This window comes from Mycobacterium sp. G7A2, assembly GCF_041902445.1.
Classification (GTDB): Bacteria; Actinomycetota; Actinomycetes; order Mycobacteriales; family Mycobacteriaceae; genus Mycobacterium.
In genome coordinates this window covers 2,564,156-2,620,952 of the sequence record NZ_CP169251.1, presented here as the reverse complement: position 1 = coordinate 2,620,952, position 56,797 = coordinate 2,564,156, and the positions used below count along the sequence as shown (strand labels likewise).

The following is a 56,797-nucleotide window of genomic DNA, read 5'->3' as shown; positions in this document are numbered from 1 at the left end:
GCGTGCACGGCGACGATGTAGCGGTGCGGCCCGTGCCCCGGCGGCGGGGCGGCGCCGATGTAGCGCTTGAGACCGGCGTCGTTGGCCAGCGTGACGGCCTCGCCGGGCAGTCCGCTGCCGTCGCCCACCCCGGCGGGAAGATCGGTGACCGTGGCGGGCAGGTTGAACACCGCCCAGTGCCAGAAACCCGACGCCGTGGGCGCATCGGGGTCGTACACGGTGACCGCGAAGCTGCGGGTCTCCTCCGGGAAGCCCGACCAGCTCAACTGGGGTGAGATGTCCGACCCGCCGGCGCCCATGATGCCGCTGACCTGATCGTTGGCGAGCGGCTGACCGTCGTCGAAGGACTCCGACGTCACGGTGAACGTCGGCAACTCGGGCAGGAAATCGTAGGGATTGTACGGAAATGCCATGTGCGGTCAGTCCTTTCAATCGTCGTTCGGTGTCTAGCTGTGCAGCAGGAAGTGTTCGAGGACCTGCGCGCCGAACCGCAACGCGTCAACGGGTACCCGCTCGTCGACCCCGTGGAACAACGCGGCGAAGTCCAGTTCCGGCGGCAGCCGCAGCGGCGCGAACCCGAAACAGCGAATACCCAAGCGGGCGAAGTGTTTTGCATCGGTTCCGCCGGACAGCATGTAGGGCACGGTGCGGGCGTCGGGGTCGTGGGCCAGGATCGCCGAGTTCATCGCTTCGAGCAGTTCCCCGTCGAACGGGGTCTCGTACGACGGCAGGTTGGTGATCCATTCGCGCTGCACGTCGGGGCCTATCAGTTCGTCAACTTCGCGCTCGAACGCGGCGAGGCGGCCGGGCAGCACCCGGCAGTCGATCACGGCCTCGGCGGTCGCCGGGATGACGTTGGCTTTGTAGCCGGCCTTGAGCATCGTCGGGTTGGCGGTGTCGCGCAGCGTGGCTCCGACGATGCGGGCGATACCGCCGAGTTTGGCGACGGTGCCGTCGATGTCCGGGGAAGCGGGGTCGAACGCGTAGCCGGTCTCCTCGGCCACCGCGGTCAGGAACTGTTCCACCGACTCGGTCAGCACGATCGGGAAGCGGTGCCGGCCCAGCTTCGCCACGGCCTCGGAGACCGCGGTGACGGCATTGTCGTCGTGCACCATCGAGCCGTGGCCGGCCCGCGCCCGCGCGGTCAGGCGCATCCACAGCATCGCCTTCTCGGCCGTCTCGACGAGGTATAGCCGCCGTTCACCGCCGTCGCGGCGCGGCACCGTCAGCGAGAACCCGCCGACCTCACCGACCGCTTCGGTGACGCCGGCGAACAGGTCGGGACGGTTCTCGACCAGCCATTTGCAGCCGTAGTTGCCGCCGGCCTCCTCGTCGGAGACGAACGCGAACACCAGGTCGCGCGGGGGGACGATGCCGGCGCGTTTGAAGTGCCGGGCGACCGCCAGGATCATCCCGACCATGTCCTTCATGTCGACTGCGCCGCGCCCCCACACGTAGCCGTCCTCGATGGCACCGGAGAACGGGTGCACACTCCAGTCGGCGGCCTCGGCGGGCACCACGTCGAGGTGTCCGTGCAGCATCAAGGCCCCGCGGGACCGGTCCGCCCCGGGGAGCCGGGCGAAGACATTGGCGCGCCCGGGTGCCCCTGCCTCGATGTACTCGCTCTCCAGGCCGACCTCGGCGAGCTGCTCGGCCACCCAGCGGGCGCACTCGGCCTCCCCCTTCGTGGTGGCGGGGTCACCGGTGTTGGAGGTGTCGAACCTGATGAGGGTGCTGACAAGGTCGACGACTTCGTCGCTGGGTGTCGGCCGACCCGGAATTGGACCACTCACAGTTCCCTTTCCTACCATTGATCCCCGAACGGGCCCCGCCCCCGGGTTTGGGGCTGGGTTTGGGGCCGGGGCGGGGAATCCGATAGCCTTAGGCGCCCACAGCAGGTCCGAGTGGCGGAATGGCAGACGCGCTAGCTTGAGGTGCTAGTGCCCTATTAACGGGCGTGGGGGTTCAAGTCCCCCCTCGGACACATCCGGCGACACGACTCAGGTCGGCAGTCGCCGTGACTCGCCGAAGATGCGGGTCGTAGTCGAGACGCAGGCCCAAGCTTGCGTACACCTCGGCGCGCTCAGCTCCGGTTGCCGCGCCGAGGATGACCGACAGTCCGCCTAACTCCTTAACTAACTCACTGATCTCGGCGGCACACATGGCGCGGGGCCGCTCCACTCGCTCAACGCGTGCCCTCAGCTCGTCGCGCTCGGCGGTACGTTGACGCAACGCAGCAGTTAGATCCTCAACGGCCACGCCAGACTCCACGGCGGTGATCAAGGCAGCCACTTTGGCATTCGCCTCGCTCAGCTGGCGCTGCAAGGCGGCGTAGCCAGGTCCGGCCGCCGGGTCCACGTCTTGCCCGCGTGCGAGGTCTTCTGGATCGGCCAGAGTGGCGATCCATTCGTCGAGTCGCGCTGTCACTGCGTCTTCGCGGAGATAGACGGTGCGCGGATGATCACTCAGGTCCACAGGTACAGAACGTGACTTGCCGAACTCACAACGGTAGAGGATCCGCGTTGTTTGCTTCCCCGGCCGGGCGGCGCCCTGCATTCGCCGTCCACATGCGGCGCAGAACAGCAGCCCACGCAGCGCATACGGCACTGTCGATTCTCTGCTGCACACGCGACCGGGACCACGCCGCGCCTGCATCCGGAGACGAACAGCCTGCGCCAGCTCATCAGGGATCAGCTCTTCGTGCGTGCGTCGATCGGGTGCGATCCAGTCGGCCCGATCGCGCCACCGCATGCGAGTCTCATATCCCGCGGCGACATCATCGGGGTTCAAAAGGACCTCATACTTCTCCTGCTTGCCCCAGACACGGATACCGCGGTACGCAGGGTTGTCGAGAATGGCGCGGATCGCCGAATGGGACCATCCACGTGGGTCACGATGCCGGTTCCGTGCCGGGTCGTATTGGCTCGGTGATGGCACTCCATCGTCGGTGAGCTGCTGTGCGATGAAGCGCAAGCCAGCACCATCGGCATACATGCGATAGATCCGCTCGACGGTCGGGGCGGTCTCGGGGTCAGGCTCCAGGCGGTGAAGACGCTGCCCAAGACTTGCCTTGGCGGGGTTTGGGTGCGGGCCGGCATCGACGAGTTGATAACCGTACGGTGGGCGACCGCCGAGGTATCTGGTTGTGTCCTGCGCGAGTGCCGACATCGCGGTACGCACGCGCATCTGGATTCGCGCACGTTCTCCCTTGCTCATTCCGCCAAAGAGCGTCATCACGAGGTCGTGTGCCTCGGATCCGGGATCAACCGCTCCGCCAACTTCAGGCACCCATAGGCCGACCCCGTAGTGCGTGAGCACCGGGAAGGTGAGCGCAAATTGCGGTCCGTAGAACGCGCGAGCAGGTTCCCCGATCACGACGGCATCGAAGCCACGGCCACGAGAAGTGACATCTGCGAGCAGACGTGAAGCCTCCGGCCTGCGTTTCCAGGGAAGCGACCGGCTCTGGCCTATATCGAAGTAGTCGGCGGCGAGGACGCCGCCATGCGGACTGATCAGATCGATGGCACGACGTTTCTGCCAGCTGCGGCTCGCCTCCGGATCTTGGGCGTCCTCGGTACTCACTCGGCCATAGAAGGCGAACCTGAGGCTCATGCCACTCCCCTCCCTGATCTAGGCGTCCGGTCCCGCATAGCCAGTATGACGTTTACCAGCGCGCGGTTGGCCTCGCGCGGGAGCCGATACCGGTTCGGCAGGTCAATTTCAACACCTCCCTCTGACATGTTCGGAGCATCGACTCGAACGTCACACTCGGAGCGAGCATGTGTCGTAGTCGGGCATCTTTCAGCCATCGCTTGCCCCTAGCGGATCCCATTGTTCGTTGTGGGCTTGGCGACGTGCTTCTACCAGTCCGATGAGGCGGGAGTGGATGCGTTGGAGGGCCGCGGAATAGACGAGACTGCGATCGCCGAGGCTGCCGAGGCCGGCACGTTCGAACTCCCACGCCACCAGATCATCGCGACCGGCGAAGTCACAGTTGGGATCGTATTGGTATGCAGTGCTTTTCAAGCGTTCTTCACGCGTCCAAATGGCGCGCTGTTCGCGCAGCACGGTCATGGTAGTGGAATAACGGCGGGATTTGCTGGTGATGTGGCCGCGGAATCCGAGGGTGTGCAACCACCGCCCGATGCCGGACAGTCCTTTGTCCGCGAGATCGCTGATGGTGGTCAGGATGGTCCGCACATGCTCTGACACGTCCAGGTCGGGTATGGCTTCCGTAGATAGGCGGCGCGCGCTGATTCCGAGGTCTACCAAGGATTTGGTGACATACTTGGCGAGATAGCGTGCCACCAGCCGGCCAGACATGGACCGTCCTGAGCCTGACCCTGGTTCTGGTTCTGGTTCTGGTGGAGCACTTTTCACTGGTTTTGCGGATGCGGCGAGGGGTTGGGTGTCGATCTGTGTGCCGAAACGCATCGTCCGCGCATCGGTATCAGCGGTCGGATCGTCGATGGTGAGCGTGACGGTGCGGGCGGCGTGTTGGATGATGGTGGCGAGTTCGACTGCACCGATGGGTGATTCCCAATCGGTCTGATCGGGGTCGTCTTGGGGGTCCAGGCGGATCAGGGCGTGGATGTGTGGGATGGCGCGGGCTTGCAGTTCGACGATTTTGATGAAGCTCACCCGCACCGCATCCGGATCCACACCGGTGGCTTTCAGTTCTTTGCGGAGGGTGCGCCGCATGGTGATGGTGAAGCGTCGCCACAGTTCGGGAAGATGCCAGGCGAACAGGACATGCCCGGCATAGTCGTAGCACTCCGGACAGAGCGGCTGACCGACCCGCTCGTCGCCATGATCATGGGACATGCTGCACCACAATTGTTTTCCATGCGGGCAGCGGCGGTAGCCGCCGATCCGGTGCTGGTCTCGGCATACCTGCGCTTTCTTGTCCCCCGACGTCGTGGCGGTGTGGACGGCCCCGAAGCTGGGGGCAGTCAGGGTGAGGAAAACTTGCGGATGATCGCCCACCGCGGTGGGCATGCCGTGGTGGCCTCCCGCAGCGCCGGCGTGCACGAGTTGCCAGGTGTCGCGGGCGTAGAGATCTGAACACGACGGGCAAATGTGGGCGCGACGGTTGTTGCACCGCGTCCACACCACCCGCTGACGCCCGTACTCATCGGTACCGATCAGCTGGATGGGGTGAGCGCAGAATCCGACGGATTCTGCTCGTCGCCACCAGGATTGGTATCCCATCGACGCGGCCCGGCGCACCATCTGCTCGACCACTCGGGTGGTATCAACTGTATCCGGAACACCCGGCAGGGCAAGCTGCGCCGATGTCATGGAGCTATTCACCGCTGCCCTCACCCACGGTGTGCCCGGTATCGGTGTTGTGTGGATGGTGGGTCTTGTTCGGTCGGCTCGGGGGTCGGCGGAACCGAGTGGCCAGCGCGGTGATGTCGTGGTCGGTGACGTGGAAGGCCCGCACCCGCTGGGCGTAGGCGGTGCCGTCAACCATCATGTAGCCAACACCCGGTGTCGCGTCGGGGATGCGGTCACATTCGGCGCCGGCATCGCGTGCTCCCTGTCCCAGGACCATAGTGGTTTGGGTGGCTTCAGTCAGGCGCAACCCGATCCGCACCGTGAACAGCTGCCTTAACGGCAGGGTGTCTTTGGCGGGGTCTTGCACCGCGGCGACGACGCTGATGCCGACTGCGCGGCCTTGCGAGAGCAGGAGGCCCAGGAGTTGTTCGATTTCGGTGCGGACCTTGCGGTCGGTCACATACGCACTCAGTGCTGCGATTTCATCGATCACTACCACGAACAACGGCTCCGACGTCGTGGGAGTGTGTAGTCGGGTGTGGCCGCGCAGACGATTCGCCCGGGCGTGCATCACCGTGACGAGCTGGCGTAGCAGCTCCAGGGTGGTGTCGGTGGCGTCGTGGGTGAACACGGTGAACAGGGGTGCTCCGGCACCGAGTTCCATGCCACCTTTGGGGTCGATGACACATAACCGCACCAGTCCGGTCTTCACCGCGGGGGCGATGCCGGCGATCAACGACCACAGCACTGAGCCTTTACCTGCGCCGGTTGCCCCGGCGATCAGCACATGGTGACCGAGCAGCGGCACTTGCCACCAATGCCGCGTTTCGGTGATCCCGACCCGCACCAGCGCCAGGTCCACCGGGGTTGCCGGGGCGGGCATGGGCAGGACGATCGGTTCAGCGAGCACGTCTGCCCGCATTAAAGTGATGCGCAGTTCGCCAGGCGAGGTGGCGGTGATGCTGATGCGGTCGGCGCGCCACGCGGCGGCCAGCGCGTCGGACTGTTTATGCCAATCTGCCACGGACTGGCCGGTGACGATGCGCACCGCCAGCACATCGGTGGTTTTACCGATTGTCACCGTGCGCAGGGTGGGAGTGAGGGTGCGGCCGCCGAGTGTGGCCGTCAGGCCGTGCAAGGTGCAGGTCGATTCCCAGGTGCGGGTGTAGCGCGACCACGTGAGCCAGCGCCGCCGTACCGGTTCGGTCACCCAGGCGCGAAATGACCCCGGTTGGAGCCAGGCCCAGCCCGCATACCCGGCACTGCACACGATCGCGCAGATCAGGCCCACGCGTGGGCCGTGGCTGATGGCAAGCACGAGGCTGGCGATGATGGGCACGTTGATCGCCGGGAACAGCACCGCCCACCAGAGCACATACCCGGCTGCGGTGAACAGCGACATGACCAGTTCTCCGAACCAGTCGTCATCGCCTGATCCACTGTTGGTGGTGTTCTTATTGTTCGATGTCATGAGAGATGCCCTCCGTGAGCGTGTGGTCAACAGCAATGCCCGGGGTGGCGGGGTGCGGTGATCGGTTCACCGCACCCCACACCCGCTTGGGGTTACTTCTGCGGGCGTGTCTGCTCACTCGGCGCAGCACCACTGGCGGTGGCGGGGGTGAGGGCATCAGCGCGGAACGCCACCCCGCTGCGATCACCTTGGGCCCACGGGATGGCCACCAGACCAACCACCGAAATAGACTGCGTGACTGTAACTTTGGGGTCTCCTGCCACGGTGACATTGAGTACTTCGCCGCCGGAGTCATCCAGCGCGAGGACCTGGGTGGCGTACATCGGCATCCCGGTGGCGGTGTCGACTTTCGGGGCGCCGGTTTCGAAGTTCAGCCGTGGCTCCGGAGCGCGGGTGACGATAAAACGAGTTCCAGACGTATCGATTCTCAAACGCATTGTCCTACTAGTCCTTTCGTGAGATGTTGACGCCGGTCCGGCGCTGGATTCAGTTCACGTGGACATCACGGACGTTGCGAGAGACATGTGCCGACATTTCCGACACATCCACGGGCATTTCGGACACGGCCGGACATACCCACGGACATCACACCGACACTATCGCCGCAGGGTGGCGGCAATCGCATGGCAAACTAGACACCACGCGCTGAAGGATGGATACGGACGACACGGGAAGATGTGCGCTGACACGATGGACGAGCAGGACGGCACCGAGGCCGCCATCACTCCCAACGATCGCCTCGCGCAGCGGCTACAGGCCAAAGGTCTGTCCTCGCAGCGGTTCGCCACCGCGGTGGGTGTCGATATCAAGTCGGTGCGACGCTGGCTGGCCGATAGCGACTACAGAATTCGCGAACACAACGCCCGCAGCGCCAGCGAGGTGCTCGACTGCACTCCGCATGACCTGTGGCCCAAGCAGTACCCGGCCGCTACCCCCCGTGCAGTGACAACAGCGTCTGCGGGTGGGCCATTCACCGCGACCCTGTATGCCAGCCGTACTCAGCTGCCGATCACGACGTGGCAGCAGCATTTCGCCGACGCCACCACCGGCATCGACATCCTCGTGCTCGCGGCCACGTTCCTGTTCGACACCCTCGACGGATTCCTCGACACCCTGCTCGCCGCCGCCGCCCGCGGTGTGTCGGTGCGGTTTCTCGTCGGGGATCCCGACACTGCGACCACGATCTTGCGCGGTGAGGAGGAAGGGATCGGCGAGGCTGTCATCGCCCGCTGCCGCACGTCGGTGGAGTTGCTCGCCCCTCACGCTTGTACCCCGGGGCTGGACATTCGCACCCACGACACCGCGCTCTACACGTCGATCTTTCGGGTCGATGACGCCATGATTGTCAACTTCCACATCTACGGCTCACCCGGGCGCAACAACCCTGTGCTGGTTCTGTCACGTCACCATGAGCCAAGGCTCTGGACCACCCTCGAAGACGCTTTCACCCAGGTCTGGAACCGCGCCAGACCGCTGACCGCGAAAGGCTGACCCCCGATGCGCACCGACTACTACAATGACCCCAACGCCCCGGCGCCCAACAGTGTCGTTCCGTCCGCCTCGGCCATCGTCACCGACGAACAAGGTCGTATTCTGCTGATCAAACGCCGCGACAACACCCTGTGGGCGTTACCCGGCGGCGGACACGACATCGGCGAAACCATCGCCGACACCGCCGTGCGGGAAGTCAAAGAAGAAACCGGGCTCGACGTCGAAGTCACGGGTCTGGTCGGTGTCTACACCAACCCCCACCACGTGGTCGCGTTCACCGATGGCGAAGTGCGCCAACAATTCTCGCTACTGTTCGCCACCACGGTGCTCGGCGGGACCCTCGCCATCGACCACGAAAGCACCGACATCGCCTGGACTGCCCCCGACGACATCGCTGGCCTGGATATGCATCCGTCGATGCGACTGCGCGTCGAGCACTACCTGCAACGCCGCGACAGCCCCTACCTCGGCTGACCGCTGGGCTACAGCCAGTCGCGTACTCGCCGGACCGCCGCCAACAATTCGTCGCGGCCCGCGTCGACCGCCCGGTGCACCGGGTCCTCGGATCCATAACGCGACAGCACGTCGCGTAACCGATCGCGCGGTGATATCGGCGCCCCGTCAGGTCCGGTCGTCAGATCGCAAAAAGTCAGCACATCAAGGAAATCGCTGGGCGGATCACTGAACGCGGATAAGCCTGACAAGCCCCGCTCGGCAGCCTCCGCGTGCGCTCCGGTATGAAAGGCCACCAAGGAGGCGGCCAGCTCCCCGAAGCCGGCCGCTCGCACGTACTCCGCTCCATCGAGCGGATGAAACCCGGTCCGGCGCAACGACGATGCGTAACCGATATCGTGCAGCCACGCCGCTGCGACCAGACAGTCCGCTGTCTGGGGATCGAAACGCCGACTCAACCGCTCGGCAGTCGCCGCGACGCCCCGGACATGCGCCAACCGCCGCGGCTGCTCAGCCAGCCGCGTCTCGGTCTCGCGCCGTGCACGCTGCGTCAGAACCCCGCTCACAGCCGCCAGCTTACGAGCCACAGCACCATGACGCAGCCCCCTCGCAGCTTATGACGTAGATCCTGGAGGCCAGGATCTGCGAGGAACGGCGGCTACCTGCAGGCTTCGCTACGCTCGCTCTGCTCCCGTACGCTGGCGCTCCCGTCCGCGCCGCTCCCTGCGCTTCGCCCTCCGTCCGCCGCCACGCACACATGCACCCACGACCGGCGCCGGAACTAAGTCGCAGGCCACCACAGCTCTGGCATCACGACGAAGCGCAGCTGCCCTCGCTCCTCGCCGCATCGAGACGCCGCGAGCGGCAGGCTGGACCAACAGCCGCCTGACCGTCGTTGACCTGCGATGTGAGAACTTTCTTTACTGGTATCAAGAACTAGAGTCCGATACGTTTGGCAATGATCTCATTCATGATTTCGTTGGTGCCGCCGCCTATTCCGAGAATCCGGCAGTCTCGGTAGTGTCTCTCGATCTCAGACTCACGCATGTAGCCCATCCCACCAAAGATCTGAACCGCCTCATTGACCACGTAGTCGCACGCATACACAGCGGTGTTCTTGGCCATCGACACCTCGGCAACGACATCCTCCCCCGCTAGCCACCTCTGCATGACCGCACGGGTATAGGTGCACGCCACGTCGACCTGTCGAGCCATCTCCGCGAGCTTATGGCGAATGACCTGGCGCCCCGTCAAGGGTCTACCGAACGTTTCACGTTCCCGCGCCCAACTCTTGGCAAGGTCGAGAGCCCGACCCGCCGTCGCGTACGCCTGGACGGCGATGCCGAGCCGTTCAGCCTGAAATTGCTGCATGATCTGCAAAAACCCACTGTTCTCTGCCCCCACCAGGTTGTCAGCCGGTACGCGAACGTCGACGAAAGACAACTCGGCGGTGTCGCTACATCGCCACCCCATCTTGTCTAACCGGCGGGACACTTCGAATCCAGGCGAATTCTTGTCGATCACAAGCAATGAAACTCCACCGTAACCCGGTCCGCCGGTGCGTACCGCCGTAGTAACGAAGTCCGCTCGAACTCCGCTGGTGATGAACGTCTTTGCTCCGTTGACCACGTAGGTGTCCCCCTCGCGCACCGCGCGTGTGCGCAGATTCGCGACATCTGAGCCTGCCCCAGGCTCGGTAACGCCCAGCGAGCCGATCATCTTTCCTGCGAGCGTAGGACGGACATATCGTTGAATCAGGGCGTCGGAGCCATTGGCGGCAATGTGGGGAAGGGCAATGCCATGGGTGAACAAGGCGGCGCAGACGCCAGTGGACCCGCCTGCGGCCAGGATGGCCTCAGTGACCAGTGCAGAGTCAATCGCATTGCCGCCGCTGCCGCCGACTTCTTCCGGGAACCCGATTCTGAGAAGCCCCACCTCGGCAGCATTGAGATGCAGGTCGCGCGGAATCTCACCCACGTGCTCCCATTCCGCTAGCTTCGGCGCGATTTCACGTTCCGAGAAAGACCGCGCCATTTGGCTCAGCGCTCGTCGCTCCGGCGTGGTCCACACCTCCGGGGCGATAGCGAAACGAGCAGCCCCATCCCTGCTTGCCGTGGTCGTGCCAGCGTCCGTCATCTCAGCCTCCCAGAGAATGTGATAGATGATCGATGAGGTGTCTGATGCTTGCCGTCCTCACGACGGGAAAGAAGGACCCGACGCCAACCACCCAAGGGGCCCGGCCGCATGATCTGCAGCAACGCAAGGACATGGAGACCAGCAGTGGGCATGATGCTCTTCAGAACCGGACCAGCCCTCGGATATTTTTTCCTGAACGCATATCCTGGTAGCCCTCATTAATTTGGTCGAGGGAGTATTCGCGGGTGACCAACTCATCGAGCTTCAACAACCCAGCGGAGTACAGCTCGACCAGTCGCGGAATATCGTGCGGCGCATTGGATGAGCCATACAAAGCGCCACGAATCTGCTTCTCGTAAAGCGTCATTTCAAGCAGTGATCCTGAGATCGATGAGTCGTCGGGGTGCCCGATGGCCGTGACCACGACGCGCCCGCGCTTTCCGACCAAGGCCAGCGCTTCCGCGGTGTAGGAGGCCTCAGCCACATCGGTGGTGAGGATGCAGACATCAGCCAGCTTGCCCAGCGTCATATCGCTGACCAGCGACCAAGCTTCATCCATCGAGGCCGCGGTGTGCGTCGCACCGAACCCGCTCGCTTGCTCTCGCTTGAACTTCACCGGATCGACCGCCACAATCGCCAGCGCTCCCGCGATTCGCGCGCCCTGAATCGCATTCATTCCGATTCCGCCCGCTCCCACTACCACGACGGTGTCCCCGGCGCGCACCTCCCCAGTCCGCACCGCAGATCCGTAACCGGTCGTGACGCCGCAACCGATCAAGGCTGCCCGATCCAGGGGGATTCCGCCGTCAATCTTGACCACGGACGCCTGCGGCACCACTGTGTACTCGGAAAACGTCCCGAGCAAACACATCTGCCCGACGTCCTCGCCTCGTGCGTGAAAGCGATAGGTGCCGTCGATCTGCGGTCCCATCATGAGCGCCGCTCCCAACTCACAGAGATTGCCCATGCCGCGCGCGCAGTACGAGCAGCGCCCACACGAGGGAAGGAAGGTCAAGATGACAGAATCACCTTCGGACAGTTCCTCAACCCCTTCGCCGCACTCCACGACTGTGCCAGCACCCTCATGACCCCCCACTACCGGCAATGGGATCGGGAGGTCGCCGGTCACCAGATGTTCGTCGGAATGGCACAAGCCGGTGGCCGCCAGCCGCACGAGGACCTCCCCGGGACCTGGCGGATCCAAATCGACTTCTTCGACCTCCCACTTCTGCTCCAAGCCCCACAAAACAGCCGCACGTGTCTTCATGTTGAAGTCCCTTCTATCGAATTACGCTTCTCGAGTAGTTATCCCGACCGCGCACGGTGGTCGCGCGAACTGTCCTGGATGATCTCCGGGCACATCGCCCAGAGGCCCGCGCCGCTCACCCGGGCCCGGGCGCGGTACCGCACCGACATCACACATTGAGCAGGTCGTGACGCTTGTCGGCCTCAAGGATTGCCCGGTATTCCGGAAAGAGGTTCTTTGCCTGCGGTATGAGCTTGATCAGTTTGGTGACAGGACCTTTCGCTCGTACAGTTCCTTTCGCCATCGCCATGGTCAAGTTCACCTTCCCCAACCAGAACCTGTTGCCGGTATCCGCGGACATGAACAATTCGACATTCGGTGTAACGCCACTGTCCGCGCCGGTCTCTACGACCTTCTCCGGCATATCCACGGTTACTACCGCATCCGGATCGGTGTAGTGGATCCGTAACACCACCCCGGACCCGGCAAGTCTGTTCGCAAGGTCTTCGTTCTCCAAACCTCGTCGAAAGATGCCGGCGAGGTAGCGGTAAACCTCTTCCGCATCAGCGAAGACAGCCATCGTGATTCTCCCTTCCTATGACACAATTCAAAGCGCTCAAATAAATCTGCTGGGTCGCAACCAGTTCGGCTTGCTCCGAAGCAATCAGAACTCATAGGAGTAGATCTCCTGCCTCCCTCAGCGCCTCCGCGAGTCGACGTTCGGCTGTCGGCAATTGCGCAGCCACGGACGCGGCGCCGCTCGCTCTTCGGTGCGGATCTGCACCGCGGTCATAAGCGGCGTGCGCAACCGCGGTCCACAACTCAGATGCGGTCTTTGCAGCCTCCGCTGCTTTAAACGCAGGTTCGAAACTCAACTCTTCAGCGACGCGCCGACATCCACGTGCTTGCAGATCTCGGAACAGACCGCCTCCGGTTCCGGCTTTTTCGATGAAGGCGCTCAGCGCAAACAAGGCTCCGTCGAGGGTGTCGTCGTCAAAGATCTTCGGCCACCGCTTGAGATCCTCCACAAAAGTCGATACCCCTGGTAGCCCACGCACCTGAATTTCACAATCGGAGTCCTCGGTGATCGGCGCGCTCACACACGAACCCTGCATCGCGTCCGCGGACCTACGGAAGGCCGACCGGGCAGCATTGCCGAGATCTGGTGCCGCGCCGGGCCACTCGACTACGTAGGTGGTGTGCCGCGTGGGGACGGGAAATCCCGTCGATGCCCGCGCCTTCCGTAGATTCTCGTAAGGCACGGCTTGAGGTGTATCGCGATCGTTATCGACCACGAAGGCGAGTTCCTCGTCGTCGTCGTACCCTACGATCACGACATCGTGCCGGCTCATACTCAGACGCGTTCTCAGATAGGGCAATTCGGCGATGTCAGTCCACACCATGACCGGCGTACCGGCATCGATCTGTTCGGTCACCCATTTCCACCCGAGATCGGGGTCGTCTGTCGAACGACACTCGAAGCGCGCGCCCAACCGGGTCAAGTATTCGTCTTCGAGGTCCGCGCTGCGTCCAACGAGGTAGATCGGTGGACGTAGGTGGGCCGAGCGAACATACGAGAAGTCGAGGGCCCCGCCGAGAGCAAACACGATGCCTTCGTCCGGGGTGTCATCACCCCAACGGATCCCGGCCCATTCGGTCAAATCCCGAAGAGCCCCCGATCCGCAGTGGCCGCCCATGTCGTGGCGATACGGCACCACCATCGATGCCATCAGTCCTCCTCCTCTAGATGACTAACGTGCGGGCGGCAACTCCTCTGAGTCATAGGGAACGCGAGATGATTTCCTTCATCACCTCGTTCGTGCCGGCATAGATTTTTTGCACGCGCTGATCCACCCACAACCTCGAGATGGGGTACTCGGTCATGTAGCCATATCCGCCGTGAAGCTGCATACAGTCATCGAGTACCTTCATCGCTCGCTCAGTGGTCCACCACTTCGCCATGGCGACGGTCTGCACGTCGAGTTGACCCGCAAGGTGCAGGTCGATGCAGTAGTCGAGGAACACTCGTGCGATGCGCGTTTCTGTCGCGGCTTCAGCCAGCGTGAACTTGGTGTTCTGAAAGCCAAAGACAGGCCGACCGAACGCCTCCCGCTCACGCGTGTACTTGAGCGTCTGCTCCAGGGCAAGTTCCATCGCTGCGACAGCCCCCACCGCGACGATGAGTCGCTCTTGTGGCAGCTGCGTCATCAGCTGAATGAAGCCCTGTCCCTCAGACTGGCCCAGTAGATGCGAGCGCGGAACTCTCACTTCATCGAAGAACAACTCGGAGGTGTCCTGGCCGCGCTGGCCGATTTTGTCGAGAACCTTGCCGCGCCGGAATCCCGCCCGGTCAGCCTCGACAACGATCAAAGAGATGCCCGCAGCGCCCTGGCTCGGATCTGTCTTGGCAACAACGATGATGAGGTCGGCCTGTTGGCCGTTGGTGATGAAAGTCTTGGAGCCGGTGATCACGTACTCGTCACCGTCCAGGAGGGCTTTTGTCTTGACGCTCTGCAGATCGGACCCGGTCCCCGGTTCTGTCATGGCGATCGCCCCGATCATTTCACCGGACGCCATCTTGGGAAGCCACTGCGCGCGCAGCTCTTCAGTCGCGTACTGCAGGATGTAGTGGGCGACGATTCCGCTGTGCAGTCCCGCGCCCCATGAGCTGTCACCTATGCGGGCCTGCTCTTCAAGCACGACCGCTTCGTGCGCGAAAGTGCCACCGCCTCCGCCGTATTCCTCAGGTATAGACATGCAGAGCAGGCCCAGCTCGCCTGCTCGGTTCCACAGTTCTCGGTCGACGTGGTGCTGGTCTGCAAAGCGGTTCGCATGCGGCGCCAATTCGGCCGAGAAGAACTTCGCAGCGAGGTCACGAAGCTCGAGTAATTCGGCATTCATCCAGGGAGAGATTGGTGAGGACATGATTACCTTCCGACTGTTGGAATTCCAGGGATTTGACGTTATGACGTTTCGATTTCGATGAGGTATTCGCCGGCAGAGTGGCGCGCACGGATGACCTTTTTGTCGTACTTTCCGACGCTCGTCCTCGGAATATCGGACACGAAGCTCCATCGCTCGGGAATCCACCATTTGGCGACTTTGTCCGCAAGGAACGATCGGAGTTGGTCAATGTCAACGTCGGTTCCGGGGTGGACGACGACAAGCGCCAACGGCCTTTCCTGCCATTTATCGTCCGCGACGCCGACTACCGCCGCTTCGTACACGGCAGGGTGGCCGATCAGCGTGTTTTCCAGCTCCACCGAGGAGATCCATTCGCCACCTGACTTGATGACGTCTTTCGAGCGGTCGGTCAGTGTCAGATAGCCCTCGGCGTCGATCTTGCCCACATCACCGGTACGCAGCCATCCTTCGTCGAACTTCTCCGTATCGTTGTTTCCGAAATAGGACCCGGTGATCCAGGGACCGCGCGCCTGGATCTCCCCAACTGATTGCCCGTCCCACGGCACGTCTTTCCCGTCGTCGTCCCGCAACCGGATTTCGACACCGCAGATCGGTCGGCCCTGGGATGCGCGCAGCTCCCAGCGCCGCGTCGCGTCGGCTCTGTGAGCCGGACGTGCAACGGTCGCCAACGGAGAGGTTTCGGTCATACCCCAGGCCTGCACAATGGGCACGTCGTACTTCTCTTCGAATGCCCGCATCAACGAAAGCGGAACAGCAGACCCCCCGCACGCGACCAGCCGTAACGAAGAAATGTCCCGCTCAGGGTGCGAATCCAGATATCGGTCGACATCGTTCCAGATCGTCGGCACTGCACCGGCCAAGGTCGGTCTGGTGTCTTCGATGATCGACACCAACGGTTCGGCTTGGAGATACCGGTCAGGCAGTACCAGATCCGCACCGGACATCAACGCTGCGTAAATAAGCCCCCACGCATTGGCGTGAAACATTGGGACGATGGCCAGCACACGGTCGGCCTCGCTGACTGACAAAGCGTTAGCTGTGCAGGCGGTCAGGGAGTGAAGGTACGTCGAACGGTGGCTGTAGACGACGCCTTTGGGATCTCCGGTGGTACCGCTCGTATAACACATGGCCGCGGCGGACAGCTCGTCGAGCTCAGGCCAGTCAAATGATTCTTCTTGGCCGGCAAGCACTTCCTCGTAACGCAGAACGGTCTTCCCGCATCCCTGGAGCGGGGCAAGGTCGCCCTCTCCGGTGACGATGACGGTGTGCACCGACGCCATCGCTGGGAGCGCGCGCGCCAACAACGGGGCAACCGAAGCGTCGACTAGGACGATCTGATCGCTCGCGTGATTGGCGATGTACGCCAGTTGCTCTGGGGCCAAACGAATGTTGAGCGTGTGCAGGACCGCGCCCATGGAGGGAATCGCACAGTAGGCCTCCAGATGTTCCTGGTTGCTCCACTGGAAGGTGGCCACGCGTTGGTCTGCCGTGACGCCAAGACTGCGCAGCGCATTGGCAAGGCGAGCCACTCGCGCCAGCACAATGCGGTAAGGCGTTCTCCGATATCCATTTCCGGTCGGAGTGACGACCTCGCTGTCACCGTGTATGGCTGCCGCATGCTGGACGATCGCCGACACCGTGAGCGGAACATTTTGCATTGTGCTTTGCATCGTGTAGTGCCCTTTCAGGCGAAGAGGTCGGGACGGCTGTTCGGCTGATCGATGAATGTGCCGTAATGCGTTCTCAGTGCTTGCAGGATGTCTGCTAGGGGTAGATCGTCGTAGGCTCCCCGGTCGCGCAGATACTCCATGTGCTGGGTGCCGTCAGCGGTGAAACCATGGAGTAGCGCGTCGCTACGGCCGTCGAATTCGATCGGCGAGACACCGAAGCGTGCGCACAGCTCGCGATTGAACGCCGGGGTGGCCTTTACCCACGCACCGTTGAGGAACATGAGACTGTAGCCGTGGTAGACGAAAACGTCGCTACCACCCATCCGCTCGCGCAATGCCTTGGTCTGGAGGTGGTTTCGGACGTCGGCGAACCCCAGCCGCGCCGGGATTCCCGCCGCTCGGCACGCTGCAGTCAAGAGCACGGCCTTCGGGACGCAGTAGGCCCGTTCTGCGGTCGCGACGGTGCTGGCGCGATACGCGTGCGGGTTGTCGGTCACCGTGTAGGGGTCGTACCAAATGGAGTCACGGACCGCGGTGAAGATGGCGATGGCCTTCTCGGTGTCGCCGCAGGCACCACGGATCGCCGATGACACGAAGTCACGTACCGAATCTTGTTGCCAGTCAAGAAACTCCGTGGGTTCGAGGTAGGGGCTGTGGTCGACGGTCATCGGCGCTTCATCTCCAACGGAAGTCCGTCCACCGGAATGGGCAGCGAGGTGTTGTCCCATCGGACGTGATAGTTCTCCGGAACCTTCCAAGTGAACGAACGCAGCATCCTGTGCAGGATTGCTTTGACTTCGAGCGTCCCGAATTGCATGCCGATGCACTTGTGCGCTCCACCTCCGAACGGAACCCAGGCGAATCGGTGGTGTTGGTCTTCGCGCCGAGGCTCGTCGAAACGTGAGGGATCGAACCGCTCCGGATCACTCCAGATCGTTCGATCGAAGTGATTCACGGCAGGCGTTATAGCGCATAACGTGTTCGAGGGGATGTGATATCCATCGATGGCGACATCTCGAACCGTCTTGCGCATCACCAGCGGAACAGGTGCAAGCAGTCTGAGCGCTTCCTTGATCACGAGGTCGATGACCGTCATCTTCTCCAGGGCCTCGATGTCCGGCAACCCGTCACCGATGGCCGCGGCTTCCGCAGCCGCAGCCTCCTGCCACTGCGGATACTTGGCAAGGAAATAGGTGACCGCTGTGGTGGTGATCGTCGAGGTGTCGTGGGCCGCCATCATCAAGAAGATCATGTGATTCACCACATCCTCGTCGGAAAACCGCTCCCCGTCTTCGGTCGTGGCTTGACAGAGAGCAGCGAACAGATCCTCCGTTTCACCGGCTCGCGCGGCCGGCAGATGCCGGAAGAAGTAGTCCTCCAAAACGCGCCGCCCTTGCACACCAGCGCGGAATCTGGTTCCCGGAAGCGGAGCACGCACAAGGGAACTCGCCGCCCGGACCGTAGCGACGAACGCCTTGTTGACAGCATCGCTCTCGTCCTTGCCGCGGCCGCCCATGAAGACGTCGGTAGCGATGTCGAGGGTGAGTTCCTTCAACAGTGGGTAGATTCGAACCGACGGGCCCACCGGCCACGCAGGCACTGCCGAGCGAACGCATGGCGTTACCTGTTCGACGTATCCGGTCAGGCGCGGACGCGTAAACGCCTCCTGCATGATGCGCCGGTGCATCAAGTGCTCGTCGAAGCTCATGAGCATCAAACCGCGATGGAAGAAGGCGTCGATCAGGAAGGACCAGCCATCCTGAGAGAATGCTTTCGCTTCGCTCGTGAACGCCTCTCGAGTGGCGTCAGGGCCGGCGATGACCACCATCTTGGTGCCGAACGCGCCCATCCACGACACCGAACCCAGACGGTCGTAGCGCTCTCGACTGAAATCCGAGCCGAATCGGATGTAGTCGAGCGTGTGACCTACGAAGGGCAGTCCGGCATCCCCCCGGACGGCTTTCAATCCACTGCCCGCGGGTGCCGGTGCCAGTTCACGAACCGGCCAGTCCCGGCTCCATCGACGCCATCTGTCGTCGACGGCGTGAGGCGCGGGGACCATGATCACAGAGGACAACCGCTCCTTCACGTGGTGCGCAGGTGCGAGAAGGTGATTCGTCATGGTTCCTCCTGGACGCTGGGCCGCTTTGACGGCGTCCACCAGTCTTTACAAAGATGCCATTGATGTCAATATCTAGACATTATTGGCCTAGCGGTTAAGTGCGCGTCTCGTGCCCTTAGTCGGCCAGGCTCGGTTCTGCAGGGTCTCCGACCTTTAGACGCCCGACGTTTCTCAAGACGTAATCGCCGCTGTGCGGCTTCCGGGTAAGGAGTCGATAAACCAAGGTAGGCCCCGGCCAGTTCGTCGGGATTTCCCCGCTCGAGGTTCGATACCAGCTCGCACACAGCGCCCACACCGACCTCCGTAGTCGCCTTCTCAAGCGCGTGTTGTAGCGTTGCGCGCTCTCCGTCCTGACATCGATCGCATGACCCGGATGAGCAGCCACGGCTTTGATGAGCGTTGCGATGTGACGGACTTGTGACTCGATCATGTAGAGGATCGACCCCGAGCCCACATTCGTGTTGGGACCATAAAGCAGGAACAGGTTCGGGAACATGGGGACAGTGATGCCCAGATATGCGTACGCCTGGGTCTTCCACACCTCGGCCAAGGAGACTCCGCGAGAGCCGCGCACGGACATCGGGGCGAGAAAATCGGTGGCGCGAAACCCGGTTCCGTAGATCACGACATCTGCAGGACGAAACTCTCCATCCACGGTCTTGACACCGTTGTCGCAGAGCTCTGCGATAGCCTTCGGCACCAACGACACGCGATCACTCGCGATTGCTGGATAGTAATCATTCGAGAACAGCACTCGCTTGCACCCTGGCGCGTCCGAAGGCATCAATTGCTCGCGCAAAGATGGGCTAGCAACCTGCCGATGTAGGTGGCGGCGCGCGATCGCACCGAGGACGCGTGAGAGGGGCTTCGCGTCGACTAGCGTCACAGCGAGCAACTCGAAAATTAGCCATACCGCGAAACGCTCGAGGCGCAGCGCCATCGGCAATAACTCGCTCACCCTGTCGTGAAGGACTCCATACCTGCTGTCCCACTTCGGCAAGATCCACGGAGCCGTGCGCTGATATAGCGTGACATGCTCCGCCTCCTGGGCGATGTGTGGCACGAATTGGATGGCACTAGCTCCTGTGCCGATGACGGCTACTTGCTTGCCGCGAAGCGAAACCGATCGGTCCCAACGCGCCGAATGAAAGCGCGGCCCCTGGAAGGTGTCTGCGTCGGCAATAACGGGTACGTGGGGCAAGGAGAGCTGACCCACGGCCGAGACGACGACATCGCAGGTTATTGTCTCGTTCGAGTTCGTAACCAGGGTCCAACGCCCTAGCTGGTCATCGAAGGTCATTGCGACAACTTCGGTCTGGGTACGCAGATGCGCGGCCAGTCCGCCACTCTCCACGAGTTGTTGGAGGTACTTGAGTATCTCGGGTTGCTCGGCATATCGCCGTGACCAACGAGGATTGGGCTTGTACGAGAGTGAGTACAACGCTGACGGCACGTCGCAGGCCGCTCCCGGATAGGTGTTGTCACGCCAAACACCCCCGATGTCTGCAGCCTTTTCCAGGATCGTGAAGTTCGTGAACCCGTCCTTCTTCAGCCGGTGGGCCATCGCAACCCCGGCGAAGCCGGCCCCGATGATCACGATCGACGGATCGTATGCGCGACAGGCCGTCGCGAAGTTGCTGCTCATGAGGCAGAGACGACTGACTTCACGCTGCGGCGGTCGAGGTGGTGTAGGTGTAGGAGCATTGCCTGTTCGGACACTTTCACCTGACTTCCGAGGCTTCAAGGAAGCGTCCCGCTCGATGAATCGCGTCTCGGGCTTCGGGAAGAATCCGGAACATAGCCTGGAATACATGGATCTGTCCCCGGTATACCTGGATCTCGACGTGGGATCCAGCTGATTGAAGTCGCTCGGCGAGACGGCGCGAGTCATCGATCAACATTTCTCTCCCGCCCACCTGAATGAGGATCGGCGGCATCGAGGTGAGGTCCGCGTCAAGCACGCTGAGGCGCGGATCTCCGCGATCTGCGCCACCTACGTAGAGGTCAAGAGCGCGCGCCGCTGATTGAGCGGAGGCAAAAGGATCCCGGCGGCGAATTTCACGCGCTCTGGCAAGTTCGCACCTGAGATCCAGGACGGGAGACATCAGCAGCATCGCATCAGGGAGCGGCAATCCAACTGCACGTGCGCCCAAGGCCGTGGCCATCGTGAGCTGACCGCCCGCTGAATCGCCGGCAACCGCGACGGTGCGCTGACAAGAACCCGGGGACCCTCCGCTGGTAAGCCAGCGATACGCATTCAGCGCATCGTCCGCGGCTGCGGGATAGGGATACCGCGGGGCAAGACGATACTTCACTGCGAAGATGGGGCGCCCGCTCGCCGAGGCGAGTTCACCAAGAAGACCGCGGTGCGTCTCCGGCGAGCACATAGAATAGGCGCCGCCGTGGATGTACAGCAAAGGGTTGGCATGCGGATTAATGGCAGGCGTGGTGATCCAGTCCCCACGAACCGGGCCTCCGGCGAATACAGTGTCAACCTTGCGCACTGTGACGCCGCGCCGAGGCCGTGAGGCTACGAGCGCTGTTCGAAGCACGCGATCCATCACCGCAAGTCCGTAGGCGTTTGATGGCATCAGCTGCGCCAGTGGCCGCAGCGTGGTTCGCGAGGACATCGCGACGAGATGACTGGCAAGACTGGGCTGCCAGTCAGGGGCATCCATTCTGGTCACCGGGGACACACCTCTTCGGGCCGATTCTCGAATCGGTAGTCCGAGAGGCGAAAGGTGCGGCTCCGCCAATAGGTCTCCAGAGTCGTTGATGGACGGAGTGGAACGTCACCGTGCCTGTCGAAGTAGTAGCTGTTGGCATTGGAACAGCTCGGCTGCCAGAAAACCTGTCTGTGACGCCGCCTTAGCACTTCGGCGAAATAACGGTCGTTCGCCTCCTTCTTGACCTCCACGCAGTTAGCACCCAGCGCCCGCGCGCGACGAAGACACCGGACGATGTGCCGACTCTGCGCCTCGATGAGCGTGAAGTACGAGGAACCGTTGTAGCCGTACGGGCCGAAGATGTTGAAATGATTCGGAAATCCCGGGACGCTCACCCCTTCGAAGGCCTGCAGTCGATGCTCGTCCCACCATGTAGCCTGCTCCAGCCCGCCGCGTCCCTTCAATACGTAAGTTGGCATGTTGCCCGACTCCATCACTTTGAAGCCGGTGGCCAGGATCAAGACGTCAATGGGATGAGCTTTGCCGTCTCGAGTATGGACGGATGCATGGTCGATATGGGTTATGCCGCTCGTCTCGAGCGAAACGTTGGACCGGTTGTACGTTGCGAGATAGGAATTGTGGAAGCTGGGTCGTTTACAGCCCAACGAGTAGCGCGGAATGAGTTGTTCTCTCGTCGTCGGGTCATGGACCTCACGCCGCATGTACCGCTTTGCGGCGCTCTCCATGACATCGGCGAACGGTATCACCGTATGAAAGTGAGCGGCGATTGGGAAAGTGATTTCCACGAACGCCTGGCTGGCGGTCCGGGTCGCCAATTGTGCCCCCGGCAGGAAATGTAGAAGCCTTCCACCCCACGTCGGTATGGGGAAGTCTGGCTTCGGCAGACAATAAATTGGAGTTCGCTGAAATACCGTCAGACTCTCTGCTTTCTTTGCGACTTCGGGTATCAGTTGCACCGCCGATGCACCGGTACCGATTACTGCAACCCTCTTCCCGCTGAGATCTTTGGCATTGTCCCATCTAGCCGTGTGGAGCGTAACGCCGGCGAAATCTCGCACCCCCTTGATTTCAGGCCACTTTGGCCGACTGAGAACGCCGGAGCAATTTATCACGAAGCGTGCCGTGAACTCCTCACCATTGGCACTGGTCAAATGCCACCGTGTTGCGTTCTCGTCGAAACAAGCCTCGGTAATGGTTGTGTTGAAACGAATATGGTCCCAGAGCCGATACTTTTCAACACATCGCTCGGCATAGGCTTTGAGCTCATTGCCGTGGGCGTACGTGCGCGACCAAGAGGGCCGCATTTCGTATGAGAATTGATAACTGAACGACGGTATATCGACAGCGATACCCGGGTAGGTGTTCCAGTGCCACGTACCACCTACGCCATCGGCGTCATCAACCATCAAGAAGTCGGTAAATCCCGCCTTCATCAAGCTAATGCCAGACCCGATGCCGGAAAATCCAGCTCCTATGATAATTATCTCGTAATTACGGTCGGACTTGCGATCCATTCCTGTATTTCACCGTTCTGACGGTCAGCCTTGCAAACTTGTATTCAGAGTGATTGCGTCAGCTCGATATCGTCGCGCCGGGTTATCACGTAATCATGAGGATCCAAGCGGGATAGTTCTCTCATAAACTGGGTCGCGAAACCTGGGTACATCGTGCCGTTGTAGCCGTCCTCGGTCAAATACCAACTGCTGCACCCCGAATTCCAAGTCGTTCGTCGAAGGCGGCGCTGAATTTCGGAGTGATAGCGGTCCTGACGATCCTCCCTCACATCCAAAGTGCCGATGTCATTTTGCTGAAGGAGCTTGATCGCCTTGACTATATAGTCAATTGCAGCCTCCATATATACGAGCGCCGAGTTGTGGCCTGGCCCGGAATTCGGTCCGAAAGTGAAGAATAAGTTCGGATACCCGGCCACGCTCACGCTCTTGAAGGCAAATGTCCCCTGAGACCATTCATCGCCGAGCTTCCGACCGCCGAGGCCGCTAATCGGGAACGGGGTGCCACGTTTGGCCACATCGAAGCCAGTGGCAAATACGATACAGTCCACTTCGTGCTCGACACCGTCGGCGGTCCGAACACCGTTGGGTGACAATGTGGCGATCGGCCAGCTGATCAGCTTGCAGTTATCCGCCTGTAGCGCAGGGTAATAATCACTGGTCATGAGCATGCGCTTGCATCCAGGCCTGAAATGGGGCGTCAACTGACGTCTCAACCAGGAGTCTTTCACCTGCCGACGGAGATGAGCCTTGGCCGCCAGCTGTATCGCGGACGTCGCGGCGGTGTTCCAGACCATACCCACTGCCATCACTTCGTGGGCCCAAAACCACGCGTCGCGGAGCGCTTGTTCGCTCACCGGCAGGTGTGTGAAGGTCGAACGCGCCCAGGCCGGATGCCTGAAGTTCACCCTGGGCAACACCCAGCCGGGCGTTCTCTGGAAGACTTTGACCGAGGCAGCCGACTTTACGAGCTCGGGAATGATCTGAACCGCGCTCGCGCCTGTCCCGATGACTGCAACCCTCTTACCGCCGAGATCGTAGCCATGGTCCCATCGAGCGCTGTGGATCTTTTTTCCACCGTACGAGTCAATACCCCGAATATCGGGAAAGCTGGCGTTGGCAAGTGGTCCACTGGCCATCACAACTGACCGGGTGTGATACCGCTTTCCATCTGCCGTGTCGGCCATCCAGATGCCGGCACTCTCATCGAATTCCAAGGCAGTCACGTCGGTATCAAACTGGATGAACCGGGCAAGATCGTACTTGTCGACCATATCGTCGATATATTCGAGGATCTCAGCGCTCCCCGAGTAGGTACGAGTCCAGCCCGGATTCGGCTCGAACGAGTAGGAGTAGAGAAGCGAGGGAATATCGCAGGCCGCACCGGGATAAGTATTGTCTCGCCAGGTGCCTCCGACGCGATCTGACCGTTCCAGGATGACGAAGTCATCCGTGCCCTCTTGAAGCAGTCTGATCGCCGCACCGATACCTGCGAACCCGGCGCCGACGATCAACGTCGTCGTGGTGCCTGTCATTTGGCAACCGGTTCGTAGGTCAGTTCGTCCGTCCAGGATGGCGGCCGACCGAAAATCTGAACAGGGAAAACATCGATCGCATTGCCAAGGCGCTGAGACACGAAGTGCAGAGGCTGGGACCGCTTGATGGACGACGACATGTGCGCCTTCAAGATGTGATAGCCGGGCACCCTCCGCGTATGCTCACTGCGATCGCCGACATTGGCATACCGCGTCACTGCGTTGTATAACTTCTCCTCGGACAGACCCATAGCGTTGAGATTCATCAACATGCGCGTCAGGAGCGGGATATACAGCAACGCGCCGGTGAGAATGCGCGGGTCGACAAGAGCACCCGCAGTTTGAATGGCGTGGATTCGCATCGGGCTGGCGCCCAGGTCATTCAAGACCTGGAAGCCAACCGCGAGATGCCTTGATTCGTCGCTGTTGACCTTGTTGAACACCTCCCCGCACACAGGGTCGTCAACCTCATCGAGGAGAAACTTCAGCAGCGCTCCATCGAGCGCAGTCTCCAGTGCCGGAATCGCGGCCCCGATGACGGTCAGGGGCAGGGCTTCCGCATAACGGTCCAGCCATTCGATGACCAGCCGAATATTCTTGTTCGGGACCGGTTTCTCGCCTTCCTCGAGCATGCCCCAGCGACGCATCAAGGCAAGTTCGGCATTGGCGTGACGCTGCTCCTCGGCGTGAAAGTAACGGTAAATGTCTCCGAGCGCTTCGAATGGCGCCTTTGGAGCCATCGCGGCGAAGGCACGTGCTCCAACATGCTCAATCCACACCACGTCGGACATGAATTGCTTGAGTTTGGGACGCTGTTCATCGGTGATCAGTTCCGCGCCAGGGGCGTTCCAATCGATATCGGCAAGAGCCCATTGCTTGTTTTTGATTGTCTCGAGCATGTCACTGTATGCGAAAGCCATTTTCCCTGCTCCTCTACTCGGCTGAATCGTTCCATGAGGCCATGCGCTCCACGAGGCCCAGCGTGCGAGTAAAGGGGCCGGGTAGGGCTCTCTTGAGTTGCCACAAGACTTTGGCATCGAGTTGGGGTACTACATAAATTTGTCCGCGATCGTGCGCGTTCAACGTCGTTCGAGCAACGTGCTGTGGCGAAATGCCGGTCCATTTCATCAGGTTGGCCGCGAGTCTTGCAGCCGCCTCGTCGATTTGAGGATTGTTGACGATGTTCGTCTTCACGAAGGTGGGGCAAAGCACTGTGACGTTGATGTCAGTACCGCTCAGTTCGGCCGCCAATGTCTCCGACAGAGCGAGCACCCCGGCCTTGCTCACGTTGTAAGCCGCCATCCGAGGGGCCGAGCCAAAGCTCGCTGCCGACGCCACATTGATGACTCCGCCATGCCCATTGCTGCGGAGCCGAGGCACAAAAGTCTCGCAGCCGTAGATAACGCCCCAGAGGTTGACAGAAATCGCCGCGTTCCAGTCCTCGATCGACGTCGCGCCGATGCGGTTGCCGCCCGCACCGATTCCGGCGTTGTTGATGACGAGGCTCGCAGCCTTCTCGAACCAGTCTTCGCTCACATCAGCGAGGTTGCGGACCTGCTCAAGATCGGTGACATCGCATTCGATGTCGAAGCCCTCGCCGCCAGCCTGCCTCACCAACTCTGCCGACTCTTTTGCAGTGACGGGATCTTTGTCGGCGCACACCACGCGTCCACCTCGGCGCGCAAGCTCCACGGCGAATGCGCGGCCGATACCGCTTCCTGCGCCCGTGACGACTGCATCGGCGCGGTGCGTTCTGCCTGGTGCGCCGCCGAAGGGCAGCAATCTCATCCGTCTGCCTTTCGGGTCGCGACATGGACGTCTGCTGTGGGGAAACTCTCATCTGGGGGCACCAGCCACCATTGGTGTCGCATGCCACCAGTTTGGTGGTGGAACGAGCACCTTGTCAAGATGGAGAGGTGCGGTCGAGAAACAAGCGCTGGGGTGGTCGGACCGGGGCCGAGCGTCGTGCCGAGCGACGGCAGCAATTGATCGAGGCCGCAACCGAGATTTGGAGTGAGAGCGGTTGGGCCGCGGTCACTATGCGCGGCGTATGCGCCCGCACAGGGCTGAACGATCGATACTTCTACGAGGGCTTCAAGACGCGCGATGAGCTGCTCGTTGCTGCGTGGGATGGCGTCCGCAATGACATGCTCGGCGAGGTCGCCGCGCTCTTCAACGAGCGTGCGAATCGGCCGCCGATCGAAACCATCACCGCGGCGATCACCATCGTGGTCGACCGGATCGCACGCGATCCCGGCCGGGCACGCATCCTCCTCGCTCAGCATGTCGGTAGCTCACCGCTACAAGACCGCCGCGCCGTGGCGCTACAGGAAGCAACGCAGTTGGTCGTTGAGGCAAGCCGGCCACACCTCCGACAAGATGCCGACGAGATAGCCCTTCGCATGGACACCCTGATCGCTGTCGGGGGATTCGTCGAAGTCATCACCGCCTGGCACTCCGGTTTGCTTGCGGTGACCGAGAAAGAAGTGGTCGCGCACACCAGCAGACTTGCTGAAACCCTGGCTCAACGCTATGTCATCAGCGACTGATCGAGGCTCACAACAGGCCAGCCAGCCCCGTGGCGATCGCTGCGAACCGCATTTGCGGGTCCGACCGCCACCTTCACCGGCCACCGAGCACCGAATCCGTGAGTCACCGACGCGTCGCACCCTGTTCGGAAGGAGCGACGCAGGAACGGTGCTCCTGCGTCGCCGCACTTCCGCATCTTTGCTATCCCGACGAAGCGATAACTCGCTGTGAACCGTCTTGGTCGAACAGTTCTTTGCTCCAATGCTCCAGGACCGCGGCGCTGTCCCAATCATCAGGATGGAAACCCGGGCGATTGTAGGAACGGAAACGCCGCAGCGCATCGGCGGTGAACATCGGGGTGCGACTAAAGCGGTACAGACTGCGCACCAGGGTGACCGGGTTATATGAGGCTCTATCAGCGGCCATAGACAAGGCAGTCTGCAGAATGAGCTCGCCGAACAGAATTACTGAAGCGATCCGCATGCCCCGTACACGGGTGCGCTCGGTTGCTCCCACCAGCCGATAGACATCAAAGGCAACCGCTTTGTGCTCCGACTCCTCGAAGGCATGCCACAGCAGAATCGGTCGAACCTCTGTCTGGCCGATGAGCTTCTGGGCGTCTTCGCTGGTAAGAATGATTTCTGCCAGCGTAGCGGTGTAGTGCTCCAACGCGGAGGTCATGGACAGCCGCATTTCCGGCGAAAAGCGCCGTTCCAATCGCTTGATCAAGCGTCCGACATGACGGTCGATTCGCGCGGTCGGATAACCCATGACCTGGAGTCGCTCGTTTAGGAGACGATGCTGGTGTCGATGTGTGGCCTCTTGTCCGATGAAACCCTTGACCGCTGTCTCTAGTTGGGGATCGTCGATGGAACTCTGGAAGTTCCTGACCGAGCGGATGAAGAAATCCTCGCCTTCCGGGAACGTCGCAGAAAGCACCGAGATGAAATGGCTCATCACCAGGTCGCCATCGACAAAATGTTGCCGCTTCGTGGAGGTCGGCATCGGAAACCGAACGCGCCTGGGTTTTGGCAGCACCCGGGTCGGGGTCGGGGCTTGATCGTCCGACATTTGAGGTCCTTCCTCGAAGTTTGGATCTGACTTTATGCCTTGTCAGATAAGACTGCCAGACTGTAGGACATGAGTCCAGCACGTGTCTATGGCGGGCTGTCCGCAACTCAACGCGATGCACAGCGTCGCGTGATGTTGATTGATGCCGCGGTCTCAATCATGGGCACCCACGGAGCTACCGCGTGCACCGTGACCGCCGTGTGTGCGAAATCAGGAGTGACGAGCCGGTACTTCTACCAACAGTTTCGCGATCGAGACGCGCTCTTGCGTGCGGTATTTGCCAAGATCTCCACTACCTTCCAAGCGGTGATAACCAGCGCCATTCCGGACGACACGGTTGCTCCTCAAGAACTGGCTTACGCTCCGATCAAGGCCCTGGTTCAGGTGATCGAGAACGATCCCCGCATGGCCCGCATACTGTTTGTCGAGTCGGGCGCAGAACCCCTCCTTCGGCAGCTGCGAAGCGATCTGATGACCGATTTTGCGGAGCTGGTGCTCAGAGAGGCCCGCTTGCACCTCGATATACCCAGCGATGTGCTCCAAGTCGCAGATCTCGCCGCTACCTACGGTGTCGGGGGCCTGTTCGAGATACTCCGTCGCTGGATAGATGGACAACTGAACCTCTCGACTGAAATGCTCATCGAGCACTGTGCGGGTTTTCTCGGCATTCTCGGCCTGTATACCCTCGGACAGGCGCCTGATCAGGCCGCTCCGCCGCTGGCCAAAGCCGAGGAGACCCGATAGATTCTGGCCGACCGGCGTTATGCACTACTCGGTTGGCTGAAGGGCATGGCGCGACACTGACAATCGCTGCGGGTGTTCACCCGAGATCGCGAACCGTAGACTCCACGCGCGCCGGACGAGGAACTCGATACGACCTCGCACGGGCCCTGTGTGCCGTCCCTCCCCAGTCAATTCCTTCGATCGCTCGATCTGCAGCGAACGCACCGCTTCGATCCTCGCCATTCGACGGAACCACGGCGCGGAACAAATCCGACGCCCGCCTGCGCCGTTGTCACCTGATGTTAATTGCGGCTAACATCAGCGCCTAGTAGATCGACGTCGATGCTCGCCCGGAAGGAAAACTTTGGTACAGGTCCTGCCCGATCGGGTCGACGACACCGCGCCCGGCTATCTCAAGAACCGCGAAGGACTGAGCGCGCAACTCGACACCATCGCGGAGCAACTGGCGCTGGTCAACGGCGGCGGCGGCGCGAAATACGTTGCGCGCCACCGTAAGCGGGGCAAGCTGCTTGTCCGCGAGCGCATCGAGCTGATGCTCGACCCCGACACGGCGTTCCTCGAACTATGCCCCTTCGCCGCCTGGGGCAGTAAGTTCCCCGTCGGCGGTAGCGTGGTGGTAGGCATCGGCGTGGTCGAGGGCATCGAGTCGATGATCATCGCCCACGACCCCACCGTCCGCGGCGGCGCATCGAACCCTTATACCTTCCGCAAGGTGTTCCGCGGCATGGCCATCGCGCGGGAGAACCGACTGCCCATCATCAACATCGTCGAATCTGGCGGCGCCGACCTGCCCACACAGGCAGAGATCTTCGTGCCCGGCGGACAGCTGTTCCACGACTTGACCCAGCACAGCGCAGCGGGGCTGCCGACACTGGCCCTGGTCTTCGGCAACTCGACCGCGGGAGGTGCGTACGTCCCGGGCATGTGCGACTACGTCGTGATGGTGCGCAACCGTTCCAAGGTGTTCCTCGGCGGTCCGCCGCTGGTCAAGATGGCCACGGGCGAGGTCTCCGATGACGAGTCGCTCGGCGGCGCCGACATGCACGCCCGCACCTCGGGGCTGGCCGATTACATGGCCGAGGACGAGCAGGATGCGATCCGCATCGGCCGTCGCATCATGGCGCGGCTCAACTGGCGGAAGAACGGCCCCGGACCCACCACGCCGCCGCACCCACCGGTGCACGACCCCGATCAGCTGCTCGGCATCGCGTCGGTCGATCCGAAGGTGCCCTTCGACCCCCGCGACGTCATCGCCCGAGTGGTCGACGGCTCGGCCTTCGACGAGTTCAAACCTCTCTACGGCACGTCACTCGTCACCGGCTGGGCCTCGATCCACGGCTTCCCGGTCGGCATCCTCGCAAACGCACGGGGCATCCTGTTCAGTGAGGAGGCCGAGAAAGGTTCGCAGTTCATCCAACTGGCAAATCAGATCGACACCCCCCTCATCTTCCTGCAGAACACCACCGGTTTCATGGTCGGTGCCGAGTACGAACAGGGCGGCATCATCAAGGACGGCGCCAAGATGATCAACGCCGTATCAAACAGCACGGTCCCCCACGTGACCATCACCATGGGTGCGTCCTACGGTGCCGGGAACTACGGCATGTGCGGGCGATCGTACTCACCGCGTTTCCTATTCGCTTGGCCTAACTCGAAGTCGGCCGTGATGGGTCCGGCGCAACTGGCCGGAGTGCTGTCCATCGTGGCGCGCGAGTCCGCCGCCGACCGCGGGCTGCCCTTCGACGAGCAGGCCGACGCCCAGATGCGCGCCGCCGTCGAGGAACAGATCGAGCGCGAATCCGTCGCACTGGCCAACAGCGGCCGACTTTACGACGACGGGATCATCGATCCCCGCGATACGCGGACCGTTCTCGGGTTCTGCCTGTCGGTGATCCACAACGGCGAGGTCCGTGGCCAGCGTGGCTACGGCGTGTTCCGGATGTGATGGCGATGCCCAAGATCCGCAAGGTCCTGGTCGCCAACCGTGGCGAGATCGCGCGGCGGGTGTTCCGCACTTGCCGCGATCTCGGGATCGCCACCGTCGCGGTCTATTCCGACGCCGACGCCGACGCGTGGCACGTCGCCGACGCCGACGAGGCCGTGCACCTTCCCGGCTCGTCTGCCGCCGAGACCTACCTCGACATCCACCGGATCATCGCCGCTGCCTCGCTCACCGGCGCGGACGCAGTACACCCCGGCTACGGCTTCCTTTCGGAAAACGCCGGGTTCGCGCGCGCCTGTGCCGCCGCCGACCTCGTCTTCATCGGTCCGCCGCCCGGGGCGATCGACGCGATGGGCTCGAAGCTGCAGGCCAAGAAGACGATGTCCGACGCGGGGGTGCCTGTGCTGCCCGGTGGCGACACGACGGGGCTATCGGCCGAGCAGCTGGCGAAGCTGGCCGCCGACGTCGGCTACCCCGTGCTGGTCAAGGCCAGCGCCGGCGGCGGTGGCCGAGGCATGCGCATTGTCGCGTCGCCGGACGAGCTCGACGAAGCGGTCACCTCCGCTTCGCGTGAGGCCGCCGCCGCGTTCGCCGACGGCACCGTCTTCCTCGAGCGTTACGTCCAGCGCCCACGCCACGTCGAGATCCAGATCATGGCCGACACGCACGGAAACGTCGTCTCTCTGTTCGAGCGCGAGTGCTCCGTGCAGCGTCGACACCAGAAGGTGATCGAGGAGGCGCCGTCACCGGTCGTCGACGACGCGTTGCGCGCTCGGATGAGCGAGGCCGCCATCGCCGCCGCGCGCGCCGTCGGCTACGTAGGCGCCGGGACGGTCGAGTTCGTCTACGACGCCGCTCAGGATGGCAAAGCCGACTCCTTCGCCTTCCTAGAGATGAACACCCGGCTGCAGGTCGAGCACCCGGTTACCGAGCTGATCACCGGCCTCGACCTGGTGCGTGCCCAGCTGCTCGTAGCCATGGGCCGCCCGCTGCCTGAGGAGATGCACAACCCGCGAATTCGCGGTCACGCGGTCGAGGCCCGGCTGTGCGCCGAGGATCCGGCCGATGACTACCGGCCCTGTACCGGCACCCTGCGCACCTTGGATGTCCCGGCGCTTGCCGGCGTGCGGGTTGACTCGGGTTTTCGTGCCGGTTCGGTCATCAGTCATTACTACGATTCGCTGCTGGCCAAGGTCATCGCGTGGGCACCAACGCGCGACGAGGCACTTGCCAGCCTCTCGGCGGCGCTGGCCGGCGCCCGTATTCACGGCGTGACCACCAATCGCAACCTGCTTGTTCGCGTCCTGCGCCATGACGAGTTCGCCGGGCGGGGCACCGACACTGGGTTCCTTGACCGACACGACGTCGCCCAACTCGGCGCTGCCCTCCCAGACACGCAGTCCGAGCGCCTGCACGCCGTCGCGGCGACCGTGGCCGGGGTGGCCGCGCGGCGTGCCGTCGCAACTCTGCAGGCCACGTTGCCCGCCGGCTGGCGCAACAACCCTTCGCAGCCGCAGACCACAACCTGGCAGACCCAGGGCGGGCGCGAAGTGCGCGTCGGGTACACGTTAGGTTCGACAGGGACCTGCCTGCAGGTCGACGACGAGCCGTTGGCCGACGTCGAGGTTGTCGAGGGCAGTAGCGAGCGGGTGGTGCTGCGCGTCGACGGGGTGCGCCGCACTTATGATGTCGTCCTCGACGGCGATGTTGCCCACCTCGACTCGGTCGCCGGCTACTCCGCCCTGCGGCTGGCGCCACGCTTCGTCGACCCGAGCACTCTGAACCCGCCCGGGTCGCTCACCGCGCCGATGCCGGGCTCGGTGATCCGACTACCGGTCGCCGAGGGCGAGACGGTGTCAGCCGGTCAAACGCTCGTCGTCCTGGAGGCGATGAAGATGGAGCACACCGTCGCGAGCCCGATCGACGGGGTGCTGAGCGCCCTGCCGGTCCAGGTCGGCCATCAGGTCTCGAGCGGTGACGTCCTCGCCGTGGTCGAGGCGGTGGACGGCGGTGAAGTGGCGTCGGACGCCACGGAGCTCTAATGAAGCCGGCGCGCTCCCGATCGGTGGCGCGTCGATACCGATGTGAGGAGTGTCATGGAATTGCACGAGACAGAGGAACGTCAGGACCTGCGCAAGGCGGTCGCCGAGATCGCCAAGGACTTCGGACACGAGTACTACCTGGAAAAGTCGCTGGCCGGCGGGAAGAGCACCGAGCTGTGGCAGGCCGTGGGCAAACAGGGCTTCCTCGGGGTGAACCTTTCCGAGCAGTACGGCGGCGGCGGCGGCGGCATCTACGACATGCAGATCGTCGGTGAGGAGCTCGCCGCGGCGGGCTGCCCGCTGCTGATGACCGTCGTCTCGCCGACCATCTGCGGCACGATCATCCAGGCATTCGGCAGTGAGGAACTCAAGCAGCAGTGGCTGCCGGGCATCGCCAGCGGCGAGACGATCATGGCATTCGCGATCACCGAGCCGGACGCGGGCTCGAACTCGCACAACATCTCCACGACCGCGAAACGCGACGGCGACGACTGGGTCATCAACGGCACCAAGTACTACATTTCTGGTGTCGACGAAGCCGAAGCGATCCTGGTCGTCACCCGAACGTCTACCAACGACAGTGGTCGCGGACTACTCAGCTTGCTCGTCGTGCCCACCGATGTCCCCGGGCTCACCAAGTCACTCATCCCGGTGCAGGCGGTCACTCCAGAGAAGCAGTTCACTCTATTCTTCGATGACGTCCGCGTGCCGGCCGCCAACCTTATCGGCGCGGAGAACGAGGGCCTGCGCCAGGTCTTCATGGGCCTGAACCCGGAGCGAATCATGGGGGCGGCGCTCGGCAACGGCATCGGTCGCTACGCGCTGGATAAAGCCGCCGATTACGCCCGCAACCGCCACGTGTGGGGAACGCCGATCGGCTCGCACCAAGGCGTATCGCACCCGCTCGCCCACGCCAAGATCCAGGTTGAGCTGGCCCGGTTGATGACTCAGCGTGCCGCCTCCCTGCACGACGCCGGCGATCCGGGGTCGGGTGAGGCGTCGAACATGGCGAAATATGCCGCAGCCGAGGCGGGCATCCTGGCGCTCGACCAGGCGATTCAAACCCACGGCGGCAACGGCATGGCCACCGAGTACGGCCTCGCCACGTTGTGGGGTCCGGCCCGGCTCATGCGCACCGCGCCGATCAGCCGCGAAATGATCCTCAACTTCGTGGCGCAGCACAGCCTGAAACTGCCCGCGTCCTACTGAGTCGCCGCGGAATGAAAGGGAATCGAATGCAACTCGGCATCGGTCAGTGGGTGAGCCGGCGCGCCTTCCTCAACGGCGGGCGCACCGCGTTGATCAGCAACGGCGCGCACATCACCTACGCCGACCTCGATCGGCGCACCAACCAGGTCGCCGCCGCACTCATCGCCCTCGGCGTGCGCAAGGGCGATCGGGTCGCGATGCTGCTGGTCAATTCGACCGAGTTCATCGAGGTGCTGCTGGGCTGCGCCAAAATCGGCGCACTTGCAGTTCCGCTCAACGTGCGCCTTGCCGGACCCGAGATCGGCTACATCCTGGCCGACTCAGGCGCCGATGTTCTGGTCTTCCACGAGCCGTTCGCCGCGCAGGCCAGGAGCGCCGTCACCGAGTCCGGAGTCCGCGTGCGCCATGTCGTGCGCGCCGGTGGGGTGCCGGCGCCGGGCGAGCTCGGCTACGAAGACGTCGTCTCGGGCGCCGCGCCCGAACCGCTCAACGGTGACGTCGACGGCCGCGACCCCGCGTTCATCATGTACACGTCGGGGACGACGGGCCGACCCAAGGGCGCGATCCTCACCCACGACAACCTGCTATGGAACGCGATCAACGTCCTCGGCACCGACATCGGCCTGCGGGGCGAGGACGTCACCGTCGCGGTGGCGCCGATGTTCCACATCGGCGGGCTGGGAGTACACACCCTGCCGCTGTTGTACGTCGGCGGCACCAGCGTGATCATGCCGTCCTTCGAGCCGCGAGCGACGTTACAGGCGATGGCCGACCACCACGTCACGGTCCAGTTCATGGTGCCGGCCATGTGGACCGCACTCACACAGGTGCCCGACTTCGACTCCTTCAACCTGTCTGCGCTGCGTTTCGCCATGGGCGGCGGGTCGCCCGTCCCCCTCACGGTCATCGACTTCATGCGCGAGCGAGGCGTGCCCTTCACCGAGGGCTTCGGCATGACCGAGACCGCTCCCTTGGTGACCGTCCTCGACGCCGAGAACGTCAGCACGCGGGCCGGGTCGATCGGCCGCGTCGCAATGCATGTCGACGCCCGCATCGTCGACGACGACGACCGCGACGTCGCGACCGACACCGTGGGCGAACTGATCGTGCGCGGCCCGAATGTGTTCACCGGCTACTGGATGAAGGCCGAGGCGAGCGCCGAGGCGTTACGCGGGGGCTGGTTCCACACGGGCGACCTCGGGCGCATGGACGCCGAGGGCTTCATCACCCTCGTCGACCGCAAGAAGGACATGATCATCTCCGGCGGCGAGAACGTCTACCCGATCGAGGTCGAGCAGGTTCTCTTCCGCCACCCGGCGGTGTTCGACGCCGCCGTGATCGGCGGTAAGGACGCGAAGTGGGGCGAACGCGTCGTCGCGGTCGTGGTCGCCGACCCGGCGACACAGGCGCCGAGCGCCGAGGAGATCGTAGCGTGGTGCCGGGAGCGGCTGGCACACTTCAAGTGTCCGCGTGACGTGCACTTCGTCGCCGAACTGCCGCGCAATGCCACCGGCAAGCTGCTCAAGACCGAGCTGCGCGCGCAGTTCACGGGCATCGAGGGCGGAGTCGTTTTGCGCTGAGTCGTGCCGCTGCACATCGCGGGTTCGAAGCAGGGCCCCTAAATCATGAACTGAGAAGAGGATGCGACAGCATCGGCGGGGGCTAGCGGTTTCGTTCACCTCCCTTGATTTGGTGCGGCGGGTGCCGACGCAGGCAACCCCAGCGCCGGTAGGATCCCAGCCCGGCCCAGCGGATCGGACGGCGAACAACGTAACCACAAATCGACAGGAGGCCTGAAAGTGGCCGGTTTGCGCCGCAAACTGCTCCTCGAGGCCGCCGCCGACCTGTTCGCGCGGCAAGGCTTTCACGCCGTGGGCATCGACGACATCGGTGCCGCAGCAGGGGTGAGCGGGCCGGCCGTCTACCGGCACTTTCAGAACAAGGACGCGATCCTGCGCGAGTTATGCGACGCCGCCATGACTGAGCTGCTGGCCGGCGCCCGGCGCGCCACCAACGCCGGCACACCGACGGAGGTCCTGCACGCCCTTGTCGACCTACACGCGGCCTTCGGCGCGCGACGACGCGGCCTGTTGGCCGTCTACGCCCGCGAGCACCGCTCGCTGTCGCCGCTGGCGACCCGTGCCCTGCGACGCCGACAGCACAGGTACGAGTCCTTCTGGGTCGACGCGCTCGTACGAGCACGGGGCGATCTGGACCGTGAGCGCGCACAGGGCCTGGTCGCCGCCGTGCTGTCATTGCTCAACGCGTCCGCGTACATGCCGGCGTCGCTGGACGACGCGACGATTGAGGCGATGCTGGCCGCCGCGGCCGTTGCGGCGCTGTTCAGCCGCGCGGTTACACAGCAGGTAGACGGCGCCCCGCACCGGATTTAGTGTGTGTCGAGCAGCGATTCGGGAACGTCCACCACTCGGGATCGCACGTACTCCCCGAGCCCCTTGGCCTGCGCGTCCGGCCGGGTCGAGGAGGCCACCCCGTCACCGAGCAAGCCGTGCACCACCACGTTGAGCGCGCGCAGGTTCGGCAGTTCGAAGCGCTCGATGCGCAGGTGCGCCGTCTCCGGCCCGAGCAGTGTGCGCAGCCGCTCGACGCTCAGGTACTCGCGCGCCCACGCGTAACCGGGGTCGTCGCGTGCCCACAGTCCGAGGTTGGCGTTGCCGCCCTTATCTCCGGACCGCGCACCGAGTACCGACCCGAGCGGCGCGAGCCGCGTCGGCCCGGATGGCGCCGGCAGCTTCGCGGGCGGGGCGATCCCAGCCGGCGGGACCGCACCGGTCGGCGGGTCAGGGATCACGTGCCGATTGCCGTCGGCGTCGACGAGCACGTGCGTGAGGGCCGAGCGCGGAACGTAGGCCGGCCGGTAGACGCCGAACGCGGTCTCCGAGGACGGTGGCGTGGTGGTGTGGAAGCCGGCGAAACCAGCCAGGGCGATCTCCATGACCCCGCCGGAGAAGGCTCGGCCCACCTTTCGCGGGTCGGCGTCCTTCACCGTCACACGCAGGTGCGCGCAGGCTTGCTCGTTCGTCGGCGCATCGGAGACGTCGAAACGCAACAGTCGCACGTCGACTTCGTCGAAGGCGTCGCGTCCGCCGAGAACGTCGAAGAGCTGCTGTTCGGCGAAGGCCGCCTTGGCCTCGATGTCGAGGCCGGTGAGCACCATGGTCATCGTGTTGCGGAAGCCGCCCACCTCGTTCAGCGCCACCTTCAACGTGTCCGGCGGCGGACTGCCTTTCGTACCGCTGATCGCGACACGGTGCTCACCCTGTTGAGCCAGGCGAATGGTGTCGAAGTGGGCGACGACGTCGGGGCCGAGGTAGGCAGGTTCAGCGATCTCGTAGAGCAGCTGGGCGGTGACCGTGCCGACTGAGACCAGTCCCCCGGTGCCGGGATGCTTCGTGATCACCGAAGAGCCGTCCTCGGCGACCTCGGCGATCGGAAACCCCGGGTAGCGGCGGTCGGTGATCTCGTCGAGGAACGCGTAGTTGCCGCCCGTCGCCTGAGGGCCGCACTCGATCACGTGCCCGGCGACGACCGCACCCGCGAGCCGATCCCAGTCGGCGCGTGCCCAGGCGTGCCACCAGGCCGCGGGACCGACCACGAGGGATGCGTCGGTGACCCGGCCGGTCACGACGACGTCGGCGCCCGAATGCAGCGCCTCGGTGATGCCCCAGGCGCCGAGGTAGGCGTTGGCCGACACCGGTTTGATGTCGCCGACGGGCGGCGTGATTGCGTGGAGGTCGCCACGTAGGTCGTCGCCCTCGACGTGCGCGACGCGCGCGGTGAGGCCGAGACGTGCGGACAGCTCGCGCAACGCGGCGGCCAAGCCGGCGGGATTCAGCCCGCCCGCGTTCGCGACGACCTTGATGCCACGATCGAGACAGGTGCCCAGCACCTGTTCCATTTGGGTGAGGAAAGTCCGCGCGTACCCGCCGGACGGGTCTTTGGCCTGGGCCTTGGCCAGGATGAGCATGGTCAGCTCGGCCAGATAGTCACCGCACAGGACGTCGATCGGTCCGCCCTCGACCATCTCGCGGGCTGCGGCGATGCGGTCGCCGTAAAAGCCGGAGCAGTTGCCGATGCGGACCGGGACGCTCACCGCTGACCCCCTGCGAACTGGCCCGCCACGCGCCCGCCGCCAGGGGGCCCCGCGAAGGCCTGGGCGATCGCGAGCCACTGGTCGGCCAGCGGTCCGTCGGCGACCAAAGCGGTGTCGTCGCGGTGGCGGCGTTGGGTCACCAACAGGCAAAAGTCCAGCGCCGGCCCGCTCACGCGGTTGGCGGCGTCGGCTGGCCCCCACGTCCAGACGCTGCCGTCCGGAGCGGTCAGCTCGACGCGTACCGGGTCCGCGGGGAGGTCCAGACCGTTGGCCAGGTAGCTGAAAGCGCGCGCACCCACCCCGATGTGGGCCACGTGCCGCAGCCGTGCCGTGGCCTCGCGGGTCGCGCCGAGCGCGTCGACGATGTCCTGGCCGTGCGCCCAGGTCTCCATGAGTCGCGCTGTCAGCGACGAGACCGCGCTCATCGTCGGCCCGAACCACGGCAGGCGGGTCGCCGGGGCAATGTCCGCGAACGCCGCAACGAGGGCTGCACGCGACGTGTCGAACCACGCGAGCAGGTCGGCAGCCGGCATTTGACGGTAGCGCTCAGCGATGACGTCGGGTGAGATGCTTCCGTCGGCCATCATCGGCAGGTAGTCGCTGCTGAAACCGTCGGGGTCGGTGGCCGAGCGCACCGCCACGTCGTCGAAGAACGCCAGATGGCTGATCTGGTCGCGGATCGCCCAGCCCACGGCCGGAGTCGGCGCGTCCCAGCCGCGCGGACCTTCGGGCAGCGGTGCGATGAGTTCGCGCAACGCGGCCGTTTCGGCTTCGATGTCGGCGATTACCGACTGCATGGTCACCGCCATGTCAGCGTCCCTTCCACTGTGGTGCGCGCTTCTCGCGGAACGCCGTCGGGCCTTCCTGCGCGTCGTCGCTCAGATAGACCGGCTCCCATATCTCGTCGGCCAGGTCGTAGGCGGCGGCGAGGTGGTGCTGTGCCGAGAGGTACACGGTGCGCTTGGACGCAAGCACCGATAGCGGTGCGTTCGCGGCGATGCTGAGCGCCAACTGCCGGGTACGCTCGCGCAACTGATCGGCCGGCACCACCTCATTGACTAAGCCGACCTGGTGGGCGCGCTCGGCGGTGATCGGGTCGCCGGTCAGCAGGATCTGCATGGCAACGCGTGGGGGCACCAGCCACGATAGCGGTGCCGCCCACGGCGACCCGCGGCCGACTTTGACCTCGCTGACGGCGAAGGTCGCGTGTTCGGCAGCCACGACCAGGTCGCACTGCTGCGCGAGCAGGAAGCCCCCGGCGAACGCGACACCGTTGACGGCCGCGATCGTCGGCTTCGCGACATCGATGTTGCGGCCGAACTGCGGAGCGAAGTCCTTCGGGGGCACCTTGAGCGCGTTCTGCGCCATCTCCTTCAAGTCCCCGCCGGCGCAGAACGCCTTATCGCCCACGCCGGTGAGGACGAGCACCTTCGCCGCGTCGTCGTCATTGAAGCGGCGTACCGCGTCGAAAAGCCCCGTGCGCACAGCGTTGTTCAGCGCGTTGCGCGCCTCGGGCCGGTTGATCGTCAGCCAGGCCACGCTGTCGACGACCTCGTAGCGAACCGGTTGCTCGGCCACCGAGCCTCCGTCCCTCACCGTCGCCTCGCATGTGAGTGGCAGCTCACCCCGGCACCTCGACAAACGGGTCGGCCAGCTCAACGGTGGCTTCACTCGGCACGCACGGACCATCTTCGCTCGAGACGAGCAACTCGAGGTCGACGAGGCGCCGTCCGCCATCGTCGCGTTTGGCCACGACCTTGCCGCTCAGGGTTGCGGTCTGGCCCGGATAGATCGACCGGATCATTGAGATTCTGCGGCGCCGGATGAGCGCGTCGGGTCCGGCCCATTCGTTGAGGCCGCGGTCGATGAAGCCATGGAAGAAGAGGGTTGACAGGTAGATCGTGCGCTGGCCCTGGCTGCGCGCGTAGTCGGGGTCGTGGTGACCGGGGAACCAGTCCCATGTCGAAGCCGCGTTCATGCAGATGCGCTTGTAGCTGATCTCGATCGAGACGGGCGTCAGGGTGTCGCCGACGGCGATGTCCTCGAACCGCACGGGGACGCGGACCATGCTGCGCTCGGTGGAGTCGTTCATGATGCGCCTTCACTATCGGCGGTGTCGTATCGGAAGAGCACGTTGGTGTTGCGGCCGATGACCTCACCGTGCTGGTCGGAGAAGGTGCTCACCGTGGTGATGAACACACCGGTGCCCACCCGCGTCGTCTTGGGCTCGGAGATCGAGGCGATCTCCTCCACGATCGACACGTGATCGCCTACCCGGGGCCGGCGTTCGAACTCCGTCGTCGTCGAGGCGTTGATGATGTGGTGGCCCGGCAACGGGACGCTGAGCGCGAACATCATGTCGGCACGCGCTAGGTACCCGGGCACCCACTGCGGCGCGAAGCCGAGGCTCATCAGCAGCCCGGGCGGGCAGTCCTCACCCTCCCAGTAACGGGGGTTCGCGTCCTCGACGAGCGAGCAGTAGTACAACACCATCGAGCGGTCGATCGGGAACCACGCATGCCGCGGTTCGGAGCGATGACCGACCCACGCCCGGCCTTCGTCGAAGGTCCCGAACGTCATCCCGAGGCCGGTGACGTCGCTCGTTGGCGCGCTCACCGGGTCACCTGCACGACGGCGCTCCCCTTTATCGCGGGTTCGCCGGTCTGGCGCGTGACCACGAGTTCGAGGTCTGCCACCTGCTGCCCTCCGGCCTCGCGCACGCCGGTGACCCTGCCGCCGAAGCTGAGCAGGTCACCGGGCCATACCTGACCGGTGAACCGGATGCGGAACGAGCGGATGTTGGCCAGCCCCACCCAGGCGGTCAGCCGCTGCGCGAGCACACCGCCGTGCAGCAGTCCCATGCCGAACACACCGGGCATGCCGGCCGCGCGGGCGAACTCTTCGTCGTGGTGGATCGGGTTGAAGTCGCCGCCGGAGCCGGCGTAGCGAACGATGTGCGAGCGCGTCAGCGGGCCGAACTGTGAGGTCGGCATCTCGTCGCCGATGGCCAACGCCACCGGCGCGGGGGATGTCGTCATTGGGTGGAGCCTCCGGTTTCGATCAAGACGTCGGTCTGGCGCACGACGAGTTCGTCGCGCTGGTTGGTGAAGTCGGTCTCGATCGTCACGATTGTCATGATGCCGCCGCGCTTCCCCTCGCGGCTGGTCACGTTCGACACCCGACGAGTCTCGGTGAGCTCGTCGCCGACGAACACCGGCGCGAAATACTCCCAGCCGCACTCACCGTGCAGTACGCGTCGCAGGTCGAGCCCGAGGGCGCCGAACATGTCGTCGTCGGCGCGCCAGTGAGCCGAGGAGACGACGAAGGTCGGAGGAGCGGGGATCGCGCCGAAGCCGGCGGCGCGGGCGGCCGCGACGTCCTGGTAGATCGGGTCGCGGTCGCCGAGCGAAAGTGCGAACTCGCGCACTTTGGACCGGTCGACGGGAAACGTGGTCCTCCCGAGTTGCGTCCCGATGAGCGATGCGTCAGCCACTCTGGTCACCTTTCCCGCCGGCGAAGGCCGGCGCACAATCGCGAATGAGGCTGCCGAGGTTCTCGGCGATGCGCTCGGGCGCGAGACCAATCGAGGGTGAGTAGAGAACGATGTGGTCCAGCACGCCCTCGTAGCGGCGCAGCCCTTCTCGGACCTCGGCGGCGGTGCCGGCCACCGCCATCGCGTCGATCATGTCGTCGGTGACCGCGGCGAACATGGCCGGCAGGTCACGCCGTGCGAACGCGTCGCGGATGGCCGCTGCCTGCCTGGCGAAACCGCTGACGTCGAGCACGTGCTCGTAGGTCTTCACCGAGGAGTAGAACGCGATCTGCTGCGCGGCCTCACGACGTGCGATCTGTGGGTCGTCGTGCACCGCGCAGATGACCATCGAGACGATCTCAATGTCGGCGGGATCGCGTCCGGCCCGCTCCGCACCGCGCACGACGGCTGGGCGGGCGACCTCCTCGACGTAAGTCGTGGTGAACAGCGGATGACCAGCCAACCCGTCGGCTACGCGCCCTGCCACCTCGCACATCCGCGGACGCACGCCCGCGGTGATGATCGGGATCGCTCGCTTCGGCGGCGCGACGTCGCCGGTTGGGACGAGATTCATCCGGTAGAAGCGCCCCTCATGGCGCACGGGGCCCTCGTGCAGGTTCCAGATCCGACGCACGAGCGGGACCAGCTCCTCCATGCGCAGAGCGGGAGCGGAGGTGTCCTCCACGCCGTGCCAGTCGCTCATCATGCGGCGTGTACCGTTGCCGAGCCCGAGTACGACGCGCCCGCCTGAAAGCTCGTCGAGGTCACGCGCCTCGGTGGCGAGCACGAGCGGGCTGCGCCCGACGCCATACAGGATCGACGACCCGATGCGGCAGCGCTTTGTGCGCGCGGCCATCGCGGCCATCGAGATCGAGCCGGAGCGCGAGTAGAACTCCGAGGCCCAGGCGGCGTCGAAGCCGGCGAGGTCGGTAGCCTCGGCGGTCTCGACAAGGGTGGCCAAGTCCGCGCCGAGCACCGAGACCCCGTACGTGGTCACGACGCCGCCAGCCTGAATCGGACCAGCCCAAGGTCCTCGTTCACCCGCTCGAACACTGCGCGCACTCTCGCCCCGATCGCAACTTCATCTGGGGCCACGCCCTCGAGACTGGCCAACAACTGCGGCCCCTCGTCCAGACGAACGAGCACGACGACGTACGGCTCGCTGCGCGGGAACGAGTCCCACGGGGGGCGGTACACCGGCGCGAAACTGACGATCTCACCAGTACCCGCCGCGGTCTCCCAGGCCAACTCACCGTCATGGCAGACGGGACACACCAGCCGCGGGTAGAGGAAAGGGTGGTCGTTCGCGCACCGCTGGAAGACGAGTACACCGCGGGCCGCTGCTGCGAAGTAGGGACGGTTGACATCGGTCAGCGGCGGCAGCGCCTCAGGATCGTGCAGACCGTCGAGAGAACTCGAAGCTGCGGTCATGACGCTCCCTCCATCACCATGCTGACGTGACTGCACAGCATCGAGCCGTAGCTGTGCACGAACGCGGTATCCGCCCCGGGCACCTGACGGCCCTCGGCGCGACCGGACAACTGCCAGTAACCCTCAAGGATCTGCGAAATGCCAGAGGAGGTCCCGGTGTGCCCGAACCGGATTAGGCCGCCGTCGGTGTTCACCGGAAGGTCGCCCCCCGGATCGGCGCAGCCGTCACGGTAGAAATCGCCTGCCCCACCGGGCTTCACGAAACCCGCCTCCTCAAGGATCATCGCCGGGTTGGAGGCGAAGGCGTCGTAGAGCAAAGCGATGTCGACGTCGGCCGGCGCCCGTCCGGAGCGCTCAAAGGCCATCGGACCCGAACGGGCGGCCCCGGTACGACCCGGCCGGGCCAGCGAGGTCAGAAAACCGTGGGTGTGACCCTCTCCAAAGCCCAGCAAATGCACCGGCCGGTGCTTGCCCGCGCGAGCCCGGCGGGCCGAGCCCAGCACCAGCGCGCCACCGCCCTCGCAGGGAATCGAGCAGTGGTAGAAGTGGAACGGCCCGGCGATCGGCCGGGACGCCAGCACGTCCTCCACAGTCAGGCGTTGAGCGCCGTGCGCGATAGCCGCGGGGTTCAGTGCGGCCCAACGGTCCTGCGACACGGTGACCTCGGCGATGTCCGCCTTGCCCTGTCCCGTCTCGTGCATCCAGGCCTGCGCGATCAAACCGTAGAGCGCCGGCACGGACGGTCCATAGGGCATCTCGAACGCGTGGTCACACACCAGCGCCATCAGTTCGCGCCCGCCATCGCGGATCGGTGGAAACTTGCCCGCCGACACGACCAGCACCGTCTCGGCCTCGCCCCGGGCGATGACGTTACTCGCCATGCGCGTCATGGCGAGATGGGTCCCGCCGCCAAGCTGACAGGTCATCTGAAGTTTCAGATTGTGCAGCCCGAGATAGTCCATGAGGTCCTCGGACAGGAAGATCGAACCCTCGTTCGTCATCGGCCCGGCGCACACCAGACCGTCGACCTCGTCTGGGACCACCCCTGCGTCGGCGAGAGCCGCGACCGCGGCGCGCACATGCAATTCAGTGGAGGTGTACGGAACGTTTCTCCCTGGAGCGAGTTCGGCGGCACCGATGATGGCCGGCTGGTCGTGTGGCATCCGGACTCCTCTCGACCACGCGTCCAACGCCGGTCCCGACGTGAACGACGGTTAGCATAGCGTGCCTAGAGGTCCGCGTCACCCCCGCCCGCACCCGCCGCTAGCGCGGTATGGATTCTCTGGAATGTCCTTGCGCCTCTTCCCAAGAGGGTGCTGCGATGACCGAAACCCGCGCCGATCGTGTCGTTTCTCGACGATGTCCAGGTGACAGATGAGGCCGATCGTGAAGCCCGCTGGTTCCGATGGTCGCCCGGCACACGCCGGGGCGGATCTATAGCCCTCAGTCGCGCGTTTTTCTGAAGTGGCGCGGTGAACGACCGGTCCACCGTTTGAAGGCATGTGTGAAGTTCGTGAGCTCCGCGTACCCGAGTTCTGCCGCGATCTCGCTTACAGACAACGATCTGTCGAGAAGTCGCAGAATTGCTCGCTCCCGCAAGAACGACTGACGCAATTCGCGAAAGGTGGTCCCCTCTTCGCGGAGGCGCCGCTTCAACGTGCTCGGGGATATCGAAAGCTCGCCCGCCGTCCGGCTGATGTTCGTTTTTCCGGGATCTTTTTCGAGCAGGTCCCTTACTTTTTCGGAGACCGACGTGTCACGTCGTTGATCGAGAGTTCGCTGCAAATCGGTGACGGCAATCCGGTACGCCACAGGATCGGAGAATCGACAGACCTCCTCGAGCGAAGCCGCGGGAACGTGGACGAACGAGCTGGGGGCGTCGAAGAAGATCCGACCCGCCAACACTTCGTCATGAAGAACCCACGACTCCGGCGCTGAATGACTTAAATGCAGTTCAATATTCGGTACGGCACCCGCGAGCATGTCGAGCAGACGCAACAGCGCCAGCCCACCGTAGGTGACGGCCAGGCAGTTCAGGCCCGCGTCACCGGTGCGACCGGTGAGCCCGATCGTGAGGCCGCGTTCCGTCGAATGGAACGTCGGGCTGAGGGCTGTGGTGATCACCGGCAGATAAGCAAGCAACTCGACAACCTCGGCTACCGAGCCCGCGCTGACCAAGGGAACACTGAGTGCCCCAAAGGACGTCAGTTTGGCGTGTTCAGCGAACGCGAAACCCAGACGGGTTCCCTGATCACAATCGAAATCGGAATATATCTCCCTGAACCACCGTAAGGGGACCTGCGCGTCGCGACCCACCAACATCGACTCGGTAACGTGCTCGCGAACCATGATGCTGCGGAGCGCAATGCTGGCGTCATGCCCCAGCGCCTCACTGTCCAGCATCTGCAGGAAAGCCAGCGCTGGCATACCCGAGTCGTCGAGTTTCACGTGCCTCCCTGCGCGTGAGCTAAAAACACAACTTTTTGACTCCTGCGAGCCTAGCGACGCTGGTCACGCGCGACAACGCTAAATAGAGGAGTTCCAAATTGAGGAGAGTTAATCATGGCAGTCGTCACCTTCGTCTCTCACGACGGCGAGAAGTACGAAGCCCCCTTGGCCGAAGGGCAGTCCTTGATGCAGGTTGCGGTCAACAACGCGGTGCCCGGCATCGACGGCGATTGTGGAGGGGAAGCCGCATGCGGAACGTGCCACGTGATCGTCGCTCCCGAGTGGTCGGACACGGTGGGACTCTGCGGCGCCAACGAAGAGGAGATGCTCGCGATGAACCCCGAGCGTCAGCGGACGTCGAGGCTGTCTTGCCAGATGTCCGCCTCCGAGGCATGGGATGGCTTGACGGTCGAGCTACCTGAGTTCCAGCTCTGAAACAACGTCATGGATTTGGAGGAAACAATAATGAGTATTCCCGCGGCAGTGGCCGCCAAAGCCCAGTCTGCCGTGCCTCTGGAGCTGCAAATCCGCGGCGCACACCTCTACGACAAGACACGCCGGTGGGTAACCGGAACCAATGGTAAGAAGATCTTCACCGAGACGCCCATTCCTCCGGTCGAGGACGTTGATATCGCCGACATCGATCTCAGCAACCCGTTCCTCTACCGCCAAGGCCGCTGGAAGTCCTACTTCGAACGCGTGCGCAACGAGGCGCCGGTGCACTACCAGGCTCACAGTGCGTTCGGCCCGTTCTGGTCGGTGACCCGCCACGCGGACATCATCGCCGTCGACAAGAACCACGAGGCTTTCTCCGCAGAGCCGTTCATCATCATCGGGAGACCGCCCCGCTTCATGGACATCGCCATGTTCATCGCGATGGATCCGCCACAACACGACTTGCAGCGCGCTTCCGTCCAAGGGGTTGTCGCGCCGAAGAACCTGCGCGAGATGGAGGGGCTGATCCGCTCGCGTGTCCAGGAAGTGCTGGACGATCTACCGGTGGATCAGCCGTTCAATTGGGTGCACCACGTCTCCATCGAACTGACAGCGCGCATGCTCGCGACCCTGCTGGACTTCCCGTACGAGCAGCGGCACAAGCTCGTGGAATGGTCGGACCTCGCCACCTCCATGGAGCAAGCCAATGGTGGTCCTTCCGACAACGACAGAGTGTTTCGTGGCATGGTCGACATGGCGAAGGGTCTCAGCGCTCTCTGGCATGACAAGGCGGCCCGTACCGCCAACGGGGAGCGACCGGGCTTCGATCTGATCACGATGCTGCAGGCCAACGAGGACACTAAGGATCTCATCGACCGCCCGATGGAATTCCTCGGCAATTTGGTACTGCTGATCGTCGGGGGAAACGACACGACTCGCAACTCGATGAGCGGAGGGGTTCTCGCCTTGAACCAGTTCCCCGATCAGTTCGAGAAGTTGAAGGCGAACCCTGACCTGATTCCCAACATGGTATCCGAGATCATTCGCTGGCAGACCCCGTTGGCGTACATGCGCCGAGTCGCGAAAAAAGACATCATGTTGAACGGGCAATTCATCCGCAAGGGCGACAAGGTCGTGATGTGGTACGCCTCTGGTAACCGCGATGAGCGTGTCTTCGAGCGGGCCGATGAGTTGATCATCGATAGGAGCAACGCCCGCAATCACATCTCGTTCGGGTTCGGCGTGCACAGGTGCATGGGAAACCGACTTGCTGAGTTGCAGCTTCGAATCCTGTGGGAGGAATTGCTCCCTCGCTTTGAGAACATCGAGGTGGTCGGCGAACCCGAGTATGTGCAATCGAATTTCGTCAGGGGTATCAGCAAGCTGATGGTTCGCCTCACTCCCAGGCCAAGTGCGTGACTCCCGAACGAGCGGTGATCGTCGGCGCGAGCCACGCCGGCGCGCAGTTGGCAGCTAATCTTCGAAGGGAGGGGTGGTCTGGGGAGGTCGTGCTCATCGGCGACGAGGGGGGACTGCCCTACCACCGGCCTCCGTTGTCGAAGGGATACCTGGCCGGCAAGAACGGCCTCGACGACCTCCTGATTCGCGGCGCTGATTTCTACGAAAAGCAGCACATTCGACTCTTGAATGCGACCGTGGAGGCGATCCACCGGAGTGCCAAGCGTGTGTCTCTGAGCACCGGCGACACGCTGACGTACACCAAGCTCGCGTTGTGCACCGGCGCAAGGGCCAGACGACTCCCCACACCAGGGGTGGATCTTCCCGGAATTCACTACCTGCGTACCGCTGCAGACGTCGAGTTGATCCGTGCCGCCGCTACACCGGGTCGGAGGGTTGTGATCGTGGGCGGCGGTTACATCGGGTTGGAAACGGCGGCCTCGCTGTGTTCGCTCGGCATGAACGTCACCGTCCTCGAGGCAACCGAGCGTGTACTCGAACGGGTCACCGCGCCGGAGGTTTCCGCGTTTTACACCCGAATCCACAACGGCGAGGGAGTGGAGATCCGAACACACGCTCTCGTCGAAGCCTTCTCCGGCAACGGCAGAGTGCAGGAGGTCGTGCTGGCAGGCGGCGAACCGATCCCCGCCGACTTGGTCATCGTCGGCGTCGGTGTGGTGCCGAACACCGAGCTCGCCTCGGCCGCAGGATTATCCGTCGACAACGGCATCGTGATCGACGACCAGGCCCGCACCAGCGACCCCGACATCGTGGCCGCCGGCGACTGCACCAGCCACACCATGGCTCGATACGGCTCGCGTATTCGTTTGGAATCCGTATCGAGCGCCGGCGAGCAGGCCAAGATCGCTGCGGCGACAATCTGCGGAAAACACAGCGCAATCGCTGCGCTTCCGTGGTTCTGGTCCGACCAGTACGATCTCAAACTCCAGATCGCCGGTCTCAACACCGGATACGACGAAGTGGTCTTCAGCGGCGACCCGTCGCGTGACCGTGACTTCAGCTGCTTCTACTTCCGCGATCGTGAACTCATCGCCGCCGACTGCGTCAACCGTCCTCGCGATTTCATGTTCAGTAAGCGGGCCATCAGCCAGCAGCTCCGAGTTGACCGCTCAGAGCTCCTCGCCGGCTCGATCTGACACGAGAGCTTGCTAGTTACAAACTGTGGACAACTCCCAGGTACCTGAGTGCTACGCGGGAGATCCGCTCACCGGTGGTGGCGATGTCCGCGGCTGGGAGTACAACATGACTCACTGTCAGTCGCACCAGAACATCTGCGACCTCCTCAACGTCTTCGGGATCGAGATCGTCGAAGTGGTCGTTAAACCACGTGATCAGAGCCGCGGAGCAGAGCTGAAGCAGGGAAGCCGACGTCGGCAGAAGAGGTAGGACTCCAGTAGACGACGAGCCACCGCGATCATTCCCCGAAGGGTTGGACGTCAGAACTGCCTTGAGGAGCGGGCTGTCTTCTGCTTCACAGAGGGTGAATTGCACCGCTGCGGTGATGCCGCCCCGCACGTCGCCCACGTGTTCGGCAAGGACGGCAAGAATGCCTTCCATAAAGCGCTGGCCCTCCGACACCACAAGCGCGTCGCCGAGCCCCTGTTTGTCGCCGAACTCTTTGTACAACGTCGGGCGGGAGACGCCGACCGATTCGGCAACCTCGCTCATCCGGACCTGATCCCAGCCCTTCTCGATGGCGAGTTCTCGTGTCGCCCTCAAAACCTTTTCGCGCACATGCCGGCGGAAAGACACCCGCGCTGGTTCAGTTGGCATAGGAGCAGGATAGGCGCCAGCCCTACATGGGCAGTCAACCGACAGCAGGGTTCATGTGGTCCTGTCGAGGAATTCGACGACCGCCGTCGAGAATGCGTCGTTGTTGTCGCCGGCAATCATGTGTCCCGCGCCCGATACGTCAACGGTTTGCGCGTGCGGAACGACGGTCAGGAAATGCTTTACTGTCTCTTCGGAGACCATGTCAGATAGTAGGCCCCGGACCAGCAGCGTTGGCGCGGACACCTGCCTCGCACCATCAAGAAGGAACGCGCTCATCATGTCGAAGTCTTTAGCGCCTTCGTCTGGATCACCCTGCAGGAACTGGAAATTCGACGTCACGAAAGCTGGATCCCATCGCCAGGCCCAGCGACCGTCTTCGCGACGGGCGAGGACTTTTCGGAGGCCGTCGAGGTTTTCGGGGCGAGGGCGGTGCGGGTTGTAGGCGGCGATCACGTCAGCGGCCGACTCTAGGCTGTCGAAACCTTCGGGGTGTGCCGACATGAACGCTACGACTCGTCGGGCGCCTTCCATCTCCATTCGCGGAGTGACGTCAACCAGGACGACGGCCTGCCATAGGTCCGGCGGGGCGAGCAAGTGTGTTCCGAGAATGGTCAAGCCGCCCAGAGAGGCGCCGATCGCGGCGACGGGGCGGCCGGAATCGGCGTATGAGCGCACGGCCAATAGGTCGGATCCAAGCCGGTCCCCGTCGTAGCGTCCGTCGGGGTCCCAGTCGCTGTCCCCGTGTCCCCTGGTGTCGTACGCGGCCACCGTGTAGCCCCGCTGGTGCAGGCGTTGGGCGGTGACGTCCCAGGCGTGTCGGCTTTGACCTCCGCCGTGAAGGAGCAACACGACCGCCCGCGGCGCATCACAGCGGTAGAGGTCGACCGCCAGCGTCAGCCCGTCCGCCGTGGGCACGCGCTCGACCACAGGAGCCGACGAATCGCCTGTTCTCTTTGCCGACATCAGGAGCTCGTCTTCGGTGCGACGACGGTGACGGTTCCCTGGGCCGCACACACCGCTCTGCCGTCGTTGCAGATGTCGATACGCGCCACACCGCTGGTTCTGCCCAGCGAGATGATCTCGGCTGTGGCTACACAGGTGCCGCTAGAGACCGGACGAAGCAGATTCAGTTTGAACTCCGTTGTCGCGACCCAAGATCCCAGTGGAATCACGGGATAAAACACCACTCCGAGGCAGTGGTCGACCATGGCCGATAAGCAGCCCCCATGCAGGTTCCCGAAAGGCGTCTTCAGGTCGTCGCGTGCGTCCATCTCCGCGACGAGCCGTCCCGCAGTGAATTCGGTGTGACGGAAGCCGAGGTAACCGGCCAACCCGCCCGTGGTTTCTGCTGCGCTCTTTAGTTGCTCAGCGACCTGTTCGTTGAACGTGGTGAATTGCACAGGCCCTCCTACCTCATCTGCCGTCGAGACATTACGCCATAGATGTCACATCGGTCGAGCGTGGTCACCCGCCAGGATCGCCGGAAGGAGAAACCTCGACAGAAACGCCCGGAGTCCGTCACGACTGCGCTCCCGCGGCCCTCGAACAGTCAGCAGGCTCAATATCGTGCGGACAACCCACTCGGCGGCGTCGTCGACGGAGACGCCCGGTTCCACGCAACTCCAGTGTCTCGTGAAGATGGGACGCAGAAATTCGGTGACGATTTCGAAGAGGGACGTCGAGGTCCCCGCCGCGAGACCCACGCCGGCGAGTTCCTCGTCGCTGCCGAACAACAATCCGATGATCTCTTCGCGGCGCGCGGCCTCAACCGTGTATTCCACGAAATCGACGAGCGCGGAGCCCAGGTCGGCGTGCGCCGCGATCCGCGGGCTGATGCGGTCGAGATAGCGCTCGGCGGCGCGAATGATGACACCCGACATCACCGCCTCCCGACTGGGGAAGTAGCGATACACCGTTGCCCTGGACACACCCGCTGTTCTGCCGATGTCCTCCATGGTCGTGCCCACCACACCGCAACTCTCGAGGCACCGCTCGGCAGCATCGAGCAACCGGTCGCGAGCGGACCCACGATCTGTCGGCGCGGCGGCGCCCCATCTCAACAACCTCGTCGACACACAGCCAGTATGCCGCGAGCGCACACCATTGTGACTTGCCCACGCACATGACACCATCGCAGTTATGTCTCAAGTCAGCCCCGTGGCCCTGAGCGGATGCCGATGCCGATGTTGGTAGAAGCGCGTACCCCGGTTGTCGTCGGCGTGGGCGAAGTTACCCATCGCGGGAACGACTTCGTGGACCCGATCGACTTGGCGGTAGAAGCCGCACGCCGCGCGGTCAAAGACGCAAGTCGCCCGGTCGAGCGGCGCATCGACACCGTCGCGACTCCGGGCATCCTGGTCATACCGCGCGACAATCCCGCCAGCAGGATCGCCGAAGCGATGCACATCAGTCCCGCCCGCCGCATCAGCTGTCCCGTCGGCGGAAACACCCCGCAGTATCTCGTCGAAGTGTTGGGTGGCGAAATAGGCGAAGGCCGTGCAGATGTCGTCCTGGTCGTCGGGGCGGAGAGCGGGCATTCCGCACGCAAGCTTCAGGGCGGGGCACTTCTCGACTCGCCGCCCCCACCCCGCTCCGACGACGAATCCCTGGGCGACGCCCGCCCCGGGCTGAGTCAAGCCGAATTGTCGGTGGGTCTGAGTTGGCCGCACGAGGTGTATCCCATCTTCGAGTCCGCGATCGCCGCGCGCCACGGCCGCGACTTCGATGCTCAACGGGAGTGGCTGGGCACGCTGATGGCCCCGTTCACAGCCGAGGCGGCACGCCATCCGGAACAGGCCTGGTTCCCACGCGCACGAAGTGCCACCGAACTCAGCGAAGTCACCGCGGAAAACCGCATGGTCTGCTTGCCCTATCCCAAGCTGCTCAACAGCATCATGTCCGTCGACATGGCTGCCGCCTTCATTCTCATGGCGGCCGAGGTGGCGGACGAATTAGGCGTCGCGCGCGATCGTTGGGTCTTTCCCTGGTCAGCAGCGACTTGCAACGACGTGTACTTCCCCGTGGAACGGCCGGACCTCAGCCGCTCATCGGGTATCGAGGTAGCGGCACGGAAGGCTCTCGATGCGGGCCGGTTGACCACCGACGACATCCGGTGGTTCGACCTCTACTCCTGCTTCCCGTCGGCAATTGAGATGGCTGCCGAGGCTCTCGACTTGGACCCCCTCGACGACAGAGGCCTCACAGTAACCGGAGGCCTGCCTTATCACGGCGGTCCCGGAAACAATTACGTCAGCCACTCGATCGTGGAGATGGTCCGACGGTGCCGACGCGACCCAACCGATGCCGGACTCGTCACCGGCCTCGGGTGGTATTCGACGAAGCATTCGGTCGGTGTGTGGTCGGCCACCCCGCCACCAGCCGGGTGGCGACTGCTCGACACGGCGGTCGAACAAGCTCAAATCGATTCATCGCGGCTGGCCGTCGCAGGCGCCGACGAGGCGACCGGTTGCGCGACAGTCGACGGATACACCGTCGTCTACGACCGAGACGGCCAACCTCGATGGACTCCGATCATCGCGCACCTGTCCGACGGGCAAAGAGTCGTCGCACGCAGCGACGATCCGCAGATCGCCGAGGCGATGGGCGCGGAAATGTACGTAGGTAAAACGGTGTGCCTCCGAAACACAGGGTCGTTCACCGGGTTCGAGCTTCCATGATCGCCGAGGCGATGGTGCTGACCGGACCGCGGAGTCTGCAGCGGCGCCAGATGACCATCCCCGACGTCGGCGACCGGGGTGCGATCCTGCGAGTTGAAGCATGCGGTCTGTGCGGAACAGATCACGAACAATTCACCGGACACCTGCCTGCCGGCTTCTCATTCGTTCCAGGGCACGAAATCGTCGGCATCGTCGAACATGTTGGCGCTGCGGCTGGCCAACGCTGGGGTGTACAAGCCGGCCAGCGCGTGGCCGTTGAGGTGTTCCGGTCCTGCCGAGACTGCCCCGAGTGCCGCCGCGGCGAATACCGGCGGTGCGCGGTGAACGGCATCGCCACCATGTTCGGGTTTGTCGACGTGGAGGTCGGCGCGGGCTTATGGGGCGGATACGCCACCCATGTGGAGCTTCCGTGGGACGCGATGCTGCTCCCGATTGCCGAAGACATGGACCCCGTTCTCGCCACGTTGTTCAACCCTCTCGGGGCCGGTATCCAGTGGGGGGCGACTCTTCCCGACACCAAGGCCGGGGACGTCGTAGCGATCCTGGGGCCCGGCATCCGCGGAATCTGTGCGGCGGTGGCGGCCAAAGAGGCGGGAGCCGCGTTCGTCGCGATGACCGGCGTAGGCCCACGCGACGAACAACGACTGGCCATAGCCAGATCATTCGGTGTCGACCTGCCCATCGATGTATCGCAGGACGATGCAGTGACCGCGCTCCAGCGTGAGACAGGCGGACGGCTTGCCGACGTGGTCGTCGACGTCACCGCTAAAGCACCCTCCGCGTTCGCCGATGCCGTCGGCCTTGCCAGGCCCGGCGGCACAATTGTGGTGGCCGGCACCCGTGGAGGAGGCGGCGCGCCCCGGTTTGAACCAGACTTGTTGGTCTATAAAGAATTACACGTCGTAGGCGCACTCGGCGTGGAGTATCCCGCCCACCGGGCAGCCCTCGAGATTCTCGCCCTGGGCCGCTGGCCGTTCGACCGGATCACCAGAGAATCAACCGGATTCGCTGGGCTCGCGCAGCTGCTCACTTCGCTTGCAGATGAAAGTGCCCGATCAAGTGGGGCGCTGCACAACGTCTTTTTGCCCACGCCCTAACGGCGTGGGCAGAGGTTCAACAGAGAGGGCCACCCGTGACCATGGCGGAACGCGTACCGATGCTCGACCGTGAGCAGGCCCAGCTGCGAGCTGCCGAATGTGGGTTGCCCGAAGAGTTGGCAGACCTGTCGGTATTCCGCGTGGCACTTCATCAGCCGCGTGTGGCGGTTGCGCTGTATGGGCTGCTAGACGCGTTACTCTTCCGCGGTTCCCTTGACGCGCGGCTACGCGAGCTGGTCATCATGCGCATCGGCTGGATTACTGGCTCCGAATACGAATGGACTCAACATTGGCGAATCGCCACACTGCTCGGCGTGCCTGAGCATGATCTCCTGGCGGTGCGCGACTGGCAGAATTCCGAAAGCCTCGGGCCAGTCGAGCGTGCGGTCCTCGCAGCGACCGATGATGTGGTACGCGACGGGGTCATCTCCGAGGAAAACTGGGCTGGGTGCCAGAAGGCATTCAATAGCGATCACGCCGTTTTGGTCGAACTTGTCGGAGCAATCGCCAATTGGCGGCTCTTTTCGATCCTGCTTCGATCTCTGAATATTCCGCTTGAGTCCGGTACCGACGGCTGGCCGCCCGATGGGCGAGCTCCTCAGGGTTGCGATTGAGCGAAAAACGTGGACCGGTGCTTGACCGAAGCGGTCAGCGCCCCAATCGCCAGACCACGACCCGTGTCGTAGACGGACAAGTCCCCCCTCGGACACCGCATCACCACAGCGCATCGGCGCAGCTGGACGGCAGAGGTCGGGTCATTGCGACGCCGGTCGACGCACAGCTCGAACGCTGGGGCTGATCATCGCTTCCAGACCCACGGCTACGGGCTCGAGTCCGTTACCGACCGCCGCGGAGTCAGTACACGTCGCGCACGTAGCGCTTGTCCGCAACCAGCTGGCGCTTGTAGTCCCGGGCCGCATCGTCGCTCATGCCGCCATGGTCCCGGATGATCGCTGTCAGGGCGCGGTCGACGTCCTTGGCCATTCGGGTGGCGTCGCCGCAGACGTAGAAATGTGCGCCGTCCTGCAGCCAGTCCCACACATCGGCGCCGTAGTCGAGCATCTTGTGCTGCACGTACACCCGCTCGGCCTGATCACGCGAGAACGCGAGATCCAGCCGGTTCAGGTGCCCGTCGTCGACCATGTCGGTCAGATCGTCGCGGTAGTAGTAGTTCTGGGCGCGGTGCTGGTCGCCGAAGAACAGCCAGTTGCGTCCGGAGTGGCCCAGCGCGCGCCGTTCCTGCAGGAACGCACGGAACGGGGCGATGCCGGTGCCCGGCCCGACCATGATCATCGGGGTCTGCGGGTCCTGCGGGGGACGGAAGTGCGGGGACCGCTGCAGGAACACGGGCACCGGGGCGCAGTCGGGCAGCTCGGCCAGATGACTCGACGCCACCCCGGCGCGCGGCCCGCCGTCGGCGCCGACGTAACGCACCACCGACACCGTCAGCTGCACCTCGTGAGGACTGACCAGCGGGCTCGACGAGATCGAATACTGCCGCGGGGTCAGCCGGACCAGCACATGGGCCCACTCCTGCGGGTCCGCACGCACCGCGAACTCGCCCACCAGGTCAAGTCCGTTGCGCCTGCCCAGCCACGCCTGCAACTCGTCACGGTCACTGTGCAGCCTCTTCAGTGTCGCGTTGCGGGGAGCGTGCTCGGCGACGAACCCGACGAGGCCGGTGGTGACCTTGCACACGTCGAAGTGGCGGCGGATCGCCTCGCGCATCGGCATCTCGGCGCCGTCGACGACGACCGCCTCGTCACCGTGCAACCCGGTTGCGGTGAGCCAGCTTTCGATGACGAAGTCCGAGTTGGTCGCGTAGACGCCCAGTGAGTCCCCGGCCGCGTAGCTGACGTCGTGGGCGCTGATGTCGAAGCCGAACTGCCGCACGTCCTTGGCGGCTCCGGTCGGCGTGAGCCGGGTGTTACGGCACAGCGGCGCGTCGATCGGGTTCGCCCGGGTGAACAGCGTCGACTCGGGATCTGCGGCCGGCGCGGCCGTCTCGGAAGCTCCCTCGGTTCCGACGCGCGGCGGCGCATCGTTCGAGGGGGTCACGAGATCGACGACCGAGTCCGCCCATTGCGTCATCTGCTGTTGGTCGTAGGCCTCACAGTCGGTGCGGTCGAGCATCCTGGTGGCGCCCAGGTCCGCCAGGCGCGTGTCCAGTGACTTGGCGTGGCCGCAGAAGTTGTCGTAGGACCGGTCGCCGATGCCGAGCACCGTGTACTGCACTCCGGCCAGCGACGGCGCCTCCGGCGCCGTGAGCCGCTCCCAGAAGTCGGCGCCGTTGTCCGGGGGGCCGCCGTCGCCGAACGTACTGGTGACCAGGATGATCCGGTTCGCAGCTGCGAGCTCGGACAGCGGCGTGTCGTCCATGGCCTGCAACCGGGCGCCCGGTAGCCGCCCACCCAGTGTGCCGGCGAACTCCTCGGCGTTACCGGTCTGCGACGCCCACAGCACCAGCGGAGCATCTGTCGGCGCAAGCCCCGCCGCACTGTCGTCAGCGGTCCGCGGCAGCCGGGAGAACCGGCCGGCCAGCAGGCCGTCGGCCCACAGCCGGACCCGGGCGCTGACCGGGGCGGCGCCGGGCAGCACGGGAACCCCGGGCAGGCCACCGTCCAGCCCGGTCAGAAAGCCTGACAGGTAGAGCTTCTCGTCCTCGGTCAACTCGGGAGCGTCCGCGGTGACTGGCAGGGCCGACTCGACGGGTACGGGGGTCAGCCGCACCGCGCACACCTTGAACT

53 protein-coding genes and 1 tRNA gene (2 of these 54 cut by a window edge) are annotated in these 56,797 nt (G+C 63.8%); 16 read left to right on the top strand and 38 right to left on the bottom strand.

The features are described from left to right. Both ACEWX3_RS12595 and ACEWX3_RS12590 read right to left on the bottom strand, forming a co-directional pair. Nucleotides 1-413, bottom strand: the 5' portion of a protein-coding gene (locus ACEWX3_RS12595) for a YbhB/YbcL family Raf kinase inhibitor-like protein (protein WP_163676300.1). 118 nt of this gene lie to the left of the window's left edge; 413 of the gene's 531 nt are visible here — the first part of the coding sequence; the start codon lies at nucleotides 411-413; the stop codon falls past the left edge of the window. A 33-nt stretch (nucleotides 414-446) separates the two neighbouring features. Beyond that, a complete protein-coding gene (locus ACEWX3_RS12590) occupies nucleotides 447-1,811 on the bottom strand; it encodes a M20/M25/M40 family metallo-hydrolase (RefSeq protein WP_374159540.1) in 1,365 nt (454 codons plus the stop codon). Between the two features lie 87 nt (nucleotides 1,812-1,898). Here ACEWX3_RS12590 and ACEWX3_RS12585 point away from each other — a divergent pair. Then, nucleotides 1,899-1,984 (top strand) — tRNA-Leu (locus tag ACEWX3_RS12585). On the opposite strand, the gene ACEWX3_RS12580 is transcribed toward ACEWX3_RS12585, so the two are convergent. The 4 genes from ACEWX3_RS12580 to ACEWX3_RS12565 all read right to left on the bottom strand — a co-directional run bounded on the left by ACEWX3_RS12580 (nucleotide 1,966) and on the right by ACEWX3_RS12565 (nucleotide 7,188). Beyond that, nucleotides 1,966-3,612, bottom strand: coding sequence for a recombinase family protein (locus ACEWX3_RS12580; protein WP_011560558.1), 1,647 nt, complete (start codon nucleotides 3,610-3,612; stop codon nucleotides 1,966-1,968). The two genes, ACEWX3_RS12585 and ACEWX3_RS12580, sit on opposite strands and share 19 nt — an antisense overlap. A gap of 189 nt (nucleotides 3,613-3,801) precedes the next feature. Beyond that, the gene (locus tag ACEWX3_RS12575; protein ID WP_011560559.1) at nucleotides 3,802-5,301 is read right to left on the bottom strand and encodes a replication initiator; all 1,500 of its coding nucleotides are present in this window, start codon (nucleotides 5,299-5,301) and stop codon (nucleotides 3,802-3,804) included. 4 nt (nucleotides 5,302-5,305) lie between these two features. Then, on the bottom strand, nucleotides 5,306-6,751 hold the full coding sequence (locus ACEWX3_RS12570; protein WP_011560560.1) for an FtsK/SpoIIIE domain-containing protein: 1,446 nt from the start codon (nucleotides 6,749-6,751) through the stop codon (nucleotides 5,306-5,308). A gap of 92 nt (nucleotides 6,752-6,843) precedes the next feature. Next, complete coding sequence (locus tag ACEWX3_RS12565) at nucleotides 6,844-7,188, bottom strand: hypothetical protein (RefSeq protein ID WP_011560561.1); 345 nt, start codon at nucleotides 7,186-7,188, stop codon at nucleotides 6,844-6,846. A gap of 253 nt (nucleotides 7,189-7,441) precedes the next feature. Here ACEWX3_RS12565 and ACEWX3_RS12560 point away from each other — a divergent pair, with 253 nt between their 5' ends. Both ACEWX3_RS12560 and ACEWX3_RS12555 read left to right on the top strand, forming a co-directional pair. Next, nucleotides 7,442-8,242, top strand: a complete 801-nt coding sequence (locus tag ACEWX3_RS12560; RefSeq protein ID WP_011560562.1) for a hypothetical protein — start codon at nucleotides 7,442-7,444, stop codon at nucleotides 8,240-8,242. A gap of 6 nt (nucleotides 8,243-8,248) precedes the next feature. Beyond that, on the top strand, nucleotides 8,249-8,716 hold the full coding sequence (locus ACEWX3_RS12555; protein ID WP_005110618.1) for an NUDIX hydrolase: 468 nt from the start codon (nucleotides 8,249-8,251) through the stop codon (nucleotides 8,714-8,716). A gap of 8 nt (nucleotides 8,717-8,724) precedes the next feature. On the opposite strand, the gene ACEWX3_RS12550 is transcribed toward ACEWX3_RS12555, so the two are convergent. The 15 genes from ACEWX3_RS12550 to ACEWX3_RS12480 form a co-directional block, all read right to left on the bottom strand. Then, nucleotides 8,725-9,261: an HD domain-containing protein gene (locus tag ACEWX3_RS12550; protein WP_005116484.1), complete on the bottom strand. Its 537-nt coding sequence runs from the start codon at nucleotides 9,259-9,261 to the stop codon at nucleotides 8,725-8,727. Nucleotides 9,262-9,631: 370 nt separating this feature from the next. Beyond that, nucleotides 9,632-10,831, bottom strand: a complete 1,200-nt coding sequence (locus ACEWX3_RS12545; RefSeq protein WP_374159539.1) for an acyl-CoA dehydrogenase family protein — start codon at nucleotides 10,829-10,831, stop codon at nucleotides 9,632-9,634. A 160-nt stretch (nucleotides 10,832-10,991) separates the two neighbouring features. After that, nucleotides 10,992-12,098 (bottom strand): NDMA-dependent alcohol dehydrogenase, encoded by a 1,107-nt coding sequence (locus ACEWX3_RS12540; RefSeq protein WP_011560572.1) that lies wholly within the window; start codon nucleotides 12,096-12,098, stop codon nucleotides 10,992-10,994. A 148-nt stretch (nucleotides 12,099-12,246) separates the two neighbouring features. Continuing rightward, nucleotides 12,247-12,657: an SCP2 sterol-binding domain-containing protein gene (locus tag ACEWX3_RS12535; protein ID WP_005110592.1), complete on the bottom strand. Its 411-nt coding sequence runs from the start codon at nucleotides 12,655-12,657 to the stop codon at nucleotides 12,247-12,249. Nucleotides 12,658-12,748: 91 nt separating this feature from the next. Then, the gene (locus tag ACEWX3_RS12530) at nucleotides 12,749-13,807 is read right to left on the bottom strand and encodes a BtrH N-terminal domain-containing protein (RefSeq protein WP_005086581.1); all 1,059 of its coding nucleotides are present in this window, start codon (nucleotides 13,805-13,807) and stop codon (nucleotides 12,749-12,751) included. A gap of 49 nt (nucleotides 13,808-13,856) precedes the next feature. Then, entirely contained in the window at nucleotides 13,857-15,002 is a 1,146-nt protein-coding gene (locus tag ACEWX3_RS12525; protein ID WP_005086582.1) for an acyl-CoA dehydrogenase family protein, read from the bottom strand. Between the two features lie 38 nt (nucleotides 15,003-15,040). Then, nucleotides 15,041-16,660, bottom strand: a complete 1,620-nt coding sequence (locus ACEWX3_RS12520; protein WP_017205326.1) for a fatty acid--CoA ligase — start codon at nucleotides 16,658-16,660, stop codon at nucleotides 15,041-15,043. 26 nt (nucleotides 16,661-16,686) lie between these two features. Further along, the gene (locus ACEWX3_RS12515) at nucleotides 16,687-17,340 is read right to left on the bottom strand and encodes a transglutaminase family protein (protein WP_011560574.1); all 654 of its coding nucleotides are present in this window, start codon (nucleotides 17,338-17,340) and stop codon (nucleotides 16,687-16,689) included. After that, a complete protein-coding gene (locus tag ACEWX3_RS12510; RefSeq protein WP_011560575.1) occupies nucleotides 17,337-18,794 on the bottom strand; it encodes a cytochrome P450 in 1,458 nt (485 codons plus the stop codon). Before ACEWX3_RS12510 ends, ACEWX3_RS12515 begins: the two co-directional genes overlap by 4 nt. Nucleotides 18,795-18,909: 115 nt before the next feature. Further along, a complete protein-coding gene (locus ACEWX3_RS12505) occupies nucleotides 18,910-20,439 on the bottom strand; it encodes an NAD(P)/FAD-dependent oxidoreductase (RefSeq protein ID WP_011856019.1) in 1,530 nt (509 codons plus the stop codon). Nucleotides 20,440-20,515: 76 nt separating this feature from the next. Continuing rightward, nucleotides 20,516-21,472 (bottom strand): alpha/beta hydrolase, encoded by a 957-nt coding sequence (locus ACEWX3_RS12500; RefSeq protein ID WP_011560578.1) that lies wholly within the window; start codon nucleotides 21,470-21,472, stop codon nucleotides 20,516-20,518. A gap of 5 nt (nucleotides 21,473-21,477) precedes the next feature. Then, on the bottom strand, nucleotides 21,478-22,995 hold the full coding sequence (locus ACEWX3_RS12495) for an NAD(P)/FAD-dependent oxidoreductase (RefSeq protein WP_011560579.1): 1,518 nt from the start codon (nucleotides 22,993-22,995) through the stop codon (nucleotides 21,478-21,480). Between the two features lie 44 nt (nucleotides 22,996-23,039). Continuing rightward, a complete protein-coding gene (locus tag ACEWX3_RS12490) occupies nucleotides 23,040-24,527 on the bottom strand; it encodes an NAD(P)/FAD-dependent oxidoreductase (RefSeq protein WP_011856020.1) in 1,488 nt (495 codons plus the stop codon). Next, complete coding sequence (locus ACEWX3_RS12485; protein WP_005086594.1) at nucleotides 24,524-25,447, bottom strand: hypothetical protein; 924 nt, start codon at nucleotides 25,445-25,447, stop codon at nucleotides 24,524-24,526. Before ACEWX3_RS12485 ends, ACEWX3_RS12490 begins: the two co-directional genes overlap by 4 nt. Before the next feature lie 13 nt (nucleotides 25,448-25,460). Further along, nucleotides 25,461-26,315, bottom strand: a complete 855-nt coding sequence (locus ACEWX3_RS12480; protein ID WP_011560581.1) for an SDR family NAD(P)-dependent oxidoreductase — start codon at nucleotides 26,313-26,315, stop codon at nucleotides 25,461-25,463. A 197-nt stretch (nucleotides 26,316-26,512) separates the two neighbouring features. Between ACEWX3_RS12480 and ACEWX3_RS12475 the strand changes: the two genes are divergently transcribed. Then, nucleotides 26,513-27,076 (top strand): TetR/AcrR family transcriptional regulator, encoded by a 564-nt coding sequence (locus tag ACEWX3_RS12475; protein ID WP_005131302.1) that lies wholly within the window; start codon nucleotides 26,513-26,515, stop codon nucleotides 27,074-27,076. Nucleotides 27,077-27,257: 181 nt separating this feature from the next. Here ACEWX3_RS12475 and ACEWX3_RS12470 read toward each other — a convergent pair whose 3' ends face one another. Further along, nucleotides 27,258-28,127, bottom strand: coding sequence for a metal-dependent hydrolase (locus ACEWX3_RS12470; protein ID WP_011560583.1), 870 nt, complete (start codon nucleotides 28,125-28,127; stop codon nucleotides 27,258-27,260). A gap of 69 nt (nucleotides 28,128-28,196) precedes the next feature. On the opposite strand from ACEWX3_RS12470, the gene ACEWX3_RS12465 reads away from it, so the two are divergent. From ACEWX3_RS12465 to ACEWX3_RS12440, 6 genes are all read left to right on the top strand, one after another. Then, nucleotides 28,197-28,871: a TetR/AcrR family transcriptional regulator gene (locus ACEWX3_RS12465; RefSeq protein WP_011560584.1), complete on the top strand. Its 675-nt coding sequence runs from the start codon at nucleotides 28,197-28,199 to the stop codon at nucleotides 28,869-28,871. 343 nt (nucleotides 28,872-29,214) lie between these two features. Next, the gene (locus ACEWX3_RS12460) at nucleotides 29,215-30,816 is read left to right on the top strand and encodes an acyl-CoA carboxylase subunit beta (protein WP_011560585.1); all 1,602 of its coding nucleotides are present in this window, start codon (nucleotides 29,215-29,217) and stop codon (nucleotides 30,814-30,816) included. A 5-nt stretch (nucleotides 30,817-30,821) separates the two neighbouring features. Next, on the top strand, nucleotides 30,822-32,855 hold the full coding sequence (locus ACEWX3_RS12455; protein WP_005116476.1) for a biotin carboxylase N-terminal domain-containing protein: 2,034 nt from the start codon (nucleotides 30,822-30,824) through the stop codon (nucleotides 32,853-32,855). Nucleotides 32,856-32,909: 54 nt separating this feature from the next. Then, nucleotides 32,910-34,064, top strand: coding sequence for an acyl-CoA dehydrogenase family protein (locus tag ACEWX3_RS12450; RefSeq protein WP_011560586.1), 1,155 nt, complete (start codon nucleotides 32,910-32,912; stop codon nucleotides 34,062-34,064). A 26-nt stretch (nucleotides 34,065-34,090) separates the two neighbouring features. Next, nucleotides 34,091-35,644: a long-chain fatty acid--CoA ligase gene (locus ACEWX3_RS12445; RefSeq protein ID WP_011560587.1), complete on the top strand. Its 1,554-nt coding sequence runs from the start codon at nucleotides 34,091-34,093 to the stop codon at nucleotides 35,642-35,644. A gap of 219 nt (nucleotides 35,645-35,863) precedes the next feature. Continuing rightward, nucleotides 35,864-36,457, top strand: coding sequence for a TetR/AcrR family transcriptional regulator (locus ACEWX3_RS12440; RefSeq protein WP_011560588.1), 594 nt, complete (start codon nucleotides 35,864-35,866; stop codon nucleotides 36,455-36,457). Here ACEWX3_RS12440 and ACEWX3_RS12435 read toward each other — a convergent pair. The 11 genes from ACEWX3_RS12435 to ACEWX3_RS12385 form a co-directional block, all read right to left on the bottom strand. Beyond that, nucleotides 36,454-38,178 carry an acyclic terpene utilization AtuA family protein gene (locus ACEWX3_RS12435; protein ID WP_011560589.1) on the bottom strand — a complete coding sequence of 575 codons (1,725 nt, stop codon included), beginning with the start codon at nucleotides 38,176-38,178 and terminating at the stop codon, nucleotides 36,454-36,456. The two genes, ACEWX3_RS12440 and ACEWX3_RS12435, sit on opposite strands and share 4 nt — an antisense overlap. Next, nucleotides 38,175-38,987 (bottom strand): TIGR03084 family metal-binding protein, encoded by an 813-nt coding sequence (locus tag ACEWX3_RS12430; RefSeq protein WP_011560590.1) that lies wholly within the window; start codon nucleotides 38,985-38,987, stop codon nucleotides 38,175-38,177. The genes ACEWX3_RS12435 and ACEWX3_RS12430 overlap by 4 nt, the downstream gene beginning before the upstream one ends. Before the next feature lies 1 nt (nucleotide 38,988). After that, complete coding sequence (locus ACEWX3_RS12425) at nucleotides 38,989-39,756, bottom strand: enoyl-CoA hydratase/isomerase family protein (RefSeq protein WP_011560591.1); 768 nt, start codon at nucleotides 39,754-39,756, stop codon at nucleotides 38,989-38,991. A gap of 43 nt (nucleotides 39,757-39,799) precedes the next feature. Next, entirely contained in the window at nucleotides 39,800-40,270 is a 471-nt protein-coding gene (locus ACEWX3_RS12420) for a MaoC/PaaZ C-terminal domain-containing protein (RefSeq protein ID WP_011560592.1), read from the bottom strand. Continuing rightward, nucleotides 40,267-40,758 carry a MaoC family dehydratase N-terminal domain-containing protein gene (locus tag ACEWX3_RS12415; protein WP_017205330.1) on the bottom strand — a complete coding sequence of 164 codons (492 nt, stop codon included), beginning with the start codon at nucleotides 40,756-40,758 and terminating at the stop codon, nucleotides 40,267-40,269. The genes ACEWX3_RS12420 and ACEWX3_RS12415 overlap by 4 nt, the downstream gene beginning before the upstream one ends. A 32-nt stretch (nucleotides 40,759-40,790) precedes the next feature. Further along, nucleotides 40,791-41,216: a dihydroxy-acid dehydratase gene (locus ACEWX3_RS12410; protein ID WP_011560594.1), complete on the bottom strand. Its 426-nt coding sequence runs from the start codon at nucleotides 41,214-41,216 to the stop codon at nucleotides 40,791-40,793. Beyond that, nucleotides 41,213-41,671 carry a MaoC family dehydratase N-terminal domain-containing protein gene (locus ACEWX3_RS12405; protein WP_011560595.1) on the bottom strand — a complete coding sequence of 153 codons (459 nt, stop codon included), beginning with the start codon at nucleotides 41,669-41,671 and terminating at the stop codon, nucleotides 41,213-41,215. The genes ACEWX3_RS12410 and ACEWX3_RS12405 overlap by 4 nt, the downstream gene beginning before the upstream one ends. Then, nucleotides 41,664-42,707, bottom strand: a complete 1,044-nt coding sequence (locus ACEWX3_RS12400) for an LLM class flavin-dependent oxidoreductase (protein WP_014382413.1) — start codon at nucleotides 42,705-42,707, stop codon at nucleotides 41,664-41,666. Before ACEWX3_RS12400 ends, ACEWX3_RS12405 begins: the two co-directional genes overlap by 8 nt. Beyond that, a complete protein-coding gene (locus tag ACEWX3_RS12395; protein ID WP_011560597.1) occupies nucleotides 42,704-43,141 on the bottom strand; it encodes a Zn-ribbon domain-containing OB-fold protein in 438 nt (145 codons plus the stop codon). The genes ACEWX3_RS12400 and ACEWX3_RS12395 overlap by 4 nt, the downstream gene beginning before the upstream one ends. Further along, nucleotides 43,138-44,304: a thiolase family protein gene (locus tag ACEWX3_RS12390; RefSeq protein WP_011560598.1), complete on the bottom strand. Its 1,167-nt coding sequence runs from the start codon at nucleotides 44,302-44,304 to the stop codon at nucleotides 43,138-43,140. The genes ACEWX3_RS12395 and ACEWX3_RS12390 overlap by 4 nt, the downstream gene beginning before the upstream one ends. 280 nt (nucleotides 44,305-44,584) lie before the next feature. After that, on the bottom strand, nucleotides 44,585-45,589 hold the full coding sequence (locus ACEWX3_RS12385) for an AraC family transcriptional regulator (RefSeq protein WP_011560599.1): 1,005 nt from the start codon (nucleotides 45,587-45,589) through the stop codon (nucleotides 44,585-44,587). 114 nt (nucleotides 45,590-45,703) lie between these two features. Between ACEWX3_RS12385 and ACEWX3_RS12380 the strand changes: the two genes are divergently transcribed. Genes ACEWX3_RS12380 through ACEWX3_RS12370 form a run of 3 tightly spaced genes read left to right on the top strand, consistent with a single transcriptional unit; the run spans nucleotide 45,704 to nucleotide 48,639 of the window. After that, entirely contained in the window at nucleotides 45,704-46,024 is a 321-nt protein-coding gene (locus ACEWX3_RS12380; protein WP_011560600.1) for a 2Fe-2S iron-sulfur cluster-binding protein, read from the top strand. 30 nt (nucleotides 46,025-46,054) lie between these two features. Then, nucleotides 46,055-47,443 (top strand): cytochrome P450, encoded by a 1,389-nt coding sequence (locus ACEWX3_RS12375; protein WP_011560601.1) that lies wholly within the window; start codon nucleotides 46,055-46,057, stop codon nucleotides 47,441-47,443. Further along, nucleotides 47,440-48,639 (top strand): NAD(P)/FAD-dependent oxidoreductase, encoded by a 1,200-nt coding sequence (locus ACEWX3_RS12370; RefSeq protein WP_011560602.1) that lies wholly within the window; start codon nucleotides 47,440-47,442, stop codon nucleotides 48,637-48,639. Before ACEWX3_RS12375 ends, ACEWX3_RS12370 begins: the two co-directional genes overlap by 4 nt. Before the next feature lie 16 nt (nucleotides 48,640-48,655). Here the strand turns inward: ACEWX3_RS12370 and ACEWX3_RS12365 are convergent, their stop codons facing one another. From ACEWX3_RS12365 to ACEWX3_RS12350, 4 genes are all read right to left on the bottom strand, one after another. Beyond that, nucleotides 48,656-49,237: a TetR/AcrR family transcriptional regulator gene (locus ACEWX3_RS12365; RefSeq protein WP_005110548.1), complete on the bottom strand. Its 582-nt coding sequence runs from the start codon at nucleotides 49,235-49,237 to the stop codon at nucleotides 48,656-48,658. Between the two features lie 90 nt (nucleotides 49,238-49,327). Continuing rightward, the gene (locus ACEWX3_RS12360) at nucleotides 49,328-50,239 is read right to left on the bottom strand and encodes an alpha/beta fold hydrolase (RefSeq protein ID WP_011560604.1); all 912 of its coding nucleotides are present in this window, start codon (nucleotides 50,237-50,239) and stop codon (nucleotides 49,328-49,330) included. Then, nucleotides 50,239-50,676, bottom strand: a complete 438-nt coding sequence (locus ACEWX3_RS12355; protein WP_011560605.1) for a PaaI family thioesterase — start codon at nucleotides 50,674-50,676, stop codon at nucleotides 50,239-50,241. The genes ACEWX3_RS12360 and ACEWX3_RS12355 overlap by 1 nt, the downstream gene beginning before the upstream one ends. A 45-nt stretch (nucleotides 50,677-50,721) precedes the next feature. After that, nucleotides 50,722-51,408, bottom strand: a complete 687-nt coding sequence (locus tag ACEWX3_RS12350; protein WP_011560606.1) for a TetR/AcrR family transcriptional regulator — start codon at nucleotides 51,406-51,408, stop codon at nucleotides 50,722-50,724. A gap of 51 nt (nucleotides 51,409-51,459) precedes the next feature. On the opposite strand from ACEWX3_RS12350, the gene ACEWX3_RS12345 reads away from it, so the two are divergent. From ACEWX3_RS12345 to ACEWX3_RS12335, 3 genes are read left to right on the top strand one after another with little or no spacing between them, the layout of a single operon-like run. Beyond that, nucleotides 51,460-52,953: an acetyl-CoA acetyltransferase gene (locus ACEWX3_RS12345; protein WP_024445489.1), complete on the top strand. Its 1,494-nt coding sequence runs from the start codon at nucleotides 51,460-51,462 to the stop codon at nucleotides 52,951-52,953. Further along, a complete protein-coding gene (locus tag ACEWX3_RS12340) occupies nucleotides 52,950-54,050 on the top strand; it encodes a zinc-binding dehydrogenase (protein WP_011560608.1) in 1,101 nt (366 codons plus the stop codon). The genes ACEWX3_RS12345 and ACEWX3_RS12340 overlap by 4 nt, the downstream gene beginning before the upstream one ends. Nucleotides 54,051-54,085: 35 nt before the next feature. After that, nucleotides 54,086-54,664: a carboxymuconolactone decarboxylase family protein gene (locus ACEWX3_RS12335; protein WP_014382408.1), complete on the top strand. Its 579-nt coding sequence runs from the start codon at nucleotides 54,086-54,088 to the stop codon at nucleotides 54,662-54,664. 241 nt (nucleotides 54,665-54,905) lie between these two features. Here ACEWX3_RS12335 and ACEWX3_RS12330 read toward each other — a convergent pair whose 3' ends face one another. After that, on the bottom strand, nucleotides 54,906-56,797 hold the 3' end of the coding sequence (locus ACEWX3_RS12330) for a molybdopterin-dependent oxidoreductase (RefSeq protein WP_374159538.1). It continues 2,146 nt past the right edge of the window; only the last 1,892 of its 4,038 coding nucleotides appear in the window; the start codon falls outside the window, past its right edge — the gene reads right to left on this strand; the stop codon is at nucleotides 54,906-54,908.

Bases quoted from the DNA above. Each gene is read 5' to 3' on its own strand.
- ACEWX3_RS12590 (WP_374159540.1), bottom strand. From the start codon at position 1,811: ATGGTAGGAAAGGGAACTGTGAGTGGTCCAATTCCGGGTCGGCCGACA.
- ACEWX3_RS12580 (WP_011560558.1), bottom strand. From the start codon at position 3,612: ATGAGCCTCAGGTTCGCCTTCTATGGCCGAGTGAGTACCGAGGACGCC.
- ACEWX3_RS12575 (WP_011560559.1), bottom strand. From the start codon at position 5,301: ATGACATCGGCGCAGCTTGCCCTGCCGGGTGTTCCGGATACAGTTGAT.
- ACEWX3_RS12570 (WP_011560560.1), bottom strand. From the start codon at position 6,751: ATGACATCGAACAATAAGAACACCACCAACAGTGGATCAGGCGATGAC.
- ACEWX3_RS12565 (WP_011560561.1), bottom strand. From the start codon at position 7,188: ATGCGTTTGAGAATCGATACGTCTGGAACTCGTTTTATCGTCACCCGC.
- ACEWX3_RS12560 (WP_011560562.1), top strand. From the start codon at position 7,442: ATGGACGAGCAGGACGGCACCGAGGCCGCCATCACTCCCAACGATCGC.
- ACEWX3_RS12555 (WP_005110618.1), top strand. From the start codon at position 8,249: ATGCGCACCGACTACTACAATGACCCCAACGCCCCGGCGCCCAACAGT.
- ACEWX3_RS12545 (WP_374159539.1), bottom strand. From the start codon at position 10,831: ATGACGGACGCTGGCACGACCACGGCAAGCAGGGATGGGGCTGCTCGT.
- ACEWX3_RS12540 (WP_011560572.1), bottom strand. From the start codon at position 12,098: ATGAAGACACGTGCGGCTGTTTTGTGGGGCTTGGAGCAGAAGTGGGAG.
- ACEWX3_RS12535 (WP_005110592.1), bottom strand. From the start codon at position 12,657: ATGGCTGTCTTCGCTGATGCGGAAGAGGTTTACCGCTACCTCGCCGGC.
- ACEWX3_RS12530 (WP_005086581.1), bottom strand. From the start codon at position 13,807: ATGGCATCGATGGTGGTGCCGTATCGCCACGACATGGGCGGCCACTGC.
- ACEWX3_RS12525 (WP_005086582.1), bottom strand. From the start codon at position 15,002: ATGTCCTCACCAATCTCTCCCTGGATGAATGCCGAATTACTCGAGCTT.
- ACEWX3_RS12520 (WP_017205326.1), bottom strand. From the start codon at position 16,660: ATGCAAAATGTTCCGCTCACGGTGTCGGCGATCGTCCAGCATGCGGCA.
- ACEWX3_RS12515 (WP_011560574.1), bottom strand. From the start codon at position 17,340: ATGACCGTCGACCACAGCCCCTACCTCGAACCCACGGAGTTTCTTGAC.
- ACEWX3_RS12510 (WP_011560575.1), bottom strand. From the start codon at position 18,794: ATGACGAATCACCTTCTCGCACCTGCGCACCACGTGAAGGAGCGGTTG.
- ACEWX3_RS12505 (WP_011856019.1), bottom strand. From the start codon at position 20,439: ATGAGCAGCAACTTCGCGACGGCCTGTCGCGCATACGATCCGTCGATC.
- ACEWX3_RS12500 (WP_011560578.1), bottom strand. From the start codon at position 21,472: ATGGATGCCCCTGACTGGCAGCCCAGTCTTGCCAGTCATCTCGTCGCG.
- ACEWX3_RS12495 (WP_011560579.1), bottom strand. From the start codon at position 22,995: ATGGATCGCAAGTCCGACCGTAATTACGAGATAATTATCATAGGAGCT.
- ACEWX3_RS12490 (WP_011856020.1), bottom strand. From the start codon at position 24,527: ATGACAGGCACCACGACGACGTTGATCGTCGGCGCCGGGTTCGCAGGT.
- ACEWX3_RS12485 (WP_005086594.1), bottom strand. From the start codon at position 25,447: ATGGCTTTCGCATACAGTGACATGCTCGAGACAATCAAAAACAAGCAA.
- ACEWX3_RS12480 (WP_011560581.1), bottom strand. From the start codon at position 26,315: ATGAGATTGCTGCCCTTCGGCGGCGCACCAGGCAGAACGCACCGCGCC.
- ACEWX3_RS12470 (WP_011560583.1), bottom strand. From the start codon at position 28,127: ATGTCGGACGATCAAGCCCCGACCCCGACCCGGGTGCTGCCAAAACCC.
- ACEWX3_RS12465 (WP_011560584.1), top strand. From the start codon at position 28,197: ATGAGTCCAGCACGTGTCTATGGCGGGCTGTCCGCAACTCAACGCGAT.
- ACEWX3_RS12455 (WP_005116476.1), top strand. From the start codon at position 30,822: ATGCCCAAGATCCGCAAGGTCCTGGTCGCCAACCGTGGCGAGATCGCG.
- ACEWX3_RS12450 (WP_011560586.1), top strand. From the start codon at position 32,910: ATGGAATTGCACGAGACAGAGGAACGTCAGGACCTGCGCAAGGCGGTC.
- ACEWX3_RS12445 (WP_011560587.1), top strand. From the start codon at position 34,091: ATGCAACTCGGCATCGGTCAGTGGGTGAGCCGGCGCGCCTTCCTCAAC.
- ACEWX3_RS12430 (WP_011560590.1), bottom strand. From the start codon at position 38,987: ATGGCGGTGACCATGCAGTCGGTAATCGCCGACATCGAAGCCGAAACG.
- ACEWX3_RS12420 (WP_011560592.1), bottom strand. From the start codon at position 40,270: ATGAACGACTCCACCGAGCGCAGCATGGTCCGCGTCCCCGTGCGGTTC.
- ACEWX3_RS12415 (WP_017205330.1), bottom strand. From the start codon at position 40,758: ATGACGTTCGGGACCTTCGACGAAGGCCGGGCGTGGGTCGGTCATCGC.
- ACEWX3_RS12410 (WP_011560594.1), bottom strand. From the start codon at position 41,216: ATGACGACATCCCCCGCGCCGGTGGCGTTGGCCATCGGCGACGAGATG.
- ACEWX3_RS12395 (WP_011560597.1), bottom strand. From the start codon at position 43,141: ATGACCGCAGCTTCGAGTTCTCTCGACGGTCTGCACGATCCTGAGGCG.
- ACEWX3_RS12390 (WP_011560598.1), bottom strand. From the start codon at position 44,304: ATGCCACACGACCAGCCGGCCATCATCGGTGCCGCCGAACTCGCTCCA.
- ACEWX3_RS12380 (WP_011560600.1), top strand. From the start codon at position 45,704: ATGGCAGTCGTCACCTTCGTCTCTCACGACGGCGAGAAGTACGAAGCC.
- ACEWX3_RS12375 (WP_011560601.1), top strand. From the start codon at position 46,055: ATGAGTATTCCCGCGGCAGTGGCCGCCAAAGCCCAGTCTGCCGTGCCT.
- ACEWX3_RS12360 (WP_011560604.1), bottom strand. From the start codon at position 50,239: ATGTCGGCAAAGAGAACAGGCGATTCGTCGGCTCCTGTGGTCGAGCGC.
- ACEWX3_RS12350 (WP_011560606.1), bottom strand. From the start codon at position 51,408: ATGGTGTCATGTGCGTGGGCAAGTCACAATGGTGTGCGCTCGCGGCAT.
- ACEWX3_RS12345 (WP_024445489.1), top strand. From the start codon at position 51,460: ATGTTGGTAGAAGCGCGTACCCCGGTTGTCGTCGGCGTGGGCGAAGTT.
- ACEWX3_RS12340 (WP_011560608.1), top strand. From the start codon at position 52,950: ATGATCGCCGAGGCGATGGTGCTGACCGGACCGCGGAGTCTGCAGCGG.